The sequence below is a fragment of the Clostridium tepidiprofundi DSM 19306 genome (assembly GCF_001594005.1).
GTDB classification, from domain to species: domain Bacteria; phylum Bacillota; class Clostridia; order Clostridiales; family Clostridiaceae; genus Clostridium_AC; species Clostridium_AC tepidiprofundi.
The window spans coordinates 1-57,671 of sequence record NZ_LTBA01000010.1; the positions used below are offsets into that span (position 1 = coordinate 1).

The following is a 57,671-nucleotide window of genomic DNA, read 5'->3' on the forward strand; positions in this document are numbered from 1 at the left end:
GGAAATTAATCATTAAAATTTCTTGGGGTAGGGGGAGGTGTAACTATTTTTAAGGCCTATCGGTTTGCAGGCTTCCCAGTTATTTAAGTAAATGTAAAAAAAATAAATTTTAGTAAAAACAAATTTTTAACTGGAATTTTGATGCGAAATCTCTGATTTCTTTTAATGCCTCTGGATAATTTTCAACAATATGTAATCTTCCATTGAAATGACCTACGCGAAAAATATAATCATTCCATCTGGCTAAAAATAACGTAGCAATTACTTTGTTTGTAGTAGCATATACATAACTTTTACCATGTGAACTTACTTTAGGTTCAATAATTTGTAGACCATTTATATTACTCCCATGATATACTATTCCATTAATCATAAACATTCTCCTTACCAAGTTGATAAAAATAGCATCTTTAATATACAGCTATTTTGTTACATACAGCTATTTTGTTACAATTATCAAATTCTTATAATGACACAATACAAAAATAATATGTAATTAATACCATAGTAATTATATCACATTTTTCTATATTTGAGCCAAAATAACTAAATAACTGCATATAAAAAAGGTATCTTAATTTTGTTTGGTATCATAGGATACTGAAATGATAGCACATATAGTATAAAATAAAATCATAGCATATAAAATTCATATTTTTGTTTATAGAATTATACGATTTTAAGAGCTTTGCAAATATATATAAGATTCTATGCAAATATATATAAGATTCTATAAATGAGCAAATTTCAATCCATTAAATGTAAAATAACATTTTAGTGCGATTTTCAGGCATCATCTAGTACAGTAAAACAGTAAAATTCAGTATTACAAATTGAGTTGTCAAGTCATTTGTAACGTATTATAATGATTTTTGCTCATTAAAAGTAAGATTGATAAAAAATACTTAACTGCACACAATAACAAAAGTAATTAGTAAAAATAAGAGTAGATTATTTTAAATTTAGGAGGGTTTTATTATGAGTATGTTTTGTTATCAATGCCAAGAGGCAGCAAAAGGAACAGGTTGTACAATTAAAGGGGTTTGTGGTAAACCAGAGGAAGTTGCAAACTTACAAGATTTATTGATTTATACTTTAAAAGGTATAGCAATAATAGAACAAGAAGGTATTAAAGTAGGGGTTAGATTTCCTAAAGCAAATCACTTAACAATGAATGGTTTATTCATGACCATTACGAATGCAAATTTTGATGCCACTATGTTTATTGAAAAAATAAAAGAAGCATTAGCATTAAGAGAAGAAATGAAAAAAGAATTAGAAAGCAAAGGTGTAGAATTTAAAAACTTACATGATGCTGCTGTGTGGACTGCTGATTCAGATTCAGCTATAAAAGCAAAAGCAGATTCAGTTCAAGTTGGAGTTTTAGCTACAGAAAATGAAGATATCCGTTCTCTTAGAGAATTGATAACATATGGACTAAAAGGCATGGCAGCTTATGCAGAACATGCATATAATTTAGGAAAAGAAAACGAAGAAATTTATGAATTTATTTCGAAAGCTTTAGCAGCAACATTAGATGATTCATTAACTGTAGATGATTTAGTTGCTTTAACATTGGAAACAGGTAAATATGGCGTGGATGTAATGGCACTTTTAGATTCTGCTAACACAGGCGCTTATGGAAGTCCAGAAATAACTGAAGTAAATATTGGAGTTAGAAATAATCCTGCTATTTTGATTTCAGGACATGACTTAAAAGATTTGGAACAATTATTAAAACAAACTGAAGGTACAGGTGTAGATGTATATACACATGGTGAAATGTTACCAGCACATTACTATCCAGCATTCAAGAAGTATGATCACTTTGTCGGAAATTATGGAAATGCTTGGTGGAAACAAAGAGAAGAGTTTGAAACATTTAATGGACCAATATTATTTACAACAAACTGTATTGTACCACCAAAACCAGAACACATTGATAGAATTTATACAACGGGATCAACTGGTTATCCAGGATGTAAGCACATTGAACACGACGAAAATGGAGTAAAGGATTTTTCAGAAATTATCGAACATGCTAAAAGATTAGCTCCACCTACTGAAATAGAAAAAGGCAAAATTATTGGAGGATTTGCTCATGCACAGGTATTTGCATTAGCAGATAAGATTGTAGAGGCTGTAAAATCTGGAGCAATTAAAAAATTCTTTGTAATGGCTGGTTGTGATGGAAGAATGAAATCAAGATCATACTATACAGAATTTGCAGAAAAATTACCAAAAGATACTGTGATTTTGACAGCAGGATGTGCTAAATATCGTTATAATAAATTGAATCTAGGTGACATTGGAGGTATTCCTCGTGTACTAGACGCAGGACAATGTAATGATTCGTATTCGCTTGCAGTTATTGCACTTAAGCTTAAAGAAATATTTGAACTTAATGATATCAATGAATTACCAATAGCATACAATATTGCATGGTATGAACAAAAAGCAGTAATCGTATTACTTGCATTGCTTTATCTCGGTGTTAAGAATATAAAGCTTGGACCAACACTTCCTGCATTTTTATCACCAAATGTAGCAAAAGTGCTTGTTGAGAATTTCGGTATAAATGGTATAAATAGTGTTGAAGAAGATTTAGAACAATTTTTAGGATAATAAATTATTAAAAATACCTTCAATTTGTAATATGCAATATAAATAGTTAATATCATATATTTTTTATTAATATTAACTATAAAAATCTCTGCATACTGTATTTTTTCGTTGTAACATATATGATAAAAATCTAAATTACGAATTGAAGTAAAAAACTTTCTATGAGGCAATCATTATAATGGGGTTGCAGGAAAATGAAGAGCAATACAATGTTGTATATGAAATTATTTTTCTGGCAATCCCATTTATAGTATTTATGGAACATTTTTACTGAGTGATGACGTTACTTGCTCCTCTTCTCTAAGTCAATCCTTCTATGTTGTAGAATATTTTTGTTGCGTGTTTAATCCAATATGAATTAATAGCAAATATGATAGAATTATGTCTTAATCAAAATGCTCTAATTAATGTTAGAGCATCAAATTAACAGCAAACATAATAGAATTATGCATATTCCTCACAACAATTTTCATATTTATGGTATGTAATTTTTTATCAATTTCACAAGATTTCCATTTATTAATAATTTTTGTAACACAGATAGCGAGTTCTAAGAATACAGACTTCATATGTTTTATGGACTTGTCAATAATTTTTGTAGTCCAGATAGTATACTTAAATAAAATTATAAAAGAACTGTCAAAATTCTTTAAAATTTGATATAATAGCAAGAGAGTTTTAAAGTAGATTCTGATATACCATATATATTTATTTTTATACTTTACATATGTTTATTAAGTTTTAAGATGGATTCTGATGAGTGTTGATAGTTTATTTAGAAAAGTTGGTGAGCATGCAATGGTGATAAAAAAAGTTGAAGATAAAATATTGAACATAGTTAGCATTAGGTTTATTTCTATAATAGTCATACTTATAATAACCTTTATGTGTATAGCAACGGAAAAAATATCACAATCATTTATAGATAATGTCGAAAGCGAAATAAAGTTAGAGTTAAAACAGAAAGTTGATATTGCATATAATACTATTGCTCCTATTTTAAAGTTGAAAAGAGAAGGTAAGATTACTGAAGAAGAGGCAAGGAAAAATATTTCGGATATTGTTAAGAGAATGATTTATGATGATACACATTCTGACAATTATATTTTCATGAGTACATATGATGGTTATTATTTAGTTCAGCCATTTGAACCGGAAAAAGAGGGTACTAACATGTGGGATGTACGAGATTCAAATGGGACTTATGTTATTCAACAAATTATAAGAACTGCTAAAAATTCACCAAATGGATCATATATAAGCTATTTTTGTAAGTTGCCAAACAGTTCATTGATAGAAAAAAAATTAACTTATGTTAGAGGAATTCCTGAAATCAATGCATATATTGGAACGGGGGCATATATTAATTTAAAGTATAAAAAGCTATATTGCCTACTTAATATGCAAAAGATAATATTGATGATTATTATAGCTGTAATAATTATTTTAATGGTATTGTATACGTATAAGCTGCATAAGGTAAATTGTAGTTTAAATAGTGAAATAAAAAATAGATTGAAGATTGAAAAAGAGTTAAAGAATGAAAAGGATAATATAATTGTTCAAAAAAGTCGGTTGGAAACACTGTTTAATTATTCTCAAGATGCAATAGTTGAATTTGATACGAGTGGCATAGTTTTGAACGTTAATAAATCTTTTGAAAAAACGTTTGGATATTCTAAAGAGGAGTGCTTAAGGAAAAACATAGATAAGCTTATATCAACAGAAGAAACTTATAATCAGACAAAAAAATTAACATTGAAAATTATGGAGGAGGAGACAATAAACATTGAAGCTATAAGATATAAAAAAGATAAAACACCTATAAATGTTTTAGTTAGAAGTATATATATAAAAATTAACAATAATATATTAGGGGTGTATGGGATTTATACAGATATTACTGAGATTAAAAAATATGAAAGAAAATTAGAGTATATGAGTATATATGATGCATTAACGGGTTTACATAATTTAAATTATTTTAATAAAAAGATAAATGAGTATGAAAATAACAAATTGAGTTCAGTAGGTATTATAATGTGTGATTTAAATGGATTGAAATTAGTTAATGATACATTAGGACATCAATATGGCGATATACTTCTTAAAAACTTTGCGTATGTATTAAAAAAATCTGTTAGGGAACAAGATGTTGTTGCAAGAGTAGGAGGAGATGAGTTTTCTGTTATTTTGACAGATATAAATAGGAATCAAGTAAAAAAGATAATAAAAAGGATTAATAGCAATATAGAAGAATTTAATAAATCACTAGATGAAAAAATGCTTAGATTATCTGTTGCAATTGGATGCAGTATTCTTGAAGAAAATAAAAATATTGAAGAAGTGATTAAAGATGCTGATGATATAATGTATAGGAATAAATTAATAAACAAAGCTAGTAGTAAAAATCAAATATTAAGCGTATTAATGGCAGCATTAGCTGAAAAGGATTTCGTGACTTTAGGACATACTGAGAGAGTGGCAAATATGTGTATGAAAATTGCAGATGAAATGGGATTAGATGAAGAAAGAAAAAGCAAATTGATTTTATTATCTGAAGTACACGATTTGGGTAAAATTGCTATTTCTAATGATATACTAAATAAAGAAGGGGATTTGTCTGAAAAAGAATGGAGCATAATGAAAAGCCATACAGAAAAAGGATACAGAATAGCATTAAATTCCAATGAAATTTCTAGTGTTGCTGATTTAATATTGAAGCATCATGAAAGATGGGATGGTAAAGGATATCCTTTAGGGTTAAAAAAATATGATATTCCTATAGAGTGTAGAATATTAGCAGTAGTTGATGCATATGATGCTATGACGAACCCGAGACCATATAATAAAATAAAATCTCACGAAGAAGCTATTGAAGAAATAAAAAAATGCAGTGGAACACAGTTTGATCCAAAAGTAGTTGATATATTTATATCAATTGTTTCTTAAATATTTATATTAATGACTAGATAATGCTTGGGTTTTTACGATTTATTTCGTAATATGCAATATTTATATTTAATGCGCATATATTTTCTATTAATATTCACTGTGAAAATTAATACATGATATATTTTCCCATTGTACTATAATTATGCTATATATGATAAAAATCTAAATTATGAATTTAAGTTATTTGTGAAATTTGCTTTACAATGAGTATATATAGTGTTAATATAGTGTCTGTACCGATATAGAAGTTGATAGTTTTGTTTGAAAGCATATTTTAGAGTCAATATAAATATGCTTTTTTTAGAAAATTAACTGATAATGAGTATCAAATGATACAGGGGTGATTGATATACATAATATACAATTTTAGATATTTTGTTTTAGCAAAATGAGTTCACTATTTTTGTATTATGTAGTGATTGAAAATCGTGTCAAAATGTTGTTTTACATTTACTGGATTGGAATTTGCCCATTTATATTATGTAAAATAAGAAGCAAAATATAATACAGGAGGAGTGATAATATGAATAATCAAAATAGGATAAAGAATTTTCCAATTTCATTTTTTTCAATAATATTAGGTATGGCGGGATTTACAATAGCTATTCAAAAAACAGAAGGTATTCTAAAATCTACTATTAATTTAAATTTATATCTTCTGGGTATAACGGTTTTCATGTTTTCAATAATAGCTATACTGTATATTTATAAATTTATTAAATATACAGAGGAAGTTAAGTTAGAGTTTAAAAATCCAGTGAAATTGAGTTTTTTCCCAACGATATCAATTAGTTTATTGCTATTAAGTGTTGCATTTTTAGATGTAAATTTAAGTATATCAAAAATACTTTGGTATTTCGGTACGATAATTCATGCTATTTTTACATATAAGATTATTTCAGTATGGATGTTTCATCCGAATATTGATATCAAAAATTTCAATCCAGCATGGTTTATACCTGTTGTTGGTAATATTATTGTGCCAATAGCAGGGGTAAAGCACTTTAATATAGAACTATCTTGGTTTTTCTATAGCATAGGATTATTGTTTTGGATTGTGCTATTTACTATATTTATTTATAGAATAATTTTTCACCATCCTTTGCCAGAAAAGTTACTACCTACTTTAGCTATATTAATTTCGCCGCCGGCAATTGGATTTATATCTTATGTGAAATTGACACATTCAGTTGATAGTTTTGCAAGGATATTGTATTATTTTGCATTGTTTTTGACTACATTTTTGCTTAAAGAATATAAATTATTTAGCAGAATTAAATTTTATTTATCATGGTGGGCATATACATTCCCAATTTCCGCAATGACAATAGCTACTGCATTGATGTATCACATGACTAAAGTAGTGTTTTATAAGTATTTGATGTTTAGTATATTAATAATTCTCATAGCATTAGTTGTCATTATATTACCTATGACGATTAGCAAAATTATAGAAAAGGGAATATGCATAGAAGAAGACTAAGGAAGTATGTAAAAAATCAATAGTAAATAATGCATAACAAAGCTTAGAGTCCCTATCTTTAGCATATATGGTGACTCTAAGCTTTTTGTTTCAGCAATATGAATTTACTTATTTAATTTTTAAATTAGCTAATGCATCTGCTAATGCTGAATTTATTGGTTCTTTGTTTTCTTTTTTCTGTTGCCTTATATATTTTGTAACTTCTCTTTTACTTAATTTACTTCCCTCAGCTTTCTTTCTTTTGTTAAATGAGGATAGTTTTTCTCTATAACCACATGTAGAACAAACAAATATCTGACCTTCTCCTTTGCCAACGAGTGCTAATTTTTTATGACACTGAGGACACCTAGCATTGGTAACTTTCGCAATATTTTTTCTATATCCGCACTCCCTATCTTGGCAGATAAGCATTTTGCCTTTTTTTGTATTTACTTCAAGAAGGTATTTTCCACAATTAGGACATTTTTCTCTTGTTAAATTATCATGTCTATAGCTTTTAGTATTATTAGTTACATCTAAGACAAGTTTAGATGCATATTTTTTCATATCATTTATAAATTTAGTACTATTCAATTTACCTTTGCTAATAGAGTATAATTGTTGTTCCCATTCTGCTGTAAGCAAAGGCGATTTTAAGTCTGAAGGGACCAGACTTATTAGTTGTTTTCCTTTTGATGTTGGTATTATTTCTTTTCCTTTTTTTTCGATGTAGTATGAGTTGAATAGCTTTTCAATTATATCAGCTCTTGTAGCAACAGTCCCAATTCCACCAGCTTTTCCAATAGTTTTTTCAAGTTGTTTATCATTAATGTGTATATATTTCTGCGGATTTTCCATAGCAGAAAGTAAAGTTCCTTCGGTGAATCTAGCAGGAGGTTTAGTTTGTCTTTTAATAGTTTTAACGCCTGTTAATTTTATTTTATCATCTTTGGAAATATCAGGTAAAAACTGATCGCTTATTGTATCTTCATTATTGTAATTATTGTTATCAAGTTCAACTAGAAGTTCATCTTTATCATATATTGATTTCCAACCTTTATGTTTTACATTCTTGCCTTTAGCAATAAAAGTTTCTCCATTAATTGAAGCTTTAACTGTTATTTGTTCATACTCATAAGGTGGATATAATACCGATAAAAACCTTCTTATTACAAGGTCATATATATTTTTTTCTTCTATGCTAAGTAAACTTATATTAACTTTTTGTTCTGTTGGAATTATAGCATGGTGATCTGAAACCTTACTATTATCAACAAAATTTTTATTGCCTTTTATAGAGCTCTTAAGCAAATTTGAAGTAAATTTCGAATAAGGGTATATGGATATTTTTTTTAATCTATCGCTTAATGTTGGAACTATATCTGTTGTTATATATCTTGAATCTGTCCTTGGGTATGTAAGTATTTTATGATTTTCATATAATCTTTGCATTATGGACAATGTTTGCTTTGCAGAATATCCAAATTTTTTGTTTGCATCCCTTTGTAGCTCTGTTAAATCATACAATAGAGGGGAACTTTTCTTTTTATATGCTTTCTTTACTTCAATAATTTTACCATTTTGATTATCAACTTTTGAAACAATTTTTTTTGCTTCTTCATTGTTAAATATACGATTTTTTCCACTGTCTGAATGCTGCCATTGCAAAGTATAACTATTAGCATTTGCGCATTTTGCATTTCCTGTAATTATATAGTAATCTCTAGGAATGAAATTGTTAATGGCATCTTCTCTTTGAATTATCATTGCAAGAGTAGGAGTTTGAACTCTTCCAGCTGAAAGCTGAGTGTTGTATTTACATGTTAATGCTCTTGTGACATTAAGACCTACAAGCCAATCCGCCTCTGCTCTACATACAGCAGATTTATATAAATTTTCATATTCTATTCCAGGCTTAAGATTTTTAAAACCTTCTTTTATTGCTTTGTCTGTTTGTGATGAAATCCATAATCTTTTGATAGGTTTTCTAAACTTGGCTTTTTCAATAATCCATCTTCCGACAAGTTCTCCCTCACGGCCAGCATCTGTGGCTAATACTAATTCTTTTATATCATTTCTAGTCATAAGTTTTTTAACTACATTAAATTGTTTGCTTGTTTTTTTTATGATAACCAGTTGCATTTTCTGTGGAATCATGGGTAAGTCTTCCATTCTCCAAGATTTATATTTTTTATCATAAGTATCTGGTGAAGCTAATGTTACCAAATGACCTAATGCCCAAGTAACAATGTATTTGCTACCTTCAAAGTATCCATTTCCATTATTATTGCAATTTAATACTCTTGCGAGTTCTTTGCCTACAGAAGGCTTTTCTGCTAAAACTAAAATTTTTCCCATAAAAATATTCCTTTCACTTTCATATGCCAAAGTGTTATTATGCTTATATAACACTTCGTATCCAATTTTTTGATAGTACTCTAGGAAATCCTATTATTGATTTCACAACTTCTTCTAAAGAAACTAATGTGACTACCCAGTATATAGGAAGTTGCCAAACTAATGCTCCTAAAAAAGCCATTGGTACTCCTATAAGCCACACGCATCCCGTTTCTAAAAACAAAGAAAATCTTGTATCTCCACCGCTCCTTAAAATTCCAACAATCAATGTAGTTGTATAAAACTTAAATGGTAAAAATATACTCATTATTGTTATTACAAATTTTGCATTATTATAGGTTCTTTGAGAAATATTAAATGCTGAAAGTATGATAGGAGAAGTTAGAAACAATATTACCCCAATAACAATACCTGATGTAAAAGACAGCACTGTAAATTTTTTTGAATATAAAATAGCTTCTTCTCTTTTATCTGCACCAATTTTATTTCCAATCATTATTGCACATGCATTTGCGATTCCCATTGAAACTATCATAAACAGGCTTTGTACCGTATTTGCAATTTGAACCGATGCAATAGCTTCAGTTCCTATTCGTGCATAAGCAGCAGAATATAAAGAGGTACCAAGAGACCAAAATGCTTCATTTAGTATTACAGGTATAGCTGTTTTAAATATATTTAGTACAAATGTTTTAGATAAATCAAATAATTCCGTTATCTTTGCAGCGAGGACACCTTTTTTTATGTATATTACTGATAGTAATAATATTAATTCAATGCTTCTTGAAATTAGTGTTGCTATCGCAGCTCCTTTTACACCCATTTTTGGAAAACCTAAATGACCAAAAATGAACAAATAGTTTAAGCAAGTATTAATTATTAATGCTATTGCACTAACGTACATTGGTATTTTGGGTTTGCCTACACTTCTACAAGCAAATCCATAGCTAAAACTAATGGCAGTAAATAAATAGCTAAAACAAACAATTTTAAGATAATCACTTCCTAGACTAATAATTTTGATATCGTTTGTAAAAATTCTTAATATCATATTTGGAAAGAAAAAAGCTAAACTTGTATAAAAAATGGCTAAAAAAGTACTAGCAATAATACTAATTCCAAGTACCTTACGAATATTTTTTATGTCTTTTTTCCCCCAATATTGTGCAATGAATATTGCACATCCACTGTTAATACCAAATAACAATAAAATAAATAAAAAGAAATATTGGTTAGCAAGTCCAACAGATGCAATAGCAGTTTCTTTTAGGCTTCCTATCATAACATTATCAACAATATTTAGTGATGATGATATTAAATTTTGAAGTGCAATAGGAAGTGCTATTGTTAGTAATTTTTGATAAAAATCCTTATTTTTTAAACATTTAGCTTTCATAATTCACCTGCTTAATCATAAAATTTTTCTAATATAAACAATATATATAACAATAACATGTTTCATTAGTGTTATCAACTTAAAAAAATGTAGATTTCAGAAAGAAATTATTATATACTATTGTGTATGATTAAGTACAATACCGTATATAGTGTATTGGTATAATCAAAATTCAAATGATAAATCACACAAAAAAGGTTAAAATATACTTGAGGTATAAAATTTTGTATTTGAAAGGAAATTGAGTTCAATGAATAATGATAAAAATAATGATAAAAAATTTTGTAGTGATATAACTGATGTAAATGAAAGAACAAATGTAAATGAGAGAACATGGAATAGCGATACTTATAATGCTTGGGTTAAGAGATTTGGTGAACCCATTCAAGCAGCCCAAAAAATAAAAAAATTAAATGACAATCCATCTAGGGCTTTTTCGTCATTAATAAGTAAATTTGGTGATGTCAAATGTAAAAAAATAATGAATATTATGGGTTCTAATGGAACAAAGGCTGTAGCATTGGCATTATCAGGAGCAGATGTAACTGTTGTGGATTTTTCAGAAGGTAATAAACGCTATGCTTTGGATTTAGCCAAAGAAGCTGGTGTTAATATACATTATATTCTGTCTGATGTTCTTAAATTACCTAAAGAAGATATAACAAGTGATTATGATATAGTGTTTGCAGAAATGGGAATATTGCATTATTTTACTGATTTAAAACCATTTATTGATGTTATATATAATCTTTTGGGGGATGAAGGATTATTTGTCATAAGAGATTTTCATCCTGTATCAACTAAATTGATTACATCAAGAGGAACAACAGCTAAAATTCGTAAACACAAAGTTACAGGAGATTATTTTGATACTTCACTAGAAGAAAAAGAGGCTTCTTATACAAAATATTCAAATGATGATAAAAAGAGTAACAAAGTATTGCTTAGAAAGTGGAATATTGGAGAAATCGTAACAGCAGTTGCAAATTCAGGATTGATTATTAAAAGTTTGGATGAAGAACCTAATTTGAGTTCAGATGTTTTTGATAAAGGTATTCCAAAGACTTTTCTCTTAGTTGCGAAGAAGAAGAATTAGCTTTTCTATGTTTTTGTGTATTGTCCTCTTTGTATTGAAAATGATTTTTACTCAGGAGTGATAAATATGTTTTTACTAAATGTATTTGAAATTATAGGAACAGTAGCTTTTGCAGTATCTGGTGCTTTAGTAGGTATGCAGAAAAAATTAGATTTATTTGGAATAGTAACATTGGCTGTTGTTACAGCAATAGGGGGAGGAATTTTTAGGGATTTATTTATTGGAAATACTCCACCTACTGCATTTATGCAACCAAAATACTTTTTAATTAGCGTTGGAGCTGCGTTATGTACATTTATATGTTATTCTAAAATATATAAAAGTATTTCAATAATTAAAAATGTAATGTTATTATTTGATGCTATAGGATTAGGGGTATTTACGGCGTTAGGAGCTAACATTGCAATTAATCATAATTTCGACAATTTTTTTATTGTTGTTTGTATGGGATTAATTTCAGGTGTAGGTGGAGGAATGATTAGAGACATTCTTGTTCGCGACATTCCTCTTATATTGATAAAGGACATATATGCAGTGGCATCAATCGTTGGGGGTACAGTATTTTATTATTCGCATAGCTATGTTTCTAGTTCACTTGGATTGTATCTTTGTTTCTTTATAACATTTACTTTGAGATTAATATCAATAAAATACAACTTTAATCTTCCAACAACTAAGGAAACAAGATATCATATGTGAAATTAATAAAACCATTTTTCAACTTCATTAATAAGCTTAAAGTTAGTTAAATCGTAGTGAAGAGGTGTAATTGTAACATATCCTTCTCTCAAATAATGTGTATCTGTATTTTGAGTGACATAAGGATTTAGGGTGTCGTTTAACTTGATTATTATATTACCGTTTTCATCTTTTATTTTTTGATATGCAGCATCATATTTAACTCGTCCTATGCTGCATATTTTTATACCTTTAATCTCTTTTCCTTTCATAAGAGGAATGTTTACATTTAAAACAATATCATCACTTAAGTGTAAACGCATATTTTCAGCTATTTTAACAATTTTACTTGCATATTTTGAGGCTACTTCATAGCTTTCAATATCATCTTTTATTTGCATAGAAAAGGCTATTGAAGGTATCTTATTAATGGCAGCTTCGACAGCAACAGATACTGTACCTGAATAAAGTACATCTGTTCCTAGATTCAAACCTCTATTAATACCTGATACAACTAAATCAATATTGCAATCAGTTAAAGCATTAATACCAACTCTTACACAATCTGCTGGTGTACCATTAAGGCTATAAGCTTTGCAATTTAAACCATCTAATTTAACTTCTTTAGCTAAAAGAGAATCGGTTAAAGTAATTGAATGGCTTGAAGCACTTCTTTGTGTATCAGGAGCAACTATAGTAATTTCATGATCAGTTTCAAGAGCCTTGGCAAGAGAATATATACCTTTAGCATATATTCCATCATCGTTTGATATTAATATTTTCATTTAAATCTCTCCTCGTCTAATAAGTTTATAGCAGATATTTACCTGCCAAATTTATTTATTTTTTATATTTGGTTATAGATTAAGAAAGCATCTCTATTTTTCTAATGGGGATTCTCCCAATTCGATATTGCTCATTCTTTTACTTTCAAAGTATGCTAGTCTATTTTGTGCTATATTGTGTCATCAGATTTCATTAATAGTTCAATTATCAAAGAAACCTGTTTTCTTGTCTGACACAAAACATACGCCATATGTCGCATTTTTGATTTGTTATTTTCTTTCAAATGTTTTAGAGTTATTATACACGTATAATTATTTTTTGTAAAGATAGCTGTATATTATTATTATTTTTGCCAATTATCTATGGAAAGAGCAATAAAAAAAGTGATATAATAGCACTATCATAGTTAATGAAAGGGGAAAGGTAAATGAAAAACTTTAATGAAACATTAAAGAAATATGCCGAATTAGCTGTTAAAGTAGGTATTAATATTCAAGAGGGGCAAAAGTTAGTAATAAATGCGCCTATAGAGAGTGCTGAATTTGTAAGGCTAATTGCAGAGGTTGCATATAAAGCAGGAGCAAAAGAAGTTATTCCAAAGTGGCGTGACGAAAAATTCGAATTAGTGAGATACATGAATGCACCAGATGAAGCATTTAAAGAATTTCCCAAATGGATTGCAGATGGTTATGAAGAACTTGCAAAAGAAGGAGCAGCTTTCATGTCAATTGCAGCATCTGATCCTGAACTGCTAAAAGATGTAGATTCTACTAGGATTGCAACTGATAATAAAACTAAATCTTTAGCATTAAAAAACTACAGAAAATACATAATGAACAGTGATGTTTCTTGGTGTGTTATTTCTATTCCAACTGTAGGATGGGCTAAAAAAGTATTTTCTGATGTTTCAGAAGATAAAGCAGTTGAAATGCTTTGGGAAAGCATATTTAAGATTGTTAGAGTTGATAGAGATGATCCTATTAATGCATGGAATGAACATCTCAAAAACTTAAAAGAAAAAGTAGACTTCTTAAATGAAAAAAGATTTAAAAAGCTTTATTACAAATCAGAGGGAACGGATTTGGAAATAGAATTACCAGAAGGACATATATGGGAAGGCGGCGGAGAGAATAATTCCAAAGGAGTTTATTTTGTTGCAAATATGCCAACAGAAGAAATATTTACAATGCCACTTAAGACAGGAGTTAATGGAACTGTCAAGAGTACAAAACCTTTGAATTATAGTGGAAATTTAATCGAAGATTTTACTTTAACATTTAAAGATGGTAGGATTGTAGACTTTACTGCAAAGAAAGGATACGAAACATTAAAGAAATTAATTGAAATAGATGAAGGCTCTCATTATTTGGGTGAAGTTGCGCTAGTTCCATATGATTCTCCAATATCTAATTCAAATATCATTTTCTATAACACACTATTTGATGAAAATGCTTCATGTCATTTGGCAATTGGTATGGCATATCCATCATGCATCAAAGGTGGAGAAAATATGAGTGAAGAAGAACTTGAAAAAGCAGGAGCTAATACTTCATTAACTCATAACGATTTTATGATAGGTTCACCTGAGCTTGATATTATTGGAGAAACATTTGACGGAAATAAAATACAGATATTTAAAGATGGAAATTGGGCTTTTTAGTTGAAATTTAGATGTGAAATTTGTCCCTTTTTACTTATAATAGCATATTTAATTAATATAGAAAGTATTTTTTTAATTGCTATTATTTATGTAAGGAGGGAGTTTTTTATGGTACAAATTATAATTCAATATGTACTTGTTATTTTGCTTGTTGTTGGGTTAGGATATTTAGCTTATTTACTAAAAGATAAGAAAATCAATATAAAGGATGATTATTTTGGATTGGCTTATGCAATTTTAAACACTTTAAAGAGCGATGAAGCAACGAGTGCAAATATAAAAAAGATTATAAGAGCAGTATCTGAAGGTGTTAAATTTGTTGAAGATAATTACAAAAATGTAGATAATGCAATAAAGGAGGAGGAAGCATTAAAGCTTATTCGAGAGAGCATAGATGCTTTAGGCTTTGAAAGTCCTATTGATGAAAGCAGTATTAGATATTTAATAAGAATAGCTGCATCAATGCTTCCACCTACTCATGATGGTAATCAAAAATAACTGATAAACTTTTAAACTCCCTTTTGGGGGTTTTATTTTATATGTGGCTAAACCAGTACACTATTGAGTAAAATAATAAAATAGGTTATTATTAAATAATGTTATAACTAATATAAGGCACATTCAAATGCCTAAATGGGAGGTTTCAACAGTTGTACATACCTATTGAATATAAAGATTTAAAAGGAAATTATTTATTGATTGATGTTAGAAGTCCGAGTGAATATAAACATTCTACTATAAATGGCGCTATTAATATTCCAATATTTGATGACTATGAAAGAAAAGTTATTGGTACAGTATACATTAATGAAAGTATAGAAAAAGCTAAAAAAATTGGAGTTGATGCAGCATCAAAAAAACTTCCAGAAATATATGAAAAAGTGGTTAAACTCAAAGAAAATTATGATAAATTAGTGTTTTTTTGTGCTAGAGGTGGAATGAGGAGTGGAGTTTTAACCATGTTTTTAACTGCAATGGGAATTAATGCAGTTAAATTAAAGGGAGGATATAAAGCATATAGAAAATATATTGTCGATGAATTGCCAAAGATAAATGAAAACATAAATTACATTGTACTTCATGGTAATACTGGGGTTGGAAAAACAGAAATATTAAAGAAATTAAGGCTACATGGATATGATGTACTTGATTTAGAAGGTGCTGCGAATCATAGAGGTTCACTACTCGGTAATGTTGGGCTTGGGGATACGTACAGCCAAAAGCAATTTGAATCTAACATATATCACACACTAGAAAAAATTAAAACAAATTATGTATTTGTAGAGGCTGAAAGCAGTAGAATAGGCAATATTAATGTTCCTAAATTTATATGTGATAAAATGAAGGAAGGAATTCATATATTTTTGGATGCTAATATTGATTTTAGAGTAAATATTATAGTAAATGAGTACATAAAAGATGAAAACAATAAGATTGAAATATTTAATTGTTTGGATAAACTGAATAAATACATATCTAGGTCTAATCTTGAGAGGTACAAAACATTATTAGAAAAAGAAAATTACAATGAACTTGCTAAAGAACTTATGGAAAAATACTATGATCCTTTGTATATGAATTCTGCTAAAAATTATGATTATGCTCTGAAAGTCAATGTTGATAATATAGATAAATCAGCAGAAATAATTGAAAATTGGTTTAAAAGATTGTAAAATATATAAACAGAACATTTGTTTCTGTTTTTTATTATTGATAACTATAAATAAGCAAATTTCAATCTATCATATAAAGAAGATTTTTGCTTATTTATAAATTATTCATTTTCACCATATCATATACAATAATGGTAAAATGTGGTATAATAATTCCTATGTAACTTGAAAATTAACATCTTTTTAAAAACGAAGTTTAAAAACTAACATTCATCAAGGTCACAATCTGCTTTGGTGATTGGCGATTGGCGATTTTGTTTTAGTCTCCAGTCTCTAATCTCCAACACAAATTTGTAATTTGTAACCAGCATCTTATTAGGTGCTAGGAGAGAAGGTACTAGGGTTTATCTGACTAAGTTACGATATGGTTTGGCGACTGGTGACTTTGTTTTAGTTTCCAGTCTCTAGTCTCCAATCTCCAGTACAAATTTGTAATTTGAGGACTAATATTTGTACTCTAGGGATCAGGGAACAGGTACTAGGATTAATCAAGTTTGTTAGGGTGCTAGAGGGCTAGGTTGCTAGTACAAATTTGATATCTGTGTAGCAGTATATGTTTCAGGTGTTGGGAACAGTTACTAGTATTAATTAAGTTTGTTAGGGTGCTAGAGGGCTAGGATGCCAGTGCAAATTTGACATTTTATACCAGTATATGTTTCGGTTACTAGGAATTAGGAGATAGTGCTAGGAGAGAAGGTACTAGGGTTTATCTGACTAAGTTACAATATGGTTTGGCGACTGGTGATTGGCGATTGGCGATTTGGTTTTAGTCTCCAGTCTCTAGTCTCCAATCTCCAGTACAAATTTGTAATTTGAGGACTAATATTTGTACTCTAGGGACTAGGGAACAGTTACTAGTATTAATCAAGTTTGTTAGAGTGCTAGAGGGCTAGGTTGCTAGTACAAATTTGATATCTGTGTACCAGTATATGTTTCAGGTGTCGGGAATTAGGTGCTAGGAGAGAAGGTACTAGGGTAATAGGTGCCAAGTACTAAGTATTAGGTTAGGAATTAGGTACCAGGTGCTAGGAGAGAAGGTACTAGTTTTACAAAACAAGATATATTGTGGAGGGAAAATATGGAGAAAGATAATCAAAATCATTCATATAAAGTTACTGATTTAATGTCGCTTGAAAAATTGGAACCTGTTAGGGTTAGACCTGGTATGTATATAGGTTCGACAGGTTCAAAAGGACTGCATCATTGCATATGGGAAATATTAGATAATTCTATTGACGAAATAACAAATGGTTATGGCGACAAGGTAGAAATAATTTTAAATAAAGATAATAGTGTAACAATTATAGACAATGGAAGAGGAATACCTACAGGTATACACCCAATAAAGAAAATTTCGGGTGTTCAAATGGTATATACTGAACTTCATACAGGAGGTAAATTTAACAATAAAAACTATAAGACTTCGGGTGGACTTCATGGTGTAGGAGCTGCCGTTGTAAATGCTCTTTCAGAATGGTTAGAAGTCGAAATCATGCAAAATGGAAATATATATAAGCAAAGATTCGAATATGGCTATGATAAAGAATTAAAAAAAGATATGCCGGGAACTCCATGCGGTGATTTGAAGGTTATTGGTAAAACAAATAAAACAGGAACAAAAGTAACTTTTAAACCTGATAAAAGAGTATTTAGTGCAGTAGATTTTAAGTTTGATATTATTGATGAAAGACTTCAAGAACTTGCTTTTCAGAATAAAGGTGTTAAGCTTGTTTTAATTGACGACAGAAAAGAAGAAAAAGTCATAAAAGAGTATCATTCAGAAAGAGGATTATTGGATTTTATTGATTATTTAAACGAAAGCAAAACAGTTTTGCACAAAGATGCTATTTTATTTATGGGTGAAAGGGAAGTTAAAGGAATTAATCTGAGCTCTGAGGTTTGTATTCAATTTACCGATACAAGTACAGAATATATAGCAAGCTATGTAAATAACATACCAACAACAGAAGCAGGTACACATGAAACAGGATTTAAAACAGGTATGACAAGAGCTTTTAAAGAATGGGCTAAAAAACTCAATTTAATAAAAGAAAAAGATAAAGAATTTGATGGAAACGATTTAAGAGAGGGAATGACAGCAATATTAAAAGTTAAAATAAGCAATCCTATATTTGAAGGACAGACTAAAACAAAGCTTGGTAATAATGAGGCATATACAATGATGAATGAGCTTACGTATACAAAGCTTTGTGAGTGGATAGAAGATAATAAGGAAGTAGCAACAACTATAATAAACAATGCTATTATGGCTGCAAAGAGAAGAGAAAAAATAAAAAAGATTAATGATGCTGAAAGAAAAAAGATAGGTAAGGGAACTGCACCGCTTGCTGGTAAAATAGCGGTTTGTACATTAAAGAAGCCAGAATTATTAGAATTCTTTGTTGTTGAGGGTGATTCAGCAGGTGGTAGTGCAAAACAGGCTAGAGACAGAAGATTTCAGACTATAATGCCCTCAAAAGGAAAGATATTAAACACCGAAAAGCAAAAATTGGAAAATGTAATAGCTAGTGAAGAACTTAAACTTTTCAATACAGCAATAGGGACTGGAATTTTAGATAATTATGATGAAAAAGATCTAAAGTACAACAAGGTAATTATACTAAGTGATGCCGATGTAGATGGATACCATATTAGGACATTGTGGATGACTTATATTTACAGATACATGAGGCCACTTATAACAAATGGACACTTATATTTAGCACAACCTCCTTTATACAAAGTTTATAAAAAAAGTAAAAAGGGTGACAAGATTTTATATGCATATAGTGATGAGGAATTGCAGAGTGCTAAAAAAGAAGTAGGGAAAGGAGCACAAATACAAAGGTTTAAAGGTTTAGGAGAGATGAATCCAGAACAATTATGGGAAACAACTTTAAATCCTGAGACTAGAACTTTGTATCAAGTTACTATTGAGGATGCTGCAAAAGCAGAAAAAATGATATCTCTTCTCATGGGAGATGTTGTTGAGCCACGAAGAAATTATTTATACAAATATGCTGAATTTTAACATATAGAATTATTTTACTTTAGATGAGCAAAAATCATTACAATGAATTACAAATGACTTGACAACTTAATTTGTAATACTGAATTTTATAGATTCTATAAGACTCCCACCTTTATAAGTTGGAGATTGAAGCGTTTTGCTTCAGGTGGAGTAGAGTCTACACCAGAAGTTACCATGTTTTGCTTTAGCAAAACGAGTCCACTGTTCTCACATATTATATGATGCTTGAGAATTAGATTTCAACATCTGATACAATCTTTTTTAGCAACGTTTTCATGTATTATATGATGTTTGAGAATCATAATAAAATGCTATTTTGCATTTATCGATTCTACAAGACTCCCACTTCTATAAGTGGGAGATTGAAGCTTTTGCTTCAGGTAGAGTAGAGTCTCCACCTGAAGTCTCGATGTTTTGCTTTAGCAAAACGAGTTCACTGGATTGGAATTTGCTCATTTATAGTAGATTAATAAGAAGTGGAGTTGATATATATGAGTAAAAAAATAAATATTCCTAAGGATAATAATATTTTAACTGTACCTTTAGAGGAAGCAATGCCTGATAATTATCTTCCATATGCAGTAGAAGTTGCAAAAGATAGAGCACTTCCAGATGTTAGGGATGGATTAAAACCTGTACATAGAAGAATACTTTATGGAGCATACATGATGAAGGCTTATCCTGATAGACCCTATTTTAAATCTGCAAGAATTGTGGGAGATATACTCGGTAAATACCACCCTCATGGGGATTCATCAGTTTATGAGGCGATGGTTATATTAGCACAAGATTTTTCAACGAGGATGCCTCTTATTGATGGACATGGAAATTGGGGAAGTCAGGATGGTGATAGTGCTGCTGCAATGCGTTATACAGAAGCACGACTTTCACCTATAGCGATGGAAATGTTGAAAGATATTGAAAAAGATGTTGTGAATATGGTTGATAATTATTCTGATACAGAAAAGGAATCAGAAGTGCTTCCTTCAAGGTATCCTAATATTTTGGTCAATGGTGCATTTGGAATAGCTGTTGGATTGTCGACTAATATTCCACCGCATAATTTGGGTGAAGTCATAGATGGTGTTATAGCACTTGCAGATAATAAAGATATTACAACAAAGGAAATTATGAATTATATAAAAGGCCCCGATTTACCAACAGGAGGTATTTTGATAGGTGAAAGTGCTTTATATTCTGCATATGAGAAAGGTGAAGGACGGGTAACATTAAGAGCAAAGACAAGCATTGAAAAGCTTGAAAATGGAAGGTATGGTATAATAATTACTGAATTTCCATACAGAAAGAACAAAGCAAAAATACTTCAAACAATATCAAATATGACAGGTGAAAAAAAACATTCAAAAGCACTTGAATCCATTACTGATATTAGAGATGAATCGGATAGAAATGGAGTAAGAGCTGTTATTGAATTCAAAAAATCTGCCGATATTGATACAGTCAATAAAGTTTTAAAATATTTATTTAAGAAAACAGAATTGCAGTGTAATTTAAGCTTCAATATGGTAGCATTAGTAAATGGCAAACCAGAAAAATTAAATTTAAAGAGTATTTTATATTACTATTTGGAGCATCAAAAGGAAATTGTAACAAGAAGGACTAAAAAAGAGTTAGAAATAGCTGAAAAAAGATTTCACATTATTGAAGGATTTATAAGAGCTATTGATATTATGGATGAAGTTATTAAAACAATTCGTTCATCAAAATCTAAAAAAGATGCTCAAAGCAATTTGATGAATGAATTTGACTTTACAGCTATACAAGCTGAAGCAATACTTGAACTCATGCTTTATAGACTGACTGGATTAGAAATTAAAACATTTGAAAAAGAACATAGAGAGTTGCAAAAGTTAATTCAGAAATTGAATAAAATATTAGGTAGTGAAAAGGAATTGATTAAAGTAATAAAAAAAGAAATGATTGAAATAAAGGAAAAATACTTTGATGAAAGAAGAACGCAGATTATTGAAGATGATAGTGAAGCACAAATAGCTGTCGATGAATTGATTGTTGAAGAAGATGTAATTATTACACTGTCAAATGAAGGATATATTAAAAGAATTTCTTTAAAATCATACAATAGGTCTTCTGCAAATGTTGATGATATTGAATACAGAGAAGGGGATTTTAATAAGTTATTATTATATTCTAATACTAAATATAAAATGCTTATATTCACAGATAAAGGAAATATGTATAGAATAAAATGTGTTGACATACCAGAACATAAATGGAAAGATAAAGGTGAAAGAATAGATACATTAATAAAAGGATTGAGTTTATATAATGAAAATATAGTGGGAGTATTTTCTGTATTAGATATGACTGCTCAAAAATATTTTCTTTTCTTTACGAGTATTGGAGGTATGAAAAAAACAGAATTATACAAGTTTGACACAGCGTATTCAAAAATTCAGGCTTCAAAATTGAGAAAAAATGAAAGAATAATTTGCGTTAAACTTTTAGACAATTCAAGGGAAGAAGAATTCATTTTATTCAAAACGAAGATTGGTTTAAGTTTCAGTATTCAGGAACCAAAATTGGAGTACAGCGATAGAAATGTAAATTCACAAGAAATAGTAAAAATAGGTGATTTAGATTCAATAGTTTATGCTGAAATTGAGAAAGAATATGAATATAAAATTTTTACTGTATCTGTAAATAGCAAAGGTTTAATAAGATTAAGTTCAAGCAAGAACAAGTTACTTATGACTAAAACTGACTCTAGTCAAATTCTGTGTATATTTACTGAAGAAGGAAAGGTATTTACTATTCCTGCATATTTGATACAAAATTTAGATGATGGATGCATAAAATTAAGTGAATTGTTTAGTGAATACAATAATTTAAAGCTTGTTAGAGTAATAAGCTGCAATGGGTTAATAGATAATGAAATAAACAATAATGTTTATGTGTATACAATCACACAAAATGGTATCATAAGGAAGACGAATATATATGATTTTATATCAAAAGGATTTTCATGTTTAGAAAGCAAATTGAAAGAAAATGATAGGCTCATTTCTGTTATATTAGCAGATGATGAGTGTTATGGAGATATTGTAATTGTTTCAAAGAATGGAATGTGTATAAGATTTAATTGTAAAGATGTAAATACAATGAAAAGAAATGCTGCAGGAGTTATAGCAATAAGCTTATCAGAAGATGATAAAGTGATTTTTGGAACTATTATTTGTGAAAATGGTTATGAAACCAATCGAAGCAGTATTTTTGTGAAGACTAAGAGTGGGTATGAATGGAAAATTACACTTGATAGCATTAAAGTACAGAATAGAGCAGGTAAGGGAAAAAAGATAATAGAATTGCACAATAGAGATATAATAACAAGCATCAAGTAACTATATAGTTACTTGATAGCTATTTTATAGGGTGTTATTTTTTATTGAAAACAAAAAATTTGTTTATCAAAAAACTAAATACACCTGTAGTCATAGAGGCTATTAATTTTGATATGCTTAGCCACCTGTTGTTTAATATTTCTATCTGTTCACTTGATAAACTTGGCTTTATAAGAGGATTTTTACTAGTTAATGCAATTAAAATTATCGAATTTGCAATCATAGCTATTCCTAAAACTGATGCATATTTTATATATGATTTTTTGTTTCCTTCAGTTTTAAAAGTAAATTTCCTATTTAAAATATATCCATTAATAGAATACAAGAAAAATGATACTAAATTAAAAAGAGATAATATTAATCCACTTGTTACCCCTGTTAAAAGAGATAATACTTTTACTACAGAAAAGTCTATAAGAAAATTTAGACCACCTATAATACCATATTTGATGAATTGAAATATTGTAGAAAATATATTTTTATTATTATCCATAATCAAGTCCTAATAGTTAGAACGCACCTCCCTTCTCAAAATATTATATGTAAATTATACCATAAATAACTATGAATTAATAAAAATGAGGTGATATTTTTGCACAAAAAAGTATTAAGCAATGGGCTTACAATAATATATAAACATTCAGAAAATAATTTAACATCATTTTCAATTGCTTTTGAAGCGGGAGCAAATGTAGAGAATGAGAACGAGATTGGGTTGGCTCATGTAGTTGAGCATATGTTATATAAGGGAACATTCAAAAGAAATGAGTATGAAATCAATAAATTATGCGATGAACTATTTGGATTTAACAATGCTATGACTAATTATCCTTATGTTGTATACTATGCAACATGTTTGTCGGAAGATTTTGAAATAGGTTTTGATTTATATGCCGATATAATTTTGAATCCATACTTCCCAAAAAAAGGATTCAAAGAAGAGATAGATGTGATTTGTGAAGAATTAAATGAGTGGAGAGATGACATAAACCAGTTTTGTGAAGATGAGTTATTTAAAAATGCTTTTAATAAAAGAAGACTAAAGGAATTGATTATTGGCAATGAAAAAAACATAAAATATATAAAATTGGAGCATGTGATAGATTTTTATAATAGATATTATACACCTGATAATTGTGTTATAAGTGTTGTTTCGTCGCTGAATTTTGAGAAAGTATGTGACATTATATATAAGCATTTTGGAAATTGGAATAGAAAGTCTAATAATATTGTTGAAACAATATATGAAAATAATACCCCAGGGGTATTTTGGAATAAGAAAGATATAAATGGTAGTAAAATTCAGTATTGCTTTCCAATACATAATTTGAGTACCAAAGAAGAAAAAGCATTGATGATTTTTAATGCTGTGTTTGGAACAGGAACAAGTTCTATACTTTATGATGAAATAAGAACTAAAAGAGGTTTGGCATATGATATTGCTAGTTCGATAAAATTTGAAAAGGGAATAAAAGTATTCAAAATTTCTATGGGAACTTCAAAAGTAAATGAAATGGAAGCAATAGAATTAATTAATTCTATTATTCGAGAAATTAAAAATAACAGTGAGTATTTTAATAAGTATTTTAATGAGAGTAGTATGAGTAATATAGTAAAGGGTATTGTATTAAGAAATGCTTTGTCACTGGAAAAATCTATTGTTGAATGTGTTAGATTGGCAGTATTTGAGATTATGTTTAGGGATAGAAGTGAAATTAACAGTAATTTTAGTAACTTAGTAGATATAGAAAATTATATGTCGCCACTTTATGAAAGAGTAAATGATTTAGATAAAATCACTTATAAGGATATTATTTTGGTTATGAATAAAGTATTAGTGAAACCTACTATACAAATAATTTCCTCTAATGATTAAAAGATTTTAAAATACCAAAGAGAAATTTTATAACTTCCCTTTGGTATAACACTATAGTGAATAATAATATTCTTTTAGGAGTAAAGCATCTTTTTCAAGAATAGGACTTTCACAAACTATGCAGCCTTCAACACTGAAATCCTTCAATGCTTTTAGACAGGCCTTATAATTAAAGTCACTTTCCATAAATGGAAGGTGTTTTCTTTCGCCTTTTATTGAATAGCTTATGCCAGACATATGTATGTGCATGTCCTTCAATGCATCATTACCCAAATTATCTTTTATAAATTGCAATATATGTGCAAAGTCTTCATAATTTTTCAAAGAACCATTATATCTTGCATGTATATGGGAAAAATCGACACATAATTTGCAAGTAGGAACTTCTTTGCATAATGATACAAGTTCTTCTAAATCACCGAATTGAGTACCTTTTCCCGTGGTTTCCAATCTGTAATTCACACCTATATCTGGAAGTTTTAATAAATTTTCTTTTATAGTATTATAAGTTTCTTCTTTAGAGTCCTTCAAATAAAATCCAGGGTGAAAAACAAGGCTCTTTCCTTCAACTTTTTTCAAGGCTTCAGCACCTTTTATTATCCTTTCTAAGGATTTTTCTTGTTTTTCAATTTCATCTGCATTTAAATTTATATAATATGAGCCATGAGCAGACAAATAAAAATCATTTTTAATTTTTGTTTCTAAAATGCCATCTTTATTGTTATTTGTGACATTAACTGAGCGTACAAATGGAAGTTCCATTGAATCCAGTCCTATGTTTTTTAAATATGATATTGCTGTTTTATAAGTTAATTTTTTATTATCTTCTCCCAATGGAAGACCAGATATTCCAAATAAAAGAGACATAATCACACCTCCTGTTTTGCTGTCATTAATAACGTAAATATAATTGACTTGTTATTTATATTGATATGCCTTATAATTTATTGTAACATTTTTAAACAATAATTTAAAATATTAAATGTAGGTGATTACATGAAAAGTAAATGGACATTAAGAACAACAAGAGTAAATACTAAAGAATTATCGCAAAAAACGGGCTTTAGTAGTGTTGTTACGAAAATACTTGTAAATAGAGGGATTAATTCACCAGAAGCCATAAAAAGATTTATGTATGGTGATATAAAAGATTTATATGATCCATTCTTGATGAAAGATATGGATAAAGGAACTGAAATAATTAAGAATGCTATAATTAGCAACAAAAAAATAGTTATTTATGGTGATTATGATGCAGATGGTGTAACAAGTACTAGTATTTTATTTAAGGCATTGAAAAGATGTGGTGCAAATGTAGACTATTATATACCTGATAGGCAATCAGAAGGTTATGGTATGTGTTCAGATAGAATAATGAAATTACATGAAGAAGGTTATGATGTTATATTAACATGTGATAATGGAATTTCAGCAATAGATGAGATTAAACTTGCTAAATCTTTGGGAATGACCGTGATAGTTACAGATCATCATGAATTAGTTTTCAAGGAAGATGATAAAGGAAATGAAATATTTGTTATGCCTGAAGCTGACGCAATTATTAATACAAAAAGAAAGGATTGTACATATCCATTTAAAATGTTATGTGGTGCAGGGATTGCATATAAATTTGCAATAGCGCTTTATTCTAAATTCAAAATTGATATATCGGAAACATATGAGTTTATTGAACTAGCGGGTATTGGGACAATATGTGATGTTGTTGATTTAATTGATGAGAACAGGATAATTGCCAAAAAATCATTAGAAATGCTTACTAAAACGAAGAATTTAGGATTGAGAACTTTAAAGAAGGTTATAGGAATTGAAGGAAAAGCAATAAAATCTTACAATGTTGGATTTCAAATAGGGCCATGTATAAATGCTACTGGAAGATTGGAAACAGCGGCTCTTTCTGTAGAATTGCTTTTATGCAATGATGAAAAAAAAGCATATGAATTAGCTAATACATTATTTGAACTCAATAAAAAAAGGCAACATTTAACGAATATGAATGTTGAACAAGTTGTTGAGAACATTGAAAATTCCGAAATGAAAAATCATAAAGTTATAGTGGTTTATAAAAGCGATATTCATGAGAGCATAGCGGGTATTGTTGCAGGTAAGATAAGAGAAAAATTTAATGTGCCATGCATAATTTTGACTGATGGCAAAGAAATGCCTAAGGGATCTGGCAGATCCATAGAAAAATACAATATTTTCAAGGAATTAGTTAAATGCAAGGAACTTTTAGAAAAATTCGGAGGCCATCCTATGGCAGCTGGATTGAGCATAAAAGAAGAAAATATAGATAAACTGAGGTATGCATTGAATAAAAATTGTAAATTGTCAGATGATGATATTATACCTAAAATAAGGATTGATGAAGTTTTACCACTAGAAAATATATCGTACAAGCTAATCAATGAATTGGAAATGCTGGAACCATTTGGTAAAGGGAATCCTAGTCCCATTTTAGCTAACAAAAATGTTATAGTGGATAATGCCTCTTTGATTGGAAAAGAAAAAAATGTTGTCAGATTTAAGTGTAGAATTCCCAATACAAACAGAATTATTGATGCAGTGTGTTTTAATGGAAAAGATAAATTTGAAGAAATATTTGGAGAAGCATATACTAAAGAGCAAAATAATAACAATACTACAATGTTGGATATTATATTTTCACCATATATTAATGAATACAATGGAATAAAATCGATACAATTAAAAGTGAGTGATTTTAGGCTATCAAAGTAAGGAGAGTACGCAACATTTGTTGCGTACTCTCCGCCTCAGATTAGGTGACTACAAATAAATTCTTGTAATCATATAACTATATGGTCATATAAAAATTTATATGCAGTCTATACCTAATACACTAGTATTTAGTTTTTAGCTTTTATTATATTATGCTTTTAAACGATGTTCTTAAGCAACACTTCTAAAATCTAGTTTATTATAGATTTCTTTCGTATTGTTCAACCATTTTTTTAACCATCTGTCCTCCAACAGAACCGCATTCTCTAGAAGTTAAATTACCATTGTAATCAGTAAAATTAACACCTAGTTCTCTAGCAGTTTCCATCTTAAATTGGTTCAATCCTTGTTTAGCTTCTGGTACTAAATTTTTTGCCATTATATTTCCCTCCTCTTAAAATTATATCAATCCCTAACTATTGTGCTTATTATAAATTTCTTTCGTATTGTTCAACCATTTTTTTAACCATCTGTCCCCCAACGGAACCGCATTCTTTTGCTGACAAGTTACCATTGTAGTCAGTAAAATTAACACCTAGTTCTCTAGCAGTTTCCATCTTAAATTGATTTAATCCCTGCTTAGCTTCTGGTACTAATTTCTTTGCCATGGTTTCAACCTCCTTTGTTGTTTTTGTAATCTTAGTTTGTGCATAAATTGAATTATTATATTAGTGAATTGGAGGTATACAAGCAATAATGTGTCCAAAATAGCAAAGTAAACTACCGTTGTCATATTTTGTCGAAAAGTAAACTTGTAGAATTGATAAATTGAATAGACAAATTAACAAAAATGAAAGTTAACTTCAATTCGTAATTTAGATTTTTATTATTATATTACAACGAAAAAATGCATCATGTAGAGATTTTTATAGTGAATATTAATACAAAATATATGTATATTAAATATAAATATTGCATATTACGAATTGAAGAAAGTTAATTAGCTAGAACATTGGTGATGATGTAGTATATAATAGTATTGATTAGGCATTTGAAAGAGAATAATAAGTCAAATATGTCTTATTATTAAATATTTATTTAAACAAGGCGGTGATAAAATTGAGTCATAAGAAGATAATAATGACTGGTGGCGGTTCAGCAGGACATGTGACACCGAATTTAGCATTAATACCCAAATTAAAAGAAAAAGGATATCAAATTGAATATATTGGAAGTGAAAATGGCATAGAAAGAAAAATAATTCAAGAAGAGAACATACCGTATTATTCAATATCAACAGGAAAACTACGAAGATATTTTGATTTAAAGAATTTTACAGATCCATTCAAGGTGGTTAAAGGTATATTGGAAGCAAAAAAAATAATAAAAAAAGTAAAGCCTTGTTTGGTTTTTTCTAAAGGAGGATTTGTTTCCGTACCTGTGGTAATAGGTGCATATTTGAATGGAGTACCTGTTGTAGCTCATGAATCAGACATTACTCCAGGTCTTGCAAATAAAATTTCAAGCAAATATTCAAAAAAGATATGTGTAACGTTTCCTGAAACGCTTGAACATATAAAAGATAATAAGGGTGTTTTAACAGGAACGCCTATTAGATATGAATTGCTGCAGGGAAGCAGACTTGAAGGAATAAGGTTATGCAATTTCAAAAGCGAAAAACCTATTATTATGGTGATTGGAGGAAGTTTAGGTTCTGCTATAATAAATGAAACCATACGGAATTCTTTAAAAGAATTATTAAAGAATTATAATATAATTCATATTTGTGGCAATGGGAATTTAGATAATAAATTGACTAATGTAGATGGATATAGGCAATTTGAGTATGTTAAATATGAACTTAAGCATTTTCTTGCTGCATCAGACTATGTCATATCAAGAGCTGGAGCGAATACTATTTTTGAACTTTTAGCATTAAAGAAACCTAATATTTTAATACCGCTTTCTGCTAAAGCAAGTAGAGGTGATCAGATTTTAAATGCTAATTCATTCAAGAAAAATGGATTTAGTATAGTTATTCAAGAAGATGACTTAAATACAGAAATTCTATTAGAAGAAATTAAGCACTTAGAAAAAAATAAAGAAATATTTGTTAGAACAATGAAAAACAGTTCATTAAAAAATGGAACTGATGCTATAATTAAAGTTATAGAAAGCTGTTTAAATGAGGCATAATTTAAATTATGTTTTTATTAGAATTGAAAAACTCTCACTTTCATATGGTTCACCTTTTAAAATGATTAAGAATTTCAGAATAAATTTTACTATGGCAGGTGAAAATATAGCTTTGGGTCAAAGAACTCCAAAAGAAGTAATGAATTCGTGGATGAATTCACCAGGACACAGGAGCAATATATTAAATCCTAACTATACTGAAATTGGTGTAGGTATTGCATACAGTAAAGATAGAGGAATATATTGGACACAAATGTTTATAAGACCGTAAAAGCTTAAAAAACCACAAAAATTTATAAAATCTTACGATAATTTTGTTAAAAAATAAATAAATACACTTTAAAATATTTTATTAATACTATATAATGTATTGTAATGAACGGCCTTTATATAAAAATAGAAATAACAAGTAGTTATATTGATTACACTAAAATACAAAAAATGGTATACATTTGAGTAATATTTCAAAATTTATGGTTAATGTGTACAAAGTACTGCTTTTCTACTTTACACTTATATCATTTGAGTGTATATTATAGTCGAAGAGTAAATTAATATACATTTTTATATTTTAAGTTAATATTTAAGAAAGAAGGGTTTGCAATGAACAGAAAAATGAAAACTATGGATGGTAACACTGCTGCTGCTCATGTTGCCTATGCTTTTACTGATGTTGCAGCAATATTCCCAATCACTCCTTCTTCTCCAATGGCAGAGAAAGTAGATGAATGGGGAGCACTAAAGAGAAAAAATATTTTTGGCCAAGAAGTTAAAGTAATGGAAATGCAATCTGAAGCAGGAGCTTCTGGTGCTGTTCATGGCTCACTGCAAGGTGGAGCATTAACTACTACTTTTACTGCATCTCAGGGATTATTATTAATGATTCCTAATATGTATAAGATTTCCGGTGAATTATTACCAGGAGTATTCCATGTTAGTGCAAGAGCATTAGCTGCACAAGCACTTTCAATATTTGGTGATCACCAAGACGTTATGGCTACTAGACAAACAGGATTTGCTTTATTGGCTTCTAATAGCGTTCAACAAGCTATGGATTTAGGAGCTGTTGCACACCTTTCGGCTATTAAAGGTAAGGTACCATTCCTTCATTTCTTTGATGGATTCAGAACTTCTCATGAAATCCAAAAGATAGAAATTTGGGATTATGATCAATTAGCTGAATTAGCTAAAGATGTTAAAGAAGATATTAAAGCTTTCAGAAAGAATGCATTAAATCCTGAGCATCCTGTAACTAGAGGTACTGCACAGAATCCTGATATTTACTTCCAAGCTAGAGAAGCTTGTAACAAATTCTATAATGCATTACCTGAAATAGTTGAAAAATACATGAATGAAGTTAATAAGATGATAGGTACTGATTACAAATTATTTAATTACTATGGTGCACCAGATGCTGAAAGAATCATAGTAGCAATGGGATCAGTATGTGAAACTATTGAAGAAACAATAGATTATATGAATTCTAAAGGAGAAAAAGTTGGTCTTATATCAGTACATTTATACAGACCATTCTCAATAAAGCATTTATTAAATGTTGTGCCAAAAACAGTTAAGAAGATAGCTGTTTTAGATAGAACTAAAGAACCAGGTTCAAATGGAGAACCTTTATACTTAGATATTAAGAATGCATTCTATAATTCTGAATTGAAACCAGTTATTGTTGGTGGTAGATATGGATTAGGTTCAAAAGATACAACTCCAGCTCAAATAGTAGCTGTATATGATAACCTAAATGCTGCTCAACCAAGAGATGGATTTACAGTTGGTATCAATGATGATGTAACTAATACTTCATTAGAAATAGGTGCACCAATTGATACAGCAACTGAAGGAACTACTGCTTGTAAGTTCTGGGGATTAGGTTCTGACGGTACTGTTGGAGCAAACAAGAGTGCAATAAAAATAATAGGTGACCATACTGATATGTATGCACAAGGTTACTTTGCATATGATTCTAAGAAATCAGGTGGTGTAACAATATCACACTTAAGATTCGGTAAAAAACCTATTAAATCTACTTACTTAATAAATAAAGCTAATTATGTTGCATGTCATAATCAATCTTATGTTGATAAATATGATGTTTTAGCTGGAATTAGAGATAATGGTACATTCTTATTGAATTGTCTTTGGGATAAGGATGAACTAGAAAAACACTTACCAGCTTCAATGAAGAGATATATTGCAGAACATAACATCAATTTCTACACAATTAATGCTGTTAAAATAGCACAAGAAATTGGTCTTGGTGGAAGAATCAACATGATAATGCAATCTGCATTCTTTAAACTTGCAAATATTATTCCTATAGAGGATGCTGTAAAATACTTAAAAGATGCTGTTGTAGCTTCTTATGGTAAAAAAGGTGAAAATGTTGTTAGAATGAACCATGAAGCTATAGATAAAGCAATAGAAGCTATTGTTAAAATAGATGTTCCAGCAAGTTGGAAAGATGCTAAAGATGAAGTTAAAGAAGAAAAAGAAAACAACAAACCAGATTTTATCAAAAATGTTGTTGAAGTAATGAACAAACAAGAAGGAGATAAACTTCCTGTAAGTGCATTCAATGGTATTGAAGATGGAACATTCCCAGCTGGTACTGCTGCATATGAAAAGAGAGGGATAGCTGTAAACGTACCAGAATGGAATGTAGATAATTGTATTCAATGTAACCAATGTGCATATGTCTGTCCACATGCAGTAATTAGACCTGCATTAATGACTGATGAAGAATTAAAGAATGCTCCAAATGCAATCAAAGCTAAAAAAGCTGCTGGTGGAAAAGCATTTGAAGGATTAAACTACACAATGACAATAAGCGTACTTGATTGTACAGGTTGCGGAAGCTGTGTTGAAGTATGTCCAGCTCCAAACAAAGCATTAACAATGAAATCTACTTCTTCACAGATAGAGCAACAAGAGGTATTTGATTATGTTGATAAATTACCTCAGAAGAAGAACCCAATGAACAAGACTACTGTTAAGGGAAGTCAGTTTGAAAAACCACTATTCGAATTCTCTGGTGCTTGTGCTGGTTGTGGAGAAACTCCATATGCTAAACTTGTAACTCAGTTATTTGGTGATAGAATGATGGTTGCTAATGCAACAGGATGTTCTTCTATTTGGGGAGCTAGTGCGCCTTCTACACCATATACTGTTAACCAAAAAGGTCAAGGACCTGCATGGGCTAATTCATTATTTGAAGATAATGCTGAATTTGGATTAGGTATGTTCCTTGCAGTATCTCAAATGAGAGATAGAATTGAACAATTAGCAGATGAAGCTCAAAACAGTAATTTAAGTGCTGAGTTAAAGAATGTTCTTAAAGAATGGAAAGAAAATAAAGAAGATGGCGAAGCTACAAAAGCTATAAAAGAGAGAATGTTACCACTACTTGAAGCTGAAAAAGAAAATGAGATTGCTGCAGAAATACTTGAAAAGGCAGACTTCATAGTTAAAAAATCTCAATGGATATTCGGTGGAGACGGCTGGGCTTATGACATAGGATATGGCGGACTTGATCATGTTCTTGCTTCTGGCGAAGACGTAAACGTATTGGTATTTGATACAGAAGTTTACTCAAATACAGGTGGACAGTCTTCAAAAGCTACTCCAACTGCTGCTATAGCAAAATTTGCAGCTGCTGGTAAGAGAACTAAGAAGAAAGATTTAGGAATGATGGCTATGAGCTATGGATATGTTTATGTTGCTCAAATAGCTATGGGTGCAGATAAGAACCAAACAATCAAAGCTATAACTGAAGCAGAAAAATACAATGGACCATCATTAATAATTGCATATGCTCCATGTATCAATCATGGAATCAAAAAAGGTATGGGTTGTAGCCAACAAGAAGAGAAAAATGCAGTTGAATGCGGCTACTGGAGTTTATACAGATACAATCCAGAACTTAAAGAAGAAGGAAAGAATCCATTCTCATTGGATTCTAAAGAACCAAAAGATTCATTCATTGATTTCTTAAAAGGTGAAGTTAGATACGCAGCTTTAGAAAAAGTTCAACCAGAATTAGCTAATAAGCTATTCGAAAAGACTGAAAAAGATGCTAAAGAAAGATATGAAAACTACAAAAAGCTTGCAGAGCAAAAATAGAATAAGAATGGAATAAAGTGAAATAAAGTGAAATAAAAAAGAAATACGAGTAGAACAAAAATAAAAAGATGAACCTATTTTATGGGTTCATCTTTTTATTTTTGTGTGCAATTAAATACTAATACATGAAATTTAAATAAGTATTGTATTATTTTTATCAGTTTATTTTATTAAATACGACAGATAATATATTTGAAGGGAGTGAATATATATGAAAATAAACAGAAGAATTAATAGAAGAATTAACGATATGACTAATATGGTAGGCAGAGGAATTAGAAGAACTGTCAGAAGAATAAAAAGGAAAATGTATTAAAAAATTTGCACCTCTTACCCCAGGGGTGCATTACATATAATGCAAATAAAACAAAATATGAGTGCTAATTTATACTGCTGGTATGAAAAGCTTCAAAAAAGACTTTTAAAATATGTAGATTTAGGGTATTATTATACCATAAGGTAAATTAGGAGGAGATTTTTTATGGAAGAAAATAAATCTAAGAGCAATGAATATAAAGAGAATGAGTGTGAAGTTGGACATAGTGAAGAGGAATTTGAAGCTTTAACAGTGGATTTAGAAGATGAAGAAGGTAATATAATACATTGTGAAATAATCGATGGATTTGAATTTAATGATGATGAATATGCAGTTGTTCAAAATCCACAGGATGAAACTCTATACTTATTCAAAGTAATTGGTGATGATGAAGTTGGTGAGCTTGTGCTTCCAGATGATGATGAATTTGAGAGAGCAAGAGAATATTATGAAAGTTTAATTGAAAGTGAAGAATAATTTATTAGCCGATGCGTATGCACGGCTTTTAAAATATACAAATACTTAAGAGGTGTTATGAGTGGAAAGATTAGCAATATTTGATGTGGATTTCACATTGACTAAACGAGAAACATTGATGGAATTTTATTTATTCATGATAAAGAAGAATCCTAAAAATATAATTCATCTTCCTAGGAGTTTAGCAGCAGTATTGCTTTATGCATTAAGGGTATTCGATGAAAAAAGAGTTAAACAAAATTTTCTGCGTTTCATAGATGGAATAGAAGAAAAACATATGAAATCATTAGTTAAAGAATTTTATAGTGAAAGACTTAGCAATATATTCTATGAAGATGCTATGAATATGATAAAAAAATTAAAAAAAGAGGGATATAAGATATTTCTTATTTCAGCTTCACCGGAGTTTTATCTCAATGAGCTATATAATATAAAAGAAGTTGATAAAGTCATAGGTACTAGATTTTATTGTGAAAATGGTATTCATATGCCTAAAATGTTAGGTGAGAATTGCAAAGGTCAAGAGAAAGTGAATAGACTTATGGAGGTTTTAGAAAAAGAAAATATTGAAGTCGATTTTAAAGAATCATATATGTTTTCTGATTCATTATCAGATTTGCCATTGTTTAATTTAGTGGGACATCCTTATTTGATTAATTATAAAAACAAGCATGATACTATAGAAATACTTAAATGGAAATAATTTTATAGAATGGAGTTGAAATCATGTCAGAGTGCATTTATGATTATTTTGTTATAAATCACAAAATAGAAAAAGCATATAAATTCAATAAAGATATTATAAAAGATGGAAAATCTTTATATGAAGTAATTAGAATAATAGATGGTGTTCCTCTATTCTTAAATGAGCATATAGACAGATTACATAATTCTGCAAAACAAAAAAACTTATTATTTGATATCGAAAAGAGTGAAATTGTTAATGATATTAAAAAATTAATAAAATACAATAAAATTTTTGAAGGAAATATTAAATTAATATTTAATAATAATAGTGAGAATGTATTTATTATGTATTTTATAAGTCATTATTATCCAACTGAAGAAGAATACAAAAGAGGAGTAAAAACAATTATATTTCACGGAGAGAGAAAAGATCCTAATATTAAAGTTATTAGCAATAAATTTAGAGAAAGTGTTAATAGCAAAATAAAAAAGGCAAATGCTTATGAGGCTATTCTTGTAGATAATAATGATAATATTACAGAAGGTAGTAGGTCTAATATATTCATGATAAAAGGCAATGCACTATATACTGCACCTAATGAAGAAGTATTACCGGGTATTACGAGGGGTAAAATTATAGAATGTGCAAAATTGTTAGGCATAGAAGTAATAGAAAAAAACATAAAAATTCAACAGATAAATACTTTGGATGCACTGTTTATTTCGGGAACATCTCCTAAAATACTCCCTATTAACAAGGTGGATGATATTAAATTTGATTCAAGTAGTAATTTTTTGATTAAGAAGCTTATGAAAAAATTTAATGATGCTATTTTATGCGACATTGATAATATAAAAAATCTATATAAGTTTGATAATAATAATATATTTTTGTAAATAAAATAGAAAAATGAACGATAAATTATCTATGAGTGTATATGTATGTTATGGGGTGGTAATGTGATAACGAAAATTTTTACTGGAAACTCTATTGATGAATGTCTAGAGAAAGCATCTAAGGAATTAGATATTAAAATTGAAAATATTAAGTATGAGATTTTAGAAGAAAAAAAAAGTATTTTTAGAAAAAAGGCAACTATTTCAGTTATTTTGGATGAAGTGTCTAATGAAGATGATGGGACAGTGCGTATTGTAGGAGGAAAAATTCTTGTTAAAAATCCTAAAAATGAAGGTAAACCTGCTATTATTAGGCCAAGCAAGGATATAAACTTAATAATTAATGGTGAAAAGGTAAACACAGCAGTTGAAGTTTATGACTATACTGTTATTGATATTGAGTTTGATCAAACTGTTTCTAAGAGAGTAATGAATATAAGTATTACACCTGATAAGATGAAGGCATATATTAATATAAAATATATTCCGGAAATTGTATACAAGCTACAAGATTGTGATGAAAGTAGAGAAGTAAATTTAATTGCTGAAATTAAAGAAAAGAAATTACCACCAAAGTATACAAAAGAAGAAATAATAAAAGAATTGAGAAATAACAATGTAGTTTACGGTATTAAGAAAGGAGCGTTGGAAAAGTGTTGTAGTGAAGAAAAAATAGAGCATATTCTGATAGCAGAGGGAATTCAAGTTATTGACGATATTGATGATGAGTTGGATATTAAATACAATACTAATGCTAATAAATTAGTTGAGGATAGCACAGGAAAAGTTGATTATAAATCGATAGGTCGCATTGTAAGTGTAAAGAAGGGAGATACACTTGCTTTTTTAAAGAGAGGTAAGCAAGGTAGAGATGGAGTCGATGTAACTGGTAAGGTTATAAAGCATAAGAAAGGCAAAGTAATCCATTTAAAGGCTGGAGAAGGTTGCGAAATAAAAGATGATGTAATGGTTATTGCACTTAGAGATGGTAAACCGAGTACAAAAGGAACGACTTTTTTTGTAAAACAAATACATGAGGTCAATGGGAATGTAGATTTGAAGACAGGAAATATAAAATTTAATGGAGATATTATAGTTTATGGTGCAGTAATGGAAGGTATGAAGGTTGAAGCAGGAAGAGACATAGAGATATATAAAAATGTTGCAGACTCTTATGTTGTAGCTAGGGGAGATGTTTATTTGAGAGCAAATGTTATTAATTCTGATGTTGCTGCAGGAGACGAAGATGTTTTCAGATTAAAATATATAAAGAATTTGAAAAAATTTAGAGAATTAATTGATGTACTCAAGGATACATGTGTTCAAGTTAAACAGCATAATTTGGTAGGTAAAAAATCAAAAGATGGAGAGATTGTAAAAATACTTATTGAGAATAAATTCAAAAATATAACTAAACTTTCCAATGAAATTCTTATTCAATCATTGCAATGTAAACAGGAAAATAATAAATTAGCATATATAGTAAAACAAAAATTAGTAGGTCTTGGTCCTTTAAGCATTGTTAGTTTTGATGAGCTTGATGAAATGGTAAAATTCATAGAAAAAGAAATAGCTGTTGTATCTACCAAACTTACTGTTCCAGTTAATGTGTATGTGTACTATTGTCAAGATAGCAATATTGATAGTTCGGGATCGATTTATTTTACTGGCAAGGGTGAATATGTTTCGAATATTATTGCACATGATGGTGTCTATTTTGAGAGTCCACAAAGTATCGCGAGAGGCGGTGTTATTAAAGCAGGAAATGAGATAAGATGTAAATGTGTTGGAAGCTCAGGTGGTGTTTCTACAAAGTTAGTAATAGAAAAATATGGAGATATATGGGCAGATATTGCTTATCAAAATACGAGATTTGCCATTGGATTACAAGAGTATATATTAGAAAAACCAGCCAGAGATATACATGCATATTTAGATAAAAATGGGGAACTTACAGTTGATAAGTTCAACCTATGATAAAGGGGGATTTGTATGAGCGATAATGCATTAAAAATTCTTATATTTAATATTAAGAATGAAAACTATGCTGCAAGCATCATGGAAATTGAAAGGATACTTGGATATCAAGAACCTACAAGGGTTCCTGATGTACCACAATTTGTTGAGGGCGTAATAAACTATGAAGGCAGTATTTTACCAGTTATTTCGATAGCTAAGAAATTTGGACTTTCAAATAGTGGCGTTGATGGTGAATCAAAGATAATAGTAGTAAAACAACATGAAAGTAAAATAGGTATTCTTGTAGATTCTGTTTCAGAAGTAATGGATATTGACATGTCTGTTATTGAGGAACCACCTGAAATAATTTCTGGAATATCAAAGAGATATCTTAAAGGGTTAGTAAAATGTGATGAAAAAATAATAATCCTCCTAAATTTGAGTGCTATACTTACTGAAGAAGAAAAAGAAAAGATTAATATTTGATGTGGAATGTATGGCAGCTAAAGAGATAAGAATAGGAATTGCTGATTTGAATGTTGGTAACTCCCCTGATGTCTTAATAACAGTAGGGTTAGGCTCTTGTGTAGGTATAGCATTATTTGATAAGAGGAAAAAAATAGGGGGACTAGCTCATATTATGCTTCCAGACAGCAAACAGTTTAGTAAAATAACTAATGAATATAAGTTTGCTGATTTAGCCATTCCAGTTTTATTAGATAAAATGATAAAATCTGGTGCTTCAAAATATAGTATTGAGGCAAAAATAGCAGGAGGAGCTTCAATGTTTAATTTTTCCGATAAGAGTATGATTATGGACATTGGAAGCCGCAATAGCACAGCAGTTAAAAAGGTTTTAAAGGAATTATCTATACCCTTAATTGGTGAAGATGTAGGGGGCAATAAAGGTAGGACTATGATTTTTGATACTGATAAGGGGACGGTATCTATTAAAACAGTTGGACAAGGCATTAAAGTAATTTAATGGAGTGATAGCATTGAATAAAATAAGAGTAATAGTTGTTGATGATTCGGCGTTGATGCGAAAATTGATATCTGATATGATAAATATGGAAAATGATATGGAGGCTGTTTGTATTGCTAAAAATGGAGAAGAATTGCTTCAAAAGATACCTGAGTGCAATCCAGATGTAATTACACTTGATGTTGAAATGCCTAAAATGAATGGTATAGAAGCATTAAAGGAAATAAAGAGGAGAAATATTAATATTCCGGTTATAATGCTCAGTTCGGTATCAAGAACTGCTGCAAAGCTTACAATGGATTGTCTTCATTGTGGAGCCTTCGATTTTATTGCTAAACCTTCAGGAAGTATTTCATTAGATATTGAAGACGTGAGGGATGAATTAATAAATAAAATAAGAACTGCTTTTTCACAGAATAATAGCGATAATACAATATCAAGAAAGAGATTGTTTACAAGGAAAAGAAGTATTAACAGAAATCATATTAATGTTTCAAAAAATAAGACAAGTGGATTTAGAAGGAGAAGAGTTGATATTAAAGCTGTTGCTATTGGAGCTTCTACTGGAGGACCAAAGGCACTTTATAAGGTGATTACTAATTTGCCAGGTGATTTAGATGTTCCTGTATTTGTAGTGCAACACATGCCTGTTGGTTTTACTAAAGCATTTGCAGATAGATTAAACTCCAAAAGTCAACTGAAAGTAGTTGAAGCAGAGGATAATATGAAAATAGAAAAGAATACTGTTTATATAGCCAAAGGTGGCTTGCATATGGAAGTGAAACGAGATGGGAAAATACATTTAAACGATGAACCAACTATGTGGGGAGTACGACCTGCAGTCGATAAATTGTTTAAGTCAGCATCAAATGTATATGGTTCCAATCTGTTGAGTGTACTACTAACTGGTATGGGCAGAGATGGTGCAGATGGTACTGTTGAAGTCAAAAAGAATAATGGAATTACATTTGCAGAAGATGAATCCACGTGCGTCATTTATGGTATGCCTAAGGCAGCGTATGAAACTGGTATGGTTGATTATGTTATTCCATTGGACGATATGGCAAAAAACATTACTAAAATTGTTTTAGGGGCTGATAAATAATGGATTTTGATAATTTTAAGAAGTGGGTTAGAAGGGAGTTTGGCATAGATCTCACGGCATATAAGGAGAACCAATTACATAGGCGTATATTAAGTCTGATGTCAAGGATTGGGATTGATAGTTTAGACGAATACATAGAACTGCTGAAAAAGGACAAGATGCAGCGTCAAAAGTTTTTGGATTTTATAACCATAAATGTAACGGAGTTCTTTAGGAATCCAGATATATTCAATGATTTTGAAAAGCTTTTAAAGAATAATTATTTAAATCAGAGTAAGAGTTTGAAGATATGGAGTGCTGCGTGTTCGATTGGTGCTGAGCCGTATTCGATATCTATGATTTTAGACGATTTATCACATGGTATGAATCATAAAATTCTTGCAACTGACATAGATAATACCATTCTTCAGAGAGCAAAGCAGGGTATATATACCTATAATGAAGTTAAAAATGTTAAGAAGACATACTTAAATAAATATTTCAATATAAAAGACGATAAATATGTCATTGATGATAAAATAAAAAGAAATGTTACTTTTAAGAAACACGATTTAATTTTAGATGAATATGAAAAAGGATTTGACATAATAATATGCAGGAATGTTGTTATTTATTTTAATCAAGATGTAAAAGAAAAAATATATAGAAAATTTTCTGATTCTCTTAAAAAAGGTGGATTGTTATTTGTTGGAGCGACAGAAAGCATATACAACTATAAAGAATATGGTTTTGAAAAGGCTTCAACATTCATGTATAAGAAATTGTAAGGAGGGATGGACGTGGATACATCTCAATATTTATCGATGTTTTTGGAAGAATCTATGGATAACTTACAGACGCTAAATGATTCTCTTCTCCAATTGGAACAAGAACCTAATGATATTGATAAACTAAACGAAATATTTAGAGTGGCACATACTATAAAGGGAATGGCTGCTACTATGGGATTTAATGAAATGGCAGAATTGACACATAAAATGGAAGATGTTTTATCTGAATTTAGAGAAGGCAAATTGCAAGTTACTCAAAAAGTCGTTACTGTATTATTTAAATGTCTTGATACGTTAGAGTTGATGGTTAATAATATTTCGGAAGGAATTGATGAAGCAGTTCCTGTTGAGGATATTATTAGTGAGTTACATTCCATTGCTGAAGAAGATGAATTGACAGTAGAAAATGCATCTGATGATGTTCAGGATAGCAAGTCAGATATGTCAGACCATAAAAATGAGGACATAGAAAAGTTTAAACAAAGAATGGATTTAGATGAGTATGATTTGAGTGTAATAAAACAAGCCGCGGATAAAAATATAAATTCATTTGAAATAAAAATTGTTTTGAGTGAAAATACTCTTTTAAAATCGGCAAGAGTGTTCTTGATTTTTAAGAGTTTGGAAGAGTATGGAGAAATAATCAAATCTGTTCCATGTGCTGAAGATTTAGAAAATGAAAATTTTGATAGAGATATAAATCTTGTATACTTGTCAAATGCTTCATATGAGGAAGTAAATAATATTTTGAATAATATCTCTGAAATTGATGAAATTGTCGTGGATAAGATAGATATTGGAAGCAAAAATGTTATAACAGAAGTTAATGAAACACAACAATCCAACAATAGTAGCAGTGTGCCTAAAGCTACACAAAAAGATAGACCGCAAAAATCGGGTAATAAAAGTGCTAAAAAAACCAAGGAAATACAAAAAAACAGAAAGAAAGTTCACCAATCTGTAAGGGTAGATTTGGAAAGATTGGATAAGTTTTTGACTATGGTATCAGAGCTTGTAATTCATAGAACAAGACTTGAACAGATTACTGATAATCTTAGAATAACTGAGCTAAATGAAACATTGGAACAAGTTGCAAGAACAACACTAGATCTTCAAGATTTGGTTATGAAGATAAGAATGCTTCCTCTCGAAGTTGTGTTTAACAGATTTCCGAGGATGATAAGAGATCTATCAGTTGAACTAGATAAAGATATGGAACTGATTATTGAAGGACAGGAAACTGAACTTGACAGAACAGTAATAGATGAGATTGGAGAACCTCTAATACATTTGTTAAGAAATGCTGCTGACCATGGTATAGAATCTAGAGAAGAGAGAATTGCTAAGGGAAAAGATCCAGTTGGAAAAATAAGATTGATAGCTTATCCAGAAGGAACAAAGGCCGTTATTAAAGTTGAAGATGATGGCGGCGGTATAAATATAGAAAAGGTTAAAAGCAAGGCAGAGGAAAAAGGAATAAATACAGAAGGCATGACAGATAATGATATAAGAAATCTGATTTTTGATCAAGGATTTAGTACAAATACAGAAGTTACCGACATATCTGGCAGAGGAGTTGGAATGGATGTAGTTAAGACAAAAATTGCTGCATTAGGTGGAACTGTTGATGTGGTCAGTGAGGAAGGAAAAGGTACAAGCTTTATAATCAAATTACCTTTGACATTACAGATAATTCAAGCATTGCTTGTAAAGATAGGTAAAGAAACTATGGCAATTTCTTTAGGATATATTGATAGAGTCATAGATTATAAAGAAGATATAATTAAGAAAACTAATAATAGAGAGATTATAATTTACAATGAAAATGTAATACCTCTCATTAGGGTGAATGAAAAACTACAAATTGAACCTGATGAGAATAGCAGAAATTATATAGTTATTGTAAGAATTGGAGAGAAGACAGTAGGGCTTCTTGTAGATTCACTTTTAGGTCAACAAGAAATTGTTATTAAACCACTTGGAAAAACTCTTAAAGGGTTGAAAGAATATATTGGGGCCACTATATTAGGTGATGGGCTTGTTACTTTAATACTTGATGTAGCAGCCTTAATATAAGGGGGAATTATATGGAGTTTACTAAACTTGATTCGTTGCAGTTAGATGCACTAAAAGAGGTTGGAAATATTGGAGCAGGAAACGCAGCAACTGCACTCTCACAACTCCTTAATACTAAAATAGATATGAGCGTACCAAACATAAATATTGTACGATTTGAAGATATATTTGATAAAATAGGTGACGAAGAGGTTGTTGTTGGTGTTATTGTAAGAGTGCTTGGTGATACACCAGGAAATATTTTGTTTGTATTGGATAGACAAACTGCTTTTATGATGGTAGAATCTTTAACTGGGAGGAAAGAAGAGGAATTAACTGAATTAGGGATTTCGGTATTAAGTGAGATAGGTAATATTATTTCTGCTTCATATATGAATGCGATTGCACGTATGACAAATTTGGTTATTATGCCTTCTGTCCCAGCAGTTACATATGATATGCTAGGAGCAATACTTTCAACTACATTTATTGAATCTGCACAATTAGATGATAATGTTCTTGATGTGGAAACATCATTTTTCCAAGATGATTCTGAAATAAGTGGACATTTTTATTATATACCTATGCCGGGTTCGCTTGAAAAGATATTAAATGCTATAGGAATAAATTAATGGAGGGAATAGAGAATGGCTACAAAAGTATTAATTGTTGATGATGCTGCTTTTATGAGAATGATGATTAAGGATATACTAGAAAAAAATGGATATGAAGTGGTTGGAGAGGCAAGTAATGGTGTTAAAGCTGTTGAGATATATAAAGCAGAAAAACCTGATATTGTTACAATGGATATAACTATGCCGGACATGGATGGCATAGAAGCAGTAAAGGCTATTAAGCTTTTTGATCCTAATGCTAAGATTATTATGTGTAGTGCTATGGGTCAACAAACAATGGTAATGGATGCTATAAGAGCAGGTGCGAAAGATTTTATAGTCAAACCATTTCAAGCAGATAGGGTACTTGAAGCTATTAAAAAAGTGGTTGGCTAGGGAGGTGTGTTATGCAAGTAGTTGTTTTTACACTTAATAATGAGCAATTCGCAGTAGAAACTGAAAAAGTTCAAACTATAAATGATATTATGAAAATTACAAAAGTGCCTAAAGCACCAAAATATATTAAGGGTTTGATAAATTTAAGGGGAAATGTAATTTCCCTTTTGGATATAAATTTGCTACTTGATATAGATAAGAGTAGTACAGAACAACAAAATATAATAATATTAAAGATTCAAGATGAGTTAGTTGGAATTGTTGTAGATCAAGTTGATGAAGTGCTTGATGTAGATAAAGATAAAGTTGAAAATCTTGAAGAATCTAGAAGAAAGATATACATTAAGGGGATTATTAATTTTCTCGATAGGATTGTAACACTTATTGATATAGATAAACTTATATTAAGTTAAAAATAATAAATATATGAAAGAGGTAATTTTATGGCAGAAGTTTTATCGCAAAGTGAAATAGATGCCCTTTTATCTGCCTTATCTTCAGGAGAGCTTGAACCAGAACAGTTAGAATCCGAAGAAGAAAAACATAAGGTAAAGTTATATGATTTTAGAAGTCCACAAAAATTTACTAAGGAGCATTTAAGGACTCTCGAACTTATTCATGATAATTATGCAAGGATTATTTCTACTTATTTAACTGCTCAAGTAAGAACTTCTGTTAAGATAAAAATAGAAACTATTCAGCAGATTACTTATGAGGAATTTATTCATTCAATACCAAATCCGACTATATTGACTATATTTAGAATGCCACCTTTAAGTGGTTCCATACTATTTGAAACAAATCCTGAATTTGTTTATCAGGTAGTAGATATTTTGTTAGGAGGTAATGGAGAAAGAAGGACAAAGTCGAGGGAATTTAGTGATATTGACAAGAATATTATCAGAAAAATTAATGAGGGAATGATTTCAAATTTGAATCTTGCATGGGAAGATGTGTTAGAAGTTGTACCTGAAATCGAAGGATTGGAAACAAATCCAGCTTTAAATCAGACTTTAGCTCCCAATGAAGCAGTTGCATTAATTACTTTTTCTGTTGAAATGGGAGAGAATAATACTTTTTTAAATATATGTATTCCGTATTTGAGCATAGAAAAAGTGTTGGATAAATTGGTTGTTCAGTATTGGTTTAGGGGAAATAATCAAGAATTACTTGAAAATTCTAAAGAATTGGTTAGAAAAAGACTAAATATTGTGGAAGTATCCATCGCGAGTGTTCTAGGAAATGCACATATTTCGGTTGAGGAATTCCTTAAGTTAACTGCTGGAGATGTTATTACTTTAGATAATAAGATAAATGATCCAATTAAGATTTATATTGAGAATAAACCTTATTTTTATGCTAAACCAGGTGTAATTGGTAAATATAGAGGAGTTCAGATACTTGATATTATAGATAAGGATGTGGATGATTATGAGTAATGGATTTCTTTCACAAGAAGAAATAGATTCTCTTTTAAATGGCGGTGCTGATAACACTGGTTCAGATGTAACAGAAACTACTAATGTTGATGAAGAAGTATTGACTGACATAGAAAAAGATTTGCTAGGAGAAGTAGGTAATATATCTATGGGTTCTGCTTCTACGGCACTTTCTACTATTATTGGTCAACAAGTAAATATTACCACACCAGTTGTATCAGTAGTAACATTGAAGAAATTAAAAGAAAGTTTTGAAGTTCCAAATATTGCATTGGATGTTAAATATACAAGTGGTATAACGGGTAAAAATCTATTAGTGTTAAAAGTTACAGATGCTGCAGTCATAGCTAATTTAATGATGGGTGGAAATGGAAGAATAGAAAATTTTACTGAATTATCAGAAATAGAAATCAGTGCTGTTTCTGAAGCAATGAATCAGATGGTTGGTTCGGCAGCAACCTCAATGGCTACAATGTTTGCAAGAGAAGTAAATATTTCACCACCGAGTTCAAAGATATGGGATGAAAAAACAAATGATTTAGCTGATGAAATTGAAGAAGATGAACCTGTTGTTTTAGTTTCTTTTAGACTTATAATAGGTGATTTGGTTGATAGCACTATGATGCAAATATTGCCTATTGATATGGCTAAGAAAATAGTTAGTATAATGATGGGAAATGATAAGGGTGATGATAGTGAAGCTGACAATAATATGAATTCAGATGTTCAGGCTTCTGAAAGTCAGCAGCATTATCAAACAAATACTGAAATACAACAGGAGGTTGCTGCTAGTGCTGAAAGGTCACATGTTCAAGAAAAACCAATAGAAGTACAACCACCTGTTAATGTAAAACAAGCGTCGTTTCAAACACTTACTTCAACAGGACCTATTGAAGTATCAAGCAATATAAATTTGATTTTAGATGTTCCACTTGAGATATCCGTTGTTCTTGGAAGATGTAAGAAGAATATAAAAGAGATACTCGATTTGGGAACAGGTTCATTAATAGAGCTTGATAAATTGGCAGAAGAACCGGTCGAAATTCTTGTAAATGGAAAGAAGATTGCTTATGGTGAAGTAGTTGTTGTAGATGAAAACTTTGGTGTAAGAATCACAAGCATTGTTAGCAATGAGGAAAGAGTAAAGAGCTTAGGGAAATAGAGAATTTAATAAGAAATTATTTGGGTACCCTGAAGAAGGGACCCTTTTTTAGTGAATAGAGAATAGAGAATAGTGAATAGTAAAGGTTGAAATTGCGGGGCAATTTCTTTGAGTGAATTTGTTTTGCTAAAGCAAAACATTGGGACTTCAGGTGGAGATTCTACTCCACCTGAAGCAAAAAGCTTCAATCTCTCACTTATAGAAGTGAGAGTCTTATTAAAAAAACGTGTAAACTTTGTTTGTATATATACGATAATAAGAATGAGATTAGTAGTTTGGAAATTTCAAGTACATTAGAGGTGAAGAGAGTGAATATTGATAGAATTTCGGCTAATAAGGTTATGAGCATTTACGGTAAGAGTAAAAGAGTTAATGTTAAAAAGGTGGACGAACAGAAAAGAGATACTTTAGAAATATCTTCACTTGGTAGAGCTATGAGTGATTATGTATTAAACATGAAGAGTATACACTCTGATGAAAATGTTAAAAAGATAAGAACAGAAGTGAAAAATGGGACGTACAATAGAAATTCAAAATTAGTAGCAAAAAAGATGTTTGATATAATGCAAGGCAATGAAATATAGGTGCGGTGATTGATTATGATTGAAGAATTAAAAGAGATACTTGTTTCGGAAATTGAAGCTTTCAAAAGTCTGCTAAGCGAATTAGAAAGTCAGTATAATTGTATAATAAAAAAAGATGTATTTGGGATGGAGAGTTGTGTTGATAAAATAAAAAATGCTAATAAAAATATTGCTATTTTAGAAATGGAAAGAAGAAAACTGTGCGGAGATAAAGAAATGGGTAAAATTATTGAATGCAGTGATGATAAAGAATTAGAGAACAACTATAGAGAAACCAGAAAAATACTTTATCAGATAAAACTCCAAAATGAAACAAATGAGATTTTATTGAAACAGGGATTGAGTTATACAAATCAGATGTTAAATATTTTGAATCCCTCTCCTAAGGTGCCAAATACCTATAATTCATATGGAAAATCTAGGAGGTAATTAGATGTCAAGTTTATTTTCGATTTTTAATATTTCTACGAGAGGACTGTCTACGCAACAAAAGGCAATAGGGGTAACATCTCATAATATAGCAAATGCAAATACGGAAGGTTATTCTAGACAGAGAGCTGTTATAGAAACGACAAGACCGTTTGATATGCCAAGTATGAATAGCTATATAGGACCGGGTCAAGAAGGAACTGGGGCAACTGTTAAGATAATCAACAGAATAAGGGATGAATTTTTAGATTATCAGGTTAGAAATGAGAACAGTACATTAGGTAAGTACGAAGCAAGAAATAAATTTTTGAGTGAAATAGAAAATATCTTTAATGAACCTTCGGATTCAGGACTTTCGACGTTGGTAGGTAAATTCTTTGATGCATGGCAACAATTATCTAAACAGCCTCAAACGTCAAATGCACGAACAGTTGTAGCAAATCAGTCAGCAGCATTAGCAGATGAGTTAAATCATACATACAATCAATTCAAAAAACTAAAAGGAAATACTCAAATGCAAATAAAGCAGACTGTTTTTGAAACAAATAATATATTGAATCAGTTAGATCAGTTAAATCAACAAATAATTGGTGTTAAAGTTGCAGGTCAAGAGCCTAACGATTTGATGGATAGAAGAGATTTGCTATTAGATAAATTGAGTAAGGTTATGAATATTAATATTTCTAAAAGAGAATTTTATTCAGTTGATGTGAATCCAGAGGAAGTTGATGGTGTTCCTAGCAGTGGAGAAAAATTGCTTATAAGAAAAGAACCTAACTATGCTATTAGCAGATTTTCATATATTAGTGCGATAAGTACTACCAATGATTATAAAACAATTACTATTGAATATCTTAAAAATGGTAATTCAGATGATCCAGGAAATAAAATTACATTAGATATTAGTTCTATATCAAATGAAGATGAAAGAAAAGAAATATTCAAACAAATCGATGAAACAAGAGTGCTGTGGAGCAGAGAAGACGGTACAGCATATACTGATGGTTTAGAAGTAGAGATTTCTAGTAAAGAACAACTGAAGGAAAAATTAGGATTGTTTGTTCCTGCTAGAGGGGAATTTAAAGGTTATATGTCTGTTCAAAATGATGTAGACAAATATGTTAGTCAGCTAAATAAACTAGCAAAGGCTATTGCATTCGCAGTTAATGCTGTTCACAGTGGAATAGTTGATGCTAAAAATCCAGGTGGACATACTAATCCTGTTCAACCACCTGATACAGATTATATGCCTTTCTTTGTGAATAAAGATATAGCTAAATATGATGTTAATAGTGGCAGCATTTCCAATTTGGGAAGTGTGTTATCAGGAGAGTCTGAAATTACAGCAGGGAATATTTCGGTTAATGAAGAAATACTAAAAGATGTTATGAAAATCAAAACAAGGACTAATGATGATAAATTCGCGTATGAAGCTGATAACAATATAGATGGTGAAACAGATGGAAACAGAGCACTTGCAATAGCTCAGTTAAGAGATAAGCTTTATGGAATACAAAATGTTACTGATACAATGGATAGAAAAACTTTCATTGAAAACCTAACGGGTAATGTTAGACCAGCTTCTTTAGTGGATGATGGAACGGGAGTAAAAACGATAAAGAGCAACATAAATGGAATGAAGATTGACAGTTATTTTAAGGACATTATAGATGAATTAGGAGTACAAGAACAGGAAGCAAAGAGAATTGTTAAGAATCAAAATGATTTGTTAGCAGGCTTTCAAGAATCAAAAGAATCTATTTCTGGTGTGTCATTAGATGAAGAAATGGCAAATATGATTCAATATCAACATGCATATCAAGCAAATGCAAAAATCGTTTCAGTGGTGGATCAACTTTTAGATGTGGTCATTAATGGACTGGTGAGATAAGAACTATTAAGGTTGACAACTTAAACACCTGAATTTGTAAAAAATAAGATTGCTAGATTATTAGAGTGCTAGGCGGCTAGAGAAGATGCATTACTTGATAGTTATTTTCTTTTTAATAGACAATATTTAATGATTGTTTACTAGTTAATTCATTAGCTTTATTGGTGATTTCTCTTATTATTTTTTATTATTGTACTTAAGATTCGTATGATTTCTGATATATCTTTGATTAGTGAATTGCCGACTTCTTGTTCTATATAGTTAGAATAAATTAATAGTTTCAACCAATAATGTGCTTCACTAGCTTCTTTTAAAGAAATGTATAATTTTGAGACATAGTCTTTATTACTCTGAGCATTGAAACTTTCGCTTAAGTTTGCACCTATACTTGTTCCACTACGTAGAAGTTGTTTAGACATAATGAATTCTTTCTTTTGATAAACTAGTATTCTATATATATCAATTATTTCTAGAGAAAATTTAAAACATTTTTTATATATAATGCTATTGTTTTCTGTTATCATGAATATACCTCCGTATATCTAAATTATTAACAAAACAACTTATAATTAATCAGCTAAATAAAAATTTTTATATAGTAACAAATTTTTATTTGGTTTTGCTACAAGCAAAACATCCTTTACTAGCATTCTAGTACACTGGAATACTAGCACTCTACATTGCGTTTATTTGGTTTTACTTGGGTTTTGAATGATAACTTGATGAGAGGTGAGATTAGTGCGCGTAACAAACAAGATGCTTTCAAACAGTTTTTTAAGGGATATGACTGCAAATATGGCTAATTTGCAGACTTTGCAGCAACAGATGACGTCTGGTAAGGAAATAAGAAAGCCTTCAGATGATCCATTCAAAGTAGCAAGAGCTATGCAGTTGCATACTGATATAAATACTAATAAACAATATAATGAAAACATAAACGATACGATAAATTGGCTTGACACAACAGATACGGCATTAGATCAAGCTGGTAATGTACTTAAAAGAGTGCACGAGCTTTTAATATCAGCTGGAAATGGTGGATATAGTGATAGTGAGAGACAAGCTATAAAAGATGAAATTAATGAGAAAGTAGGAGAACTTTCTCAGATATTGAATACAAATTTTGATGGTAAATATATTTTTGGAGGTAGTAGAGGTACTACTAAGCCACTTGATGCAGTACATGATGGCAATAATGTTAAATTGGTATACTTTAAAAAAGGTGGAGGAGAGCTAAATTCCACTGATCCAGAGTACAACATGATATCTCAAAAATTAAATGTTGAGATATCTCAAGGTGTTACAATGAAGTACAATGTAACTGCTTCGGAAATATTAGAATTTAAAGATAAAAACGGTAATTCAAAAGATTTAAGAACTATATTAAAAAACATTGTGGATCATTTAGATAGTAATCCTGGACCTTCAGGAAGTAGCAATCCAGTAGATGATTTAACAGATGGCGATTTAGAAGATATAAAATCTGCAATTAGTAATCTATTGAAGGTACGTTCAGAAGTTGGAGCTATGCAGAACAGAATGGATAGTGCAAAAGAAAAGAATGAAGAAGAAAACTTTAATATGACAGAAATACTGTCAAAAACAGAAGATATAGATATTACTAAAAAAACAATGGAATATGCAACAATGCAAACAGTATACATGGCTTCACTGCAAACAAGTGCTAGAGTACTACAACCATCGCTTATAGACTACTTAAGGTAAAATAAGTTCAGAGAATAATGAATAGTGAATAGGGAATAGTAAAGGTTGAAATTGCGTAGCAATTTCTTCAAATAATAAGAGTGCTAGTTTTCTAGTCGGCTAGTTGCTAGTTGATGATGAAATCGTTACACGATTTCCTTAATAAAGAGTGCCAGTTGACCAGTTTGCTAGTATCTAGCTACTAGATAAGTGATAAGTATATAGTAATCAAGTTACAAATTTGCACTAGCAGTCTAGCAGACTGGCAAACTTGCTTCATTTCTAGCACCTAAAACAGATACTGGTATACAAATGGTAAATCTGTGCTGGAGATTAGAGATTAAACTAAAGTTGCCAATTGCCAAAGCAGATTGTGACTTTGATGAATATTAATACCTAAAACTATATTCTTAACTAGATGTTATCTTTCAAGTCACAAATTTGTATTCAGAACTGATGACTGGTGACTGGAGATTAGAGACTAAATTGTAGTTCCTAGTACCTACATTACGGAAGTGTTTGGAGATGATATAAGAATGAAATTTGAAACAAAATACCATGGTACCATACAATTTAATGAAGATGAAATAATTTATTTCAAAAATGGACTTCCTGGTTTTGAAGAATTAAAAAAATTTATTATATTGCCAGTTGAAGATAACGAGTTTTTTAATATACTTCATTCCACAGAAAATAATGAAGTAGGTTTTATTGTAGTTTCTCCTTTTAATGTAGTAAAGGATTATGAGTTCGATTTAAATGAAGACAAGCTAAAACAATTGAAGATTAGAGATTACAGTCAAGTAAGTGTATATAATACAGTAACATTGAATTCGAATATAAAAAAGATAACTGTAAATTTAAGAGCTCCTATCATAATAAATATTGAAGAAAAACTTGGAGAGCAGGTTATACTAAATGATAGCAGATATTTGATTAAGCATCCTTTGATTAAGGAGGAATAAAGATGCTCGTAATAAAGAGAAAAAAGGGAGAAGCTATTAAGATAGGAGATAATGTAGAAATAACTATCGTTAAGATTGAGGAAGGTGCCGTTAAGATAGCAATAGATGCTCCAAAAGAAGTATCTATACTGAGGAAAGAATTGATTAAAGAAGTAACAGATGAAAACAAAAGCGCAGTTAAATATGATATTGCTATGCTTAAAAGTTTCAGAGAAAAACTAAAGAACGATTAAGGGGGGGGATTTTCAGAATATTCTATGGGGGATTATGTATTATGGATATAAATAAAATAAGTTGTGTTAGTGGAAATATTAATAGTAATCAATATGTGGATGATAAAGCTATTGCTACAAATGCTAACATAGTTAACAATAGTGATGGATTAAATGGTGTAGATGATGATACAAAAAAATACTCTGAAAAAGATGTGAAATATGCAGCAGACATATTGGATAAGATTTTAGAGAAAAATAAATCGCATATAGAAATAGAAAGACATAAGGTTTTTAATGATTTGATAATTAAAATAGTTGATGATAAAACAAAACAGGTTATAAAGGAGATACCCCCTGAAAAGATCCTAGACATGGTGGCTCAGATGTGTAAAATGGTTGGAGTCATATTAGATGAAAAAGCGTGAGTAGGTTCAGTGAATAGTGAATAAGGAATAGAGAATAGTAAAGGTTGAAATTGCGTAGCAATTTCTTGAATTGAGATTGCTAGTTTTTCAGTGGACTAGTGTGCTAGTTAATGATGAAATCGTTGCACGATTTTTTAAAAGAGTTTGCCTGTTTTCTAGTATGCTAGTTGATGTCTAAATTACTCTGCAATTTCCAAAAATAGGGAAACAGTTGCTAGTTTATAAAATTTGGTATTCGAAATTCAAATTTGTACTAGCAGTCTAGCCAAATAGTAATCTAGCATTCTTGCTTTAATCCCTGGTATATTGTTTTACCGTCTAGTTTCTAGTACCTAATTTTTAAGCAGATATCAAATTTGCACTAGCCCTCTAGCAACATGGCAGACTAGCAAACTTGCTTTGTTTCCTAGCACCTAGCACCTGTAAACAGATACTGGTTCTCAAGTCACAAATTTCTGATGGGGATTAGAGACTGGTGATTGGAGATTCTAGCACCTAGTACCTAAAAAAGGGGGAGCGTATTCTATGGAGTACAGACTTAACAAAGTAGATATTGAAATAAGGGATAGAGTGAAAAAAACTACAAAGTCGGGTATTGTCCATAGCAAGAAGGAAATCGAAGTTGATTCGGAACAAAATAGGAAGAAGAAAGACAAAAACAGTAGTAATAGAAATAACTACACTGAGGAATTCTTTTCTGGCAAAGCTTCTAAAATCACAGTAGAAGCAATAAAGGAAATTGAATACAAAAACATAGAAATTGATGCATTTAAAGAATCTATAAATGATAACGATATTAAAGAAGGAATACTTTTAGATATTAGAAAGTAGGTGAAATTCATGACAACAGGATATGGTAATGCTTACAATGTTTACAAGAATAACAGCGTTAATTATGCCTCTAAAGAACAACTTCTTCTTATGCTTGTTGATGGTGCAGTTAAATTTTCAAAAATTGCTAGACAAGCTATTGTGGATAAGGATATACCAAAAGCACATAATAACATAACAAGAACGCAGGATATATTTTATGAGCTTATGGCAAGTTTGAATGTAGAAGCAGCAGGTGAATGGGGACAGCAGTTGATGAGCATATATGACTTTATAGTAAGAAGACTTACAGATGCAAATATTAAGAAGGATTTAAAAGTAATTGATGAAGTTATTCCACTTATTGAAGAAATAAGGGATATGTGGTATGAGGCAGAAAAACTATCTAAAAATAAAGAACAACTTAAGTAGAGAATAGTGAATAGAGAATAAGGAATAGTAAAGGTTGAAATTAGACTGCCAGTTATCAGTTTGCTAGTAAGCTAGTTAACGACGAAATCGTTACACGATTTCTTATGCAATATAAAAAACAGTTGCTAGTTATAAGTGGATAGTAATCAAGTTGCAAATTTGCACTAGCCCTCTAGTAGCCTGGTCGACTAACAAACTTGCTTTAATTCCTAGTCCCTATCTTTAGTGGGTGTGGTTTTTTAGTAAAAATATAAATTAAAATAGCAATTGGGGGTGAATAAAAATGAGTGATATAAGTGGAGTAAGTAGCAGTAATATGCTTAGAATAACTGGACTTGCAACTGGTTTAGATACTGATGATATGGTAAAAAAAATGGTTATGCCATATAAAGTTAAGGTAAATGCTATAAAACAGGACAAACAAATTATAGAATGGAAGCAGGAAGCATATAGGGATATAATAAACGATTTAAAATCGTTTAATGATAAGTATTTTGATGTTCTTAGTGATAACTATATTTTATCTCCAAACAAATTTGCAGGCTTTGATGTAACAACTAGCAATTCATCTATTGCAAATGCGACAGCATTAGCTGGAGCAAAAGAAGGAGATTACACAGTTGATGTAGCACAACTTGCTAAAAAAGCTCAAGTCGATGGTGTTAGTTTAAGAATAAATGGAAATGAAAGTTTAGGGTTTACAGATACTAACTGGAAAAATAATGTTATTGAATTCGATATCGGTGGTACAACTAGTCAAATAAACCTTAAAAATACCGATATGACAGTTGAACAAAGAGTGAACGATATAAATGATAAAATTGCTCAAAACAGTAGTTTGAATGGTAAAGTATATGCTGTTGTTTCTAATGGAAAAATAAAGTTTAATACAGTAACAACCAATACAGTAAAAATAACATCAAATTCGACGGTTGCTTCAGATTTGGATAATTTAAAAAATAAAGTATTAAATCCTACAGCTGCTACAAAGCTTTCAGATTTGAATACTTCTATATCAGGCACAGTGAGTATGCAAATATCATATGGTGGAACGACAAAGACAATAACTATTGATGATGCTGAGAATAAAACCATTAATGATGTTATTCAGCAGATTAATTCAGATACAGATGGAAATGTTATTGCTAGTTTTAGTGAATTAACAGGAAAGTTTACACTTGAAACAAGTAATTATGGTAGTGCAGCATCAGTTAAAATAGATAACATTGATGCCTCTTTAAGTTCAGCAATAGGTTTATCTTCTATGGCTAGTGCAAATTATGGGCAAGATGCTGTTGTAAAGATAACACCACCGGGAGCAACAAGTGCAACAGAAGTAACAAGAGCAAATAATAATTTTATTATAGATAATGTTAAGTATGATATAAAAGATATTGGAACAACATCTATTACGGTTTCTTCGAATGTAGATGATGTTTATGACAAAGTAAAAGGTTTTATAGATAAGTATAATAAAATTATTGGTAAAATATCCAAGAAGTTAGAAGAAAAGAAAAGTTATAGCTATAAACCACTAACAGATGAACAAAAGAAAGACATGTCAAAGGATGATATAAAGAAGTGGGAAGATAAAGCTAAGGAAGGTATACTTAAAAATGATAATGTTCTTGAAAATATGCTTACATCTTTAAGAAGAGCATTTTTTGATTCTGTTGAAGGTGCAGGAATAAATTTTTCTAAGAAGGAGATTGGGCTTGATACATCATCTGATGTAATTGAAAGAGGCAAAATTATAATTTCTGATGAAACAAAATTTAAAGAGGTATTGAAAAATAAAGGGCAACAGATATTAAATTTATTTGTAAAAAAATCAGATTCACAACCAACATATTCAAGAACGTTATCAAGTAGTGAAAGGTCTGAGAGATATTCAGAAGAGGGTATTTTCCAGAGAATAAATGATATTATACAAGATAATATTAGTACATTTCGTGATAATAATGGAAATAAAGGGGCGTTACTGCAGAAAGCTGGAATAAAAGATGATACATCATTTATAAATAATCTGCTTACAAAACAAATTGAAGAAAAAAATAAGTTAATAAAGGAATTAAATAAAAAGATGGCAGATAAAGAGAACTATTATTATAAAATGTTTTCAAAATTAGAAGTTGCTATGAACAGAATGAATGCACAATCTGATTGGCTAGCACAACAACTTGGTGGAGGTATGTAGTAACTATAATAACATATTGGGATGATGAATAATGTTAAAAGTAATGTTACAACAGTATAAAGAATTAACTTTAAAGTGTATAGACGCAGTTAATGAAAAGGAATTTGATAATTTGCTGTGTTATTTAGATAAAAGGCAAGAATTGATAGAAAATATTAGTGATATGAGCTATTCGAATAAAGAATTTAAATATATATGTATTCATCTAGATATTCTTGAATTAGATAAAAAACTAAAAGAAATGGTTGTAAGGGAAAAGCTAGAAATAAAATCACGTATAAATGGTTTAACAAGATCAAAAAAAGCTTATTCTTCCTACAATGGTAAATCAAATAATATGTCAATATTAAAAAAAATGATATAATTTTTTTAAATAAATATAAAGTTATAATGATTTATTTCGATATAAATTATAACAACAAAATAAAGTGGTGAAAAAGGAGTTTCACCTAAAAATTCAAGGAGGAATATATTATGAGAATTAATCACAATTTAAATGCAATGAATGCACACAGAAACATGATGGTTAATACTGTAAAATCAGGAAAGGCAATGGAAAAATTATCTTCAGGTTTAAGGATTAACAGAGCTGGAGATGATGCAGCAGGACTAGCTATTTCTGAAAAAATGAGAGGACAAATAAGAGGGTTAAATCAAGGAGAAAGGAATGCTCAAGATGGTATTTCTTTAATCCAGACTGCTGAGGGAGCTTTGAATGAAACTCATAGCATTCTTCAAAGAATGAGAGAGTTGTCAGTTCAGTCATCAACAGCAACAAATACAAGTGCTGATAGAAAAGCATTGGCTTCAGAGTTTAATCAATTAAGGGACGAAATTACGAGAATAGGAACTCAAACAGAGTTTAATACTAAGAAACTTTTGTCAGGTTCTTTTAAGAGTAGTGCTTTAAAATTCCAAGTTGGTGCTAATAAGGGTCAGACAATCGACTTAAAAATCAACGACATGACTGCAAAGGGATTAAAGATTAGTAGTGCAAATATAGGAACAGCTAGTGGTGCTGGTAATGCAATTACAACGATTAATACTGCGATTGCAACGGTTTCAAGTGAAAGAGCAACTCTTGGTTCAGTTCAGAACAGATTGGAGCATACTATAAACAATTTAAGTACTGCGTCAGAAAATTTACAAGCATCTGA

49 protein-coding genes and 1 pseudogene (1 of these 50 running past the window's edge) are annotated in these 57,671 nt (G+C 30.0%); 41 read left to right on the forward strand and 9 right to left on the reverse strand.

Annotated elements, in window-relative coordinates; all coding sequences use genetic code 11:
* Nucleotides 1–109 precede the first annotated feature (109 nt).
* Nucleotides 110–373: a hypothetical protein gene (locus CLTEP_RS05985; protein ID WP_066824056.1), complete on the reverse strand. Its 264-nt coding sequence runs from the start codon at nt 371–373 to the stop codon at nt 110–112.
* A gap of 605 nt (nt 374–978) precedes the next feature.
* Between CLTEP_RS05985 and hcp the strand changes: the two genes are divergently transcribed.
* The 3 genes from hcp (at nt 979) to CLTEP_RS06000 (ending at nt 7,063) form a co-directional block, all read left to right on the forward strand.
* Complete coding sequence (gene hcp / locus CLTEP_RS05990) at nt 979–2,625, forward strand: hydroxylamine reductase (protein WP_066824060.1); 1,647 nt, start codon at nt 979–981, stop codon at nt 2,623–2,625.
* Nucleotides 2,626–3,381: 756 nt separating this feature from the next.
* Nucleotides 3,382–5,577, forward strand: a complete 2,196-nt coding sequence (locus CLTEP_RS05995; RefSeq protein WP_066824063.1) for a diguanylate cyclase — start codon at nt 3,382–3,384, stop codon at nt 5,575–5,577.
* A 526-nt stretch (nt 5,578–6,103) separates the two neighbouring features.
* Complete coding sequence (locus tag CLTEP_RS06000; protein WP_066824065.1) at nt 6,104–7,063, forward strand: SLAC1 anion channel family protein; 960 nt, start codon at nt 6,104–6,106, stop codon at nt 7,061–7,063.
* A 108-nt stretch (nt 7,064–7,171) separates the two neighbouring features.
* Here the strand turns inward: CLTEP_RS06000 and CLTEP_RS06005 are convergent, their stop codons facing one another.
* Nucleotides 7,172–9,400, reverse strand: a complete 2,229-nt coding sequence (locus CLTEP_RS06005) for a DNA topoisomerase III (RefSeq protein ID WP_066824227.1) — start codon at nt 9,398–9,400, stop codon at nt 7,172–7,174.
* 43 nt (nt 9,401–9,443) lie between these two features.
* Nucleotides 9,444–10,796 carry an MATE family efflux transporter gene (locus CLTEP_RS06010; protein ID WP_066824066.1) on the reverse strand — a complete coding sequence of 451 codons (1,353 nt, stop codon included), beginning with the start codon at nt 10,794–10,796 and terminating at the stop codon, nt 9,444–9,446.
* A gap of 250 nt (nt 10,797–11,046) precedes the next feature.
* On the opposite strand from CLTEP_RS06010, the gene CLTEP_RS06015 reads away from it, so the two are divergent.
* Both CLTEP_RS06015 and CLTEP_RS06020 read left to right on the forward strand, forming a co-directional pair.
* Nucleotides 11,047–11,892, forward strand: coding sequence for a class I SAM-dependent methyltransferase (locus CLTEP_RS06015; protein ID WP_084364695.1), 846 nt, complete (start codon nt 11,047–11,049; stop codon nt 11,890–11,892).
* A 66-nt stretch (nt 11,893–11,958) separates the two neighbouring features.
* Nucleotides 11,959–12,591, forward strand: coding sequence for a trimeric intracellular cation channel family protein (locus CLTEP_RS06020; protein WP_066824068.1), 633 nt, complete (start codon nt 11,959–11,961; stop codon nt 12,589–12,591).
* A gap of 2 nt (nt 12,592–12,593) precedes the next feature.
* Here CLTEP_RS06020 and surE read toward each other — a convergent pair whose 3' ends face one another.
* Nucleotides 12,594–13,355, reverse strand: coding sequence for a 5'/3'-nucleotidase SurE (gene surE, locus CLTEP_RS06025; RefSeq protein WP_066824075.1), 762 nt, complete (start codon nt 13,353–13,355; stop codon nt 12,594–12,596).
* A 428-nt stretch (nt 13,356–13,783) separates the two neighbouring features.
* Between surE and CLTEP_RS06030 the strand changes: the two genes are divergently transcribed.
* The 5 genes from CLTEP_RS06030 to CLTEP_RS06050 all read left to right on the forward strand — a co-directional run bounded on the left by CLTEP_RS06030 (nt 13,784) and on the right by CLTEP_RS06050 (nt 23,100).
* Nucleotides 13,784–15,016, forward strand: a complete 1,233-nt coding sequence (locus CLTEP_RS06030) for an aminopeptidase (RefSeq protein WP_066824076.1) — start codon at nt 13,784–13,786, stop codon at nt 15,014–15,016.
* Nucleotides 15,017–15,124: 108 nt separating this feature from the next.
* Complete coding sequence (locus CLTEP_RS06035; protein ID WP_066824078.1) at nt 15,125–15,514, forward strand: hypothetical protein; 390 nt, start codon at nt 15,125–15,127, stop codon at nt 15,512–15,514.
* A 152-nt stretch (nt 15,515–15,666) separates the two neighbouring features.
* Nucleotides 15,667–16,689: a tRNA 2-selenouridine(34) synthase MnmH gene (gene mnmH / locus CLTEP_RS06040; RefSeq protein WP_066824080.1), complete on the forward strand. Its 1,023-nt coding sequence runs from the start codon at nt 15,667–15,669 to the stop codon at nt 16,687–16,689.
* A gap of 1,078 nt (nt 16,690–17,767) precedes the next feature.
* On the forward strand, nt 17,768–19,720 hold the full coding sequence (locus CLTEP_RS06045) for a DNA gyrase/topoisomerase IV subunit B (protein ID WP_066824081.1): 1,953 nt from the start codon (nt 17,768–17,770) through the stop codon (nt 19,718–19,720).
* Between the two features lie 491 nt (nt 19,721–20,211).
* Nucleotides 20,212–23,100: a DNA topoisomerase IV subunit A gene (locus tag CLTEP_RS06050; RefSeq protein WP_066824091.1), complete on the forward strand. Its 2,889-nt coding sequence runs from the start codon at nt 20,212–20,214 to the stop codon at nt 23,098–23,100.
* A gap of 34 nt (nt 23,101–23,134) precedes the next feature.
* Here the strand turns inward: CLTEP_RS06050 and CLTEP_RS14365 are convergent, their stop codons facing one another.
* Nucleotides 23,135–23,593: a GtrA family protein gene (locus CLTEP_RS14365; protein ID WP_084364697.1), complete on the reverse strand. Its 459-nt coding sequence runs from the start codon at nt 23,591–23,593 to the stop codon at nt 23,135–23,137.
* A 90-nt stretch (nt 23,594–23,683) separates the two neighbouring features.
* On the opposite strand from CLTEP_RS14365, the gene CLTEP_RS06060 reads away from it, so the two are divergent.
* Nucleotides 23,684–24,976: a M16 family metallopeptidase gene (locus CLTEP_RS06060; protein ID WP_423230729.1), complete on the forward strand. Its 1,293-nt coding sequence runs from the start codon at nt 23,684–23,686 to the stop codon at nt 24,974–24,976.
* Between the two features lie 51 nt (nt 24,977–25,027).
* On the opposite strand, the gene CLTEP_RS06065 is transcribed toward CLTEP_RS06060, so the two are convergent.
* On the reverse strand, nt 25,028–25,846 hold the full coding sequence (locus CLTEP_RS06065; protein ID WP_153016286.1) for a TIM barrel protein: 819 nt from the start codon (nt 25,844–25,846) through the stop codon (nt 25,028–25,030).
* Between the two features lie 126 nt (nt 25,847–25,972).
* Here CLTEP_RS06065 and recJ point away from each other — a divergent pair, with 126 nt between their 5' ends.
* Nucleotides 25,973–27,733: a single-stranded-DNA-specific exonuclease RecJ gene (recJ, locus tag CLTEP_RS06070; RefSeq protein WP_066824100.1), complete on the forward strand. Its 1,761-nt coding sequence runs from the start codon at nt 25,973–25,975 to the stop codon at nt 27,731–27,733.
* 199 nt (nt 27,734–27,932) lie between these two features.
* Here recJ and CLTEP_RS06075 read toward each other — a convergent pair whose 3' ends face one another.
* A complete protein-coding gene (locus CLTEP_RS06075) occupies nt 27,933–28,112 on the reverse strand; it encodes an alpha/beta-type small acid-soluble spore protein (RefSeq protein WP_066824101.1) in 180 nt (59 codons plus the stop codon).
* Between the two features lie 49 nt (nt 28,113–28,161).
* Complete coding sequence (locus CLTEP_RS06080; RefSeq protein ID WP_066824111.1) at nt 28,162–28,341, reverse strand: alpha/beta-type small acid-soluble spore protein; 180 nt, start codon at nt 28,339–28,341, stop codon at nt 28,162–28,164.
* Nucleotides 28,342–28,813: 472 nt separating this feature from the next.
* Here CLTEP_RS06080 and CLTEP_RS06085 point away from each other — a divergent pair, with 472 nt between their 5' ends.
* The 20 genes and pseudogenes from CLTEP_RS06085 to flgK all read left to right on the forward strand — a co-directional run bounded on the left by CLTEP_RS06085 (nt 28,814) and on the right by flgK (nt 49,766).
* Nucleotides 28,814–29,869, forward strand: a complete 1,056-nt coding sequence (locus CLTEP_RS06085) for an undecaprenyldiphospho-muramoylpentapeptide beta-N-acetylglucosaminyltransferase (protein WP_066824233.1) — start codon at nt 28,814–28,816, stop codon at nt 29,867–29,869.
* Between the two features lie 34 nt (nt 29,870–29,903).
* Nucleotides 29,904–30,140, forward strand: a pseudogene (locus CLTEP_RS06090) (CAP domain-containing protein); the annotation flags it as partial.
* A gap of 332 nt (nt 30,141–30,472) precedes the next feature.
* Nucleotides 30,473–34,000: a pyruvate:ferredoxin (flavodoxin) oxidoreductase gene (gene nifJ, locus CLTEP_RS06095; RefSeq protein WP_066824114.1), complete on the forward strand. Its 3,528-nt coding sequence runs from the start codon at nt 30,473–30,475 to the stop codon at nt 33,998–34,000.
* A 481-nt stretch (nt 34,001–34,481) separates the two neighbouring features.
* Nucleotides 34,482–34,793, forward strand: a complete 312-nt coding sequence (locus CLTEP_RS06100) for a DUF1292 domain-containing protein (protein ID WP_066824116.1) — start codon at nt 34,482–34,484, stop codon at nt 34,791–34,793.
* A gap of 61 nt (nt 34,794–34,854) precedes the next feature.
* Nucleotides 34,855–35,496 carry an HAD-IB family hydrolase gene (locus CLTEP_RS06105; protein ID WP_066824119.1) on the forward strand — a complete coding sequence of 214 codons (642 nt, stop codon included), beginning with the start codon at nt 34,855–34,857 and terminating at the stop codon, nt 35,494–35,496.
* A gap of 23 nt (nt 35,497–35,519) precedes the next feature.
* The gene (locus tag CLTEP_RS06110) at nt 35,520–36,377 is read left to right on the forward strand and encodes an aminotransferase class IV (RefSeq protein ID WP_066824122.1); all 858 of its coding nucleotides are present in this window, start codon (nt 35,520–35,522) and stop codon (nt 36,375–36,377) included.
* 63 nt (nt 36,378–36,440) lie between these two features.
* A complete protein-coding gene (locus CLTEP_RS06115) occupies nt 36,441–38,354 on the forward strand; it encodes a flagellar assembly protein A (RefSeq protein WP_161938351.1) in 1,914 nt (637 codons plus the stop codon).
* Between the two features lie 15 nt (nt 38,355–38,369).
* On the forward strand, nt 38,370–38,822 hold the full coding sequence (locus CLTEP_RS06120; protein ID WP_066824125.1) for a chemotaxis protein CheW: 453 nt from the start codon (nt 38,370–38,372) through the stop codon (nt 38,820–38,822).
* 10 nt (nt 38,823–38,832) lie between these two features.
* Nucleotides 38,833–39,321: a chemotaxis protein CheD gene (locus tag CLTEP_RS06125; RefSeq protein WP_066824127.1), complete on the forward strand. Its 489-nt coding sequence runs from the start codon at nt 38,833–38,835 to the stop codon at nt 39,319–39,321.
* A 13-nt stretch (nt 39,322–39,334) separates the two neighbouring features.
* Entirely contained in the window at nt 39,335–40,426 is a 1,092-nt protein-coding gene (locus tag CLTEP_RS06130) for a protein-glutamate methylesterase/protein-glutamine glutaminase (RefSeq protein WP_066824129.1), read from the forward strand.
* The gene (locus CLTEP_RS06135; RefSeq protein WP_066824131.1) at nt 40,426–41,193 is read left to right on the forward strand and encodes a CheR family methyltransferase; all 768 of its coding nucleotides are present in this window, start codon (nt 40,426–40,428) and stop codon (nt 41,191–41,193) included. The genes CLTEP_RS06130 and CLTEP_RS06135 overlap by 1 nt, the downstream gene beginning before the upstream one ends.
* Before the next feature lie 12 nt (nt 41,194–41,205).
* The gene (locus CLTEP_RS06140; RefSeq protein WP_066824134.1) at nt 41,206–43,272 is read left to right on the forward strand and encodes a chemotaxis protein CheA; all 2,067 of its coding nucleotides are present in this window, start codon (nt 41,206–41,208) and stop codon (nt 43,270–43,272) included.
* 11 nt (nt 43,273–43,283) lie between these two features.
* The gene (locus CLTEP_RS06145) at nt 43,284–43,883 is read left to right on the forward strand and encodes a chemotaxis protein CheC (protein ID WP_066824136.1); all 600 of its coding nucleotides are present in this window, start codon (nt 43,284–43,286) and stop codon (nt 43,881–43,883) included.
* 15 nt (nt 43,884–43,898) lie between these two features.
* Complete coding sequence (locus CLTEP_RS06150) at nt 43,899–44,261, forward strand: response regulator (protein WP_066824138.1); 363 nt, start codon at nt 43,899–43,901, stop codon at nt 44,259–44,261.
* An 11-nt stretch (nt 44,262–44,272) separates the two neighbouring features.
* On the forward strand, nt 44,273–44,674 hold the full coding sequence (locus CLTEP_RS06155) for a chemotaxis protein CheW (protein WP_066824140.1): 402 nt from the start codon (nt 44,273–44,275) through the stop codon (nt 44,672–44,674).
* Nucleotides 44,675–44,704: 30 nt separating this feature from the next.
* Nucleotides 44,705–45,700, forward strand: a complete 996-nt coding sequence (gene fliM / locus CLTEP_RS06160; protein WP_066824142.1) for a flagellar motor switch protein FliM — start codon at nt 44,705–44,707, stop codon at nt 45,698–45,700.
* Nucleotides 45,693–46,862, forward strand: a complete 1,170-nt coding sequence (fliY, locus tag CLTEP_RS06165; RefSeq protein ID WP_066824147.1) for a flagellar motor switch phosphatase FliY — start codon at nt 45,693–45,695, stop codon at nt 46,860–46,862. The genes fliM and fliY overlap by 8 nt, the downstream gene beginning before the upstream one ends.
* 308 nt (nt 46,863–47,170) lie before the next feature.
* A complete protein-coding gene (locus CLTEP_RS06175) occupies nt 47,171–47,446 on the forward strand; it encodes a flagellar biosynthesis anti-sigma factor FlgM (RefSeq protein ID WP_066824239.1) in 276 nt (91 codons plus the stop codon).
* A 15-nt stretch (nt 47,447–47,461) separates the two neighbouring features.
* Nucleotides 47,462–47,875: a flagellar protein FlgN gene (locus CLTEP_RS06180; protein WP_066824153.1), complete on the forward strand. Its 414-nt coding sequence runs from the start codon at nt 47,462–47,464 to the stop codon at nt 47,873–47,875.
* A gap of 4 nt (nt 47,876–47,879) precedes the next feature.
* A complete protein-coding gene (gene flgK, locus CLTEP_RS06185; RefSeq protein WP_066824156.1) occupies nt 47,880–49,766 on the forward strand; it encodes a flagellar hook-associated protein FlgK in 1,887 nt (628 codons plus the stop codon).
* A gap of 158 nt (nt 49,767–49,924) precedes the next feature.
* On the opposite strand, the gene CLTEP_RS06190 is transcribed toward flgK, so the two are convergent.
* Nucleotides 49,925–50,290 carry a four helix bundle protein gene (locus CLTEP_RS06190; protein WP_066824159.1) on the reverse strand — a complete coding sequence of 122 codons (366 nt, stop codon included), beginning with the start codon at nt 50,288–50,290 and terminating at the stop codon, nt 49,925–49,927.
* A gap of 214 nt (nt 50,291–50,504) precedes the next feature.
* Here CLTEP_RS06190 and flgL point away from each other — a divergent pair, with 214 nt between their 5' ends.
* The 9 genes from flgL to CLTEP_RS06235 all read left to right on the forward strand — a co-directional run.
* On the forward strand, nt 50,505–51,491 hold the full coding sequence (flgL, locus tag CLTEP_RS06195) for a flagellar hook-associated protein FlgL (RefSeq protein ID WP_066824162.1): 987 nt from the start codon (nt 50,505–50,507) through the stop codon (nt 51,489–51,491).
* Nucleotides 51,492–52,006: 515 nt separating this feature from the next.
* Complete coding sequence (gene fliW / locus CLTEP_RS06200; RefSeq protein WP_066824164.1) at nt 52,007–52,435, forward strand: flagellar assembly protein FliW; 429 nt, start codon at nt 52,007–52,009, stop codon at nt 52,433–52,435.
* A gap of 2 nt (nt 52,436–52,437) precedes the next feature.
* On the forward strand, nt 52,438–52,668 hold the full coding sequence (gene csrA, locus CLTEP_RS06205; RefSeq protein WP_066824170.1) for a carbon storage regulator CsrA: 231 nt from the start codon (nt 52,438–52,440) through the stop codon (nt 52,666–52,668).
* 41 nt (nt 52,669–52,709) lie between these two features.
* The gene (locus CLTEP_RS06210; protein ID WP_066824172.1) at nt 52,710–53,075 is read left to right on the forward strand and encodes a flagellar protein FlaG; all 366 of its coding nucleotides are present in this window, start codon (nt 52,710–52,712) and stop codon (nt 53,073–53,075) included.
* A gap of 525 nt (nt 53,076–53,600) precedes the next feature.
* Nucleotides 53,601–53,906, forward strand: coding sequence for a hypothetical protein (locus tag CLTEP_RS06215; RefSeq protein WP_066824174.1), 306 nt, complete (start codon nt 53,601–53,603; stop codon nt 53,904–53,906).
* 9 nt (nt 53,907–53,915) lie between these two features.
* Nucleotides 53,916–54,317 carry a flagellar export chaperone FliS gene (gene fliS / locus CLTEP_RS06220; protein WP_066824176.1) on the forward strand — a complete coding sequence of 134 codons (402 nt, stop codon included), beginning with the start codon at nt 53,916–53,918 and terminating at the stop codon, nt 54,315–54,317.
* Nucleotides 54,318–54,600: 283 nt separating this feature from the next.
* The gene (fliD, locus tag CLTEP_RS06225; protein WP_066824179.1) at nt 54,601–56,514 is read left to right on the forward strand and encodes a flagellar filament capping protein FliD; all 1,914 of its coding nucleotides are present in this window, start codon (nt 54,601–54,603) and stop codon (nt 56,512–56,514) included.
* Nucleotides 56,515–56,545: 31 nt separating this feature from the next.
* A complete protein-coding gene (locus CLTEP_RS06230) occupies nt 56,546–56,878 on the forward strand; it encodes a flagellar protein FliT (protein ID WP_066824181.1) in 333 nt (110 codons plus the stop codon).
* A gap of 110 nt (nt 56,879–56,988) precedes the next feature.
* Nucleotides 56,989–57,671 carry the 5' portion of a flagellin N-terminal helical domain-containing protein gene (locus tag CLTEP_RS06235; protein WP_066824183.1) on the forward strand. Its footprint extends 136 nt past the window's final position, so 683 of the gene's 819 nt are visible here — the first part of the coding sequence; it begins with the start codon at nt 56,989–56,991; its stop codon lies beyond the right edge, outside the window.

What these genes read in the sequence shown, in the direction of transcription:
- CLTEP_RS05985 (WP_066824056.1), bottom strand. Translation starts at nt 373, where the DNA reads ATGATTAATGGAATAGTATATCATGGGAGTAATATAAATGGTCTACAA.
- hcp (WP_066824060.1), top strand. Translation starts at nt 979, where the DNA reads ATGAGTATGTTTTGTTATCAATGCCAAGAGGCAGCAAAAGGAACAGGT.
- CLTEP_RS05995 (WP_066824063.1), top strand. Translation starts at nt 3,382, where the DNA reads ATGAGTGTTGATAGTTTATTTAGAAAAGTTGGTGAGCATGCAATGGTG.
- CLTEP_RS06000 (WP_066824065.1), top strand. Translation starts at nt 6,104, where the DNA reads ATGAATAATCAAAATAGGATAAAGAATTTTCCAATTTCATTTTTTTCA.
- CLTEP_RS06005 (WP_066824227.1), bottom strand. Translation starts at nt 9,400, where the DNA reads ATGGGAAAAATTTTAGTTTTAGCAGAAAAGCCTTCTGTAGGCAAAGAA.
- CLTEP_RS06010 (WP_066824066.1), bottom strand. Translation starts at nt 10,796, where the DNA reads ATGAAAGCTAAATGTTTAAAAAATAAGGATTTTTATCAAAAATTACTA.
- CLTEP_RS06015 (WP_084364695.1), top strand. Translation starts at nt 11,047, where the DNA reads ATGAATAATGATAAAAATAATGATAAAAAATTTTGTAGTGATATAACT.
- CLTEP_RS06020 (WP_066824068.1), top strand. Translation starts at nt 11,959, where the DNA reads ATGTTTTTACTAAATGTATTTGAAATTATAGGAACAGTAGCTTTTGCA.
- surE (WP_066824075.1), bottom strand. Translation starts at nt 13,355, where the DNA reads ATGAAAATATTAATATCAAACGATGATGGAATATATGCTAAAGGTATA.
- CLTEP_RS06030 (WP_066824076.1), top strand. Translation starts at nt 13,784, where the DNA reads ATGAAAAACTTTAATGAAACATTAAAGAAATATGCCGAATTAGCTGTT.
- CLTEP_RS06035 (WP_066824078.1), top strand. Translation starts at nt 15,125, where the DNA reads ATGGTACAAATTATAATTCAATATGTACTTGTTATTTTGCTTGTTGTT.
- CLTEP_RS06045 (WP_066824081.1), top strand. Translation starts at nt 17,768, where the DNA reads ATGGAGAAAGATAATCAAAATCATTCATATAAAGTTACTGATTTAATG.
- CLTEP_RS06050 (WP_066824091.1), top strand. Translation starts at nt 20,212, where the DNA reads ATGAGTAAAAAAATAAATATTCCTAAGGATAATAATATTTTAACTGTA.
- CLTEP_RS14365 (WP_084364697.1), bottom strand. Translation starts at nt 23,593, where the DNA reads ATGGATAATAATAAAAATATATTTTCTACAATATTTCAATTCATCAAA.
- recJ (WP_066824100.1), top strand. Translation starts at nt 25,973, where the DNA reads ATGAAAAGTAAATGGACATTAAGAACAACAAGAGTAAATACTAAAGAA.
- CLTEP_RS06075 (WP_066824101.1), bottom strand. Translation starts at nt 28,112, where the DNA reads ATGGCAAAAAATTTAGTACCAGAAGCTAAACAAGGATTGAACCAATTT.
- CLTEP_RS06080 (WP_066824111.1), bottom strand. Translation starts at nt 28,341, where the DNA reads ATGGCAAAGAAATTAGTACCAGAAGCTAAGCAGGGATTAAATCAATTT.
- CLTEP_RS06085 (WP_066824233.1), top strand. Translation starts at nt 28,814, where the DNA reads ATGACTGGTGGCGGTTCAGCAGGACATGTGACACCGAATTTAGCATTA.
- nifJ (WP_066824114.1), top strand. Translation starts at nt 30,473, where the DNA reads ATGAACAGAAAAATGAAAACTATGGATGGTAACACTGCTGCTGCTCAT.
- CLTEP_RS06100 (WP_066824116.1), top strand. Translation starts at nt 34,482, where the DNA reads ATGGAAGAAAATAAATCTAAGAGCAATGAATATAAAGAGAATGAGTGT.
- CLTEP_RS06110 (WP_066824122.1), top strand. Translation starts at nt 35,520, where the DNA reads ATGTCAGAGTGCATTTATGATTATTTTGTTATAAATCACAAAATAGAA.
- CLTEP_RS06120 (WP_066824125.1), top strand. Translation starts at nt 38,370, where the DNA reads ATGAGCGATAATGCATTAAAAATTCTTATATTTAATATTAAGAATGAA.
- CLTEP_RS06125 (WP_066824127.1), top strand. Translation starts at nt 38,833, where the DNA reads ATGGCAGCTAAAGAGATAAGAATAGGAATTGCTGATTTGAATGTTGGT.
- CLTEP_RS06135 (WP_066824131.1), top strand. Translation starts at nt 40,426, where the DNA reads ATGGATTTTGATAATTTTAAGAAGTGGGTTAGAAGGGAGTTTGGCATA.
- CLTEP_RS06145 (WP_066824136.1), top strand. Translation starts at nt 43,284, where the DNA reads ATGGAGTTTACTAAACTTGATTCGTTGCAGTTAGATGCACTAAAAGAG.
- CLTEP_RS06150 (WP_066824138.1), top strand. Translation starts at nt 43,899, where the DNA reads ATGGCTACAAAAGTATTAATTGTTGATGATGCTGCTTTTATGAGAATG.
- CLTEP_RS06155 (WP_066824140.1), top strand. Translation starts at nt 44,273, where the DNA reads ATGCAAGTAGTTGTTTTTACACTTAATAATGAGCAATTCGCAGTAGAA.
- fliM (WP_066824142.1), top strand. Translation starts at nt 44,705, where the DNA reads ATGGCAGAAGTTTTATCGCAAAGTGAAATAGATGCCCTTTTATCTGCC.
- fliY (WP_066824147.1), top strand. Translation starts at nt 45,693, where the DNA reads ATGAGTAATGGATTTCTTTCACAAGAAGAAATAGATTCTCTTTTAAAT.
- CLTEP_RS06180 (WP_066824153.1), top strand. Translation starts at nt 47,462, where the DNA reads ATGATTGAAGAATTAAAAGAGATACTTGTTTCGGAAATTGAAGCTTTC.
- flgK (WP_066824156.1), top strand. Translation starts at nt 47,880, where the DNA reads ATGTCAAGTTTATTTTCGATTTTTAATATTTCTACGAGAGGACTGTCT.
- CLTEP_RS06190 (WP_066824159.1), bottom strand. Translation starts at nt 50,290, where the DNA reads ATGATAACAGAAAACAATAGCATTATATATAAAAAATGTTTTAAATTT.
- fliW (WP_066824164.1), top strand. Translation starts at nt 52,007, where the DNA reads ATGAAATTTGAAACAAAATACCATGGTACCATACAATTTAATGAAGAT.
- csrA (WP_066824170.1), top strand. Translation starts at nt 52,438, where the DNA reads ATGCTCGTAATAAAGAGAAAAAAGGGAGAAGCTATTAAGATAGGAGAT.
- CLTEP_RS06210 (WP_066824172.1), top strand. Translation starts at nt 52,710, where the DNA reads ATGGATATAAATAAAATAAGTTGTGTTAGTGGAAATATTAATAGTAAT.
- CLTEP_RS06215 (WP_066824174.1), top strand. Translation starts at nt 53,601, where the DNA reads ATGGAGTACAGACTTAACAAAGTAGATATTGAAATAAGGGATAGAGTG.
- fliS (WP_066824176.1), top strand. Translation starts at nt 53,916, where the DNA reads ATGACAACAGGATATGGTAATGCTTACAATGTTTACAAGAATAACAGC.
- fliD (WP_066824179.1), top strand. Translation starts at nt 54,601, where the DNA reads ATGAGTGATATAAGTGGAGTAAGTAGCAGTAATATGCTTAGAATAACT.
- CLTEP_RS06230 (WP_066824181.1), top strand. Translation starts at nt 56,546, where the DNA reads ATGTTAAAAGTAATGTTACAACAGTATAAAGAATTAACTTTAAAGTGT.